The following is a 56,034-nucleotide window of genomic DNA, read 5'->3' on the forward strand; positions in this document are numbered from 1 at the left end:
CGCGAGCACGCGGCGGTGGTCGGTGCCGGAGTCCTCCAGGCCGAGCTTCTGGAAGATCGACGTCACGTTCTTCTCCACGGCGCCGACGCCGATGAAGAGCTGCTTCGCGATGCCGGCGTTCGTGCGCCCCTCGGCCATGAGCTCGAGCACCTCGCGCTCACGCGGGGTGAGGGAGGCGAGCGGGTCGCCGCGGCGGGCCAGCAGCTCGCGCACGACCTGCGGGTCGAGCACGGTGCCGCCGGCGCTCACGCGCTCCACGGCGTCCTCGAGCTCCTCGAGCGAGGCCACCCGGTCCTTCAGCAGGTAGCCCATGCCGCCCTCGCCCGAGGAGAGCAACTCGTGGGCGTAGGTGCCCTCGACGTACTGGCTGAGCAGGAGGATGCCGACCTCGGGCCGACGTCGGCGGAGCTCGATCGCCGCGCGCACGCCCTCGTCGCGGAACGTCGGCGGCATGCGCACGTCGAGCACGGCGAGGTCGGGCGTGTCGCCGTCGAGTGCGGCGAGCAGCGCATCCGCGTCGCCGTACGCGCCGACCGTCTCGAAGCCCGCCTCGTCGAACAGACGGACGAGCCCCTCGCGCAGCAGCACCGAGTCCTCGGCGAGCACGATGCGCAGGGGGCGGCGGGCGGCATCCGTCATGCCTTCACCATATCGGCGCGACGGCAGCGGCCCCGGCGCGTGCAACGCCGGGGCCGCGGGTGCGACGAGGGTCAGGTCGCGGTTGCCGCGACGGGCACGTACGGCACGTGCGCGCCGATCACCGTGGGCCCGCCCGCCGGGCTGTCGACCACGAACAGGCCGCGGAGGCCGTGCACGCGTTCCTCGAGTCCGGCGAGCCCGTGGCCCGGACGCGGCGAGGCGCCGCCGTGCCCGTTGTCGGTGACCCAGAGGTCGAGCCAGTGACCCGAGGCTCCCGTGTCACGGCTGGCGACCCGCAGCCGGATCGCGCTCGCACCGGCGTGCTTGGCCGCGTTGGTGAGCAGCTCGGCCGCGATGAAGTACGCGTTCCGCTCGATGGCCGCCGGCAGCGGGGCATCCGTCGCGAGCCGGTTCTCGAACTCGACCGGTACCGGGCTGCGCGCGGCGAGCGACTCGAGGGCGCTCGCGAGGCCGCGGTCCTGCAGGAGCGGCGGGGCGAACCCGCGCGAGAGCGCGCGCAGTTCGTCGAGCGCCTCGCGGGCCTGGTCGCGGGCCTCGCCCACGAGGGCCTTCGCCGAGTCGGGATCGTGCTCGAGGCGGCGCTCGATGGTCGCGAGGTCCATCTGCAGGCGCACGAGCCGCTGCTGCGGTCCGTCGTGGATGTCGCGCTCGAGGCGGCGCAGCGAGGTGTCCTCGGCCTGCACGGCCGCGCCGCGCGACGCGGCGAGCTCGGCGACCTCGCGCTCGAGGGCCTCGGAGCGCCACGCGCCGAGCATGCCCCGCGCGATCGCGTCGTGCATGAGCGTCAGCCCGCGGAACACGAGCGGCAGCGTCAGCAGGAAGATCACGCCGATGAGGATCTCGAGCACGCGCTCGCCGAAGACGGGATCGATGGGCGCCGCGTCGGGGAAGAACCGCTCGAGGAGCCACTGGTTCAGCCAGAAGGTGCGCTCGTCGTTCGGGATGAACGGCTGCCAGATCCAGCCGGTCACGCCCGCGAGGGCGGTCGCCGTCCAGGCCACCGTGAGGCTCCACGAGACGATGCTCACGATGGGATTCACGACGAGCGCGTGCAGCAGGTAGAGCCAGTAGTGGCCGTCGATGAACGGGCCGAACACCGCACGCCAGAAGCCCTGAGCGCCGTCGACCCGTTCCCAGACGGGGCGGCGGATCTCGGGGCGCCCGGCCCAGCGCAGGCGCACGAGCTCGAGCGTGCCGAAGCCGCGCGCGATGTAGAACGACGCGACCATCAGGAAGATGCCGACGACGATCGCCACGAGGCCGAGGCCGGTGAAGAAGACGGTCGAGATGATGACGAGCCCGATGATCGCGATCGGCATCGTCAGGATCAGGAAGCCGAACTCTCGGGGCACGGCCGCCCAGAGGGAGCCGTAGCCGCGGCGGCGCGGCGCGGCATCCGTGGTGCTCGTCGTGGTCGTCGACATCGGTGCGGTGCTCGCCCCCTCGGCGGTGGTGGCCGGGTGGAGGATCGCGGTCGCGGGGTCCGCGGCTCCGTTCCCGGGTCGGTCGGTGGGCACGGTGTCAGTGCTCATGGTCGGTTCCTCCTGTCATCGTGGCAGACTGGCCCGGTTCGACGACGGCGAACTGGCCCATCATGCCCTGGTCCTCGTGCCACAGCAGGTGGCAGTGGTACATGTACGGGGTGTCGGGGTCGGTGTAGTCCTCGAAGCGCATGAGGAGCTCGTACTCCCGCTGCGGCTCGGCGTGGATGGTGTCCTTCCAGCCCGCGAGCTCGGGCGGCGGCGCAGCGCCGTCGACGGACGCGATGCGGAACTGCACGTCGTGCACGTGGAAGCTGTGCGGCACCTCGGTGTCGTTCGTGACGATCCAGCGCTCGAGCGTGTCGACCGTCACGGTCTCGTCGATACGGGCCATGTCCATGGCGTGGCCGTTGATCTCGAAGCTGTCGTCGAGGCGGAACGTGCGCGTCGTCGCGACGTCGGCCTCGTCGTAGGGCTCGATGGTGGTGAGGCGCTCGGGCACCGGGTCCGCGGCGGCCAGCTCGTCGGCGGCGCGCACCTCGAGCACGTCGAACGCGTCGGTGTTGCCGTTCATCGCGGCGACGGGTCCGACCATGCCGGCCGCCTCGGCGGTCATCTCGGAGCGCAGCACCACGCGTTCGCCCGGGGTCAGGCGCACGAGCACCTCGGCCCGCTCCCCCGGCGACAGCACGACGCGGTCGAGCGGCACGGATGCCTCGAGCAGGCCGCCGTCGGTCGCGATGAGCTCGACGGGGCGGTCGTCCGACCACGAGAATCCGTAGGTGCGCGCGGTCGACGCGTTCAGCAGGCGGAGCCGAACGAGCTCGCTCGTCGCGTCGAGGTACGGCGTGCGCGTGCCGTTGACGAGGAGCTCGTCGCCGAGCCCGCCGGCGTAGCCGCGCACGGGCGGCTCGCGGCGGCCGTCGGCCGAGAAGCCGGTGTCCTGCACGATGACGGGGATGTCGTCGACGCCGTAGTCCGACGGCAGGCCGAGCGCCCGCTCCTCGGGGTCGTGCAGCAGGAACATGCCGACGAGGCCCCGGGCGACGTGCTCCTCGGTCTCGCCGTGCGGGTGGGGGTGGTACCAGAGCGTCGCGGCCTGCTGGTCGATGGCCCAGGTCGGCGACCACGTGGCATCCGGGTCGACCATCTGATGGGGGCCGCCGTCCATCTCCGCGGGCAGGTGCATGCCGTGCCAGTGCACGGTCGTGGGCTCGTCGAGCGCGTTCGTCACGTCGACCCGAACGCGCTCGCCGCGGTCGGCGACGAGCGTCGGACCGAGGTAGGAGCCGTTGAAGCCCCAGGTGTCGCTCGCCACGCCGGGCTCGAACTCGGTGGTTCCCGCCTGCGCCTCGAGCGAGAACACGCGGGTGCCGTCGGCGTCGACCGTCGACTCGGCGAGCGGCGGGATCGCGAGCGGCCGGTCGAAGTCGACCTCGCCGACCGTGTCGACGGGCGCGGGTCCGGCGAGGCCGCACCCGGCGAAGGCGACGGCGACGAGGGCGCCCGACGCGACGGCGGCGAGCGCGGTGAGCGCGGCGCGGGGACGGCGGATCGCGGTGGCGGCGATGCGTGGTGCTGGCATGCTTCCAGCCTCGCAACGCGGGCGCGGTCGCCCCATCCGGTGGGCGACCGGATCGGCGCGGGGGTTATCCCCCGGGGGCTGGATCTCGATACGCGTCGGGCTTCGCCCGGCGCTCCTCGATCACCGGCTGTCGTGCGTGATGCGGCCGCCGACGAGCGTGGCGGCCACGGGCATGGTGCGCAGTTCCTCCACGGATGCCGCGTACGGGTCGCGCTCGAGCACCGCGAGGTTGGCGCGCAGGCCGACGTGCACCTCGGGGCCGGCGCCGCCCGTCGACGCGGCGAGCGCGGCGCGCACGTCGATCGCCTGCTCGGGATGCCACGGCTCGCGTCCGCCTCGGGTTCGGCCCACGGCAGCGGCGATCGCCACCCACGGGTCGAGCGGCGCCACGGGCGCATCGGACCCGAGGGCGAGCTCGACGCCGGCGGCCTGGAGCTCGGCGAGCATGAACGCCCGGTCGGTGCGACCCGCCCAGTACCGGTCGGCGACGTCGCGGTCGTCCATGGCGTGCTCGGGCTGCACGCTCGCGACCACGCCGAGCCGGGCGAACCGGGCGACGTCCTCGTGGCGCAGCAGCTGGGCGTGCTCGACCGAACCGCGGCAGCCGACCTCCTCGAACGCGTCGAGCACGCGGGCGTTGGCGCGGTCGCCGATCGCGTGGATGGCGGGCGTCAGGCCGCCCTCGTGCGCGCGCCGCATGAGCGGGACGAGCTCCTCGTAGGCGATCGTCGCGAGGCCGTAGGGATGCTCGTGCCCGTCGAGTCCCGGGTACGGGTCGAAGCACCACGCGGTGCGGGTGTTGAGCGAGCCGTCGGTGATCGCCTTCGCGCCGCCGACCGTCACGAGCCCGCCCGTGCCGTCGACGGTCTCGCCGGTGCGCAGCCCCTCGTCGATCGCGCGGTCGAGGTGCTGCGGGTAGACGCCGAAGGCGACGCGCAGCCGCCACTCGCCCGCCGCTGCCCGGCGGGCCCAGTCGTCGCGATTCCAGCGCATCTCGTAGTCGACCACCCCGACGACGCCGCGCGCGGCGGCACGACTGGCCGCATCGGCGACCCACCCGTCGAGCACGTCGTCGGCGACGTCGTCGAGCTCGCGCACGAGGCGGAAGCAGGCGTCCTCCCGGAGGATCCCGTCGCCGGGCGCGTCCACGCCGTGCCGGCGGGCGGCGGCGGAGTTGATCCAGCAGGCGTGCAGGTCGGCGGCGACGAGCACGACCGGGACGTCGCCCGAGACCGCGTCGAGCAGCGCCCGGCTCGCGACATCCGGCCACAGCCCGTCGCGGTAGCCGAACCCGATCACCTCGGGCTCGCCCGCGTCGACGGCGGCGCGCACGAGCGCGGCGGTCTCAGCTGCGGATGCCGCGCCGGCGAGGTCGAGCCGCCGCGAGACCATCGCCCACTGCGAGAGGTGCACGTGCCGGTCGTGCAGGCCGGGAACGATCCAGCGGCCGTCGAGGTCCACGCGCTCGACGGCCGACCCGGCGGCGCTCGACGCGCCGTGCGTCGCCATCTCCGCGACGACGCCGTCGGCCACGAGCACGTCGACGGCCTCTGGCGCACCGGGCAGGCGTGCGCCCGCGAGGAGCAGCCCGCTCACGCCCGAGCCGCCCGCAGTACCTCGTGCGTGCGGCGCATCTCGGCGGCGAGCGCGGGGCTCGCGTAGGGCCCTTCGCCCTCGAGCTCGGCGATGATGCGGTCGACGGTCTCGTCGGGCCGGTTCTGGCTCATCTTGTTCTTCGCGACGAACCGCGTGATCGGGATGCGCAGGCCCACGGTGCCCACCGCGATGCGATCGGCGTAGGCGGAGTTCTCGGGCGTCCCGCGCATGCGGCGCGGTTCGGGCAGGGCGTCCTCGAAGTGGTCGACGAGCGCCTCGAGCACGCGCAGGTTCTCGTCGGCGTCGAGCAGCTCGGGCGTGCCGTAGAGGTGCGCGGTCACGAAGTTCCACGTCGGCACGGCCCGGTTCGCGTCGTACCAGCCGGGCGAGATGTAGCCGTGCGGGCCCTGCACGATGACCATCACCTCGTGCCGGCCGAGCTCGTGCACGACCTCGTCGGGGCGGCCGACGTGGGTGAGGAGCACGATGCCGTCGGCGCTCTCGTCGAGCAGCACGGGGTAGTGGCTCGCGACGAGGCCTGCGGCATCCGTGGAGCTCACGATCGTCATCCAGGGGTGCTCGCGGATCAGCCGCTTCACGCCCTCCTCGCTCGCCAGCGTGAAGCTCGGGTTCTGTCGCATGGGTCTCCTCAGGCCTGGCAGTAGGGGCACCAGTAGAGCTTGCGGGCGCCCATCTCCTCGAGCACGATGTTCGTGCCGCACACTCGGCACGGCAGCCCCTCGCGCTTGTACACCCAATGCCGGTCGTCGCGGTTGGCCATCGCGGCGCGGTACTCGTCGGGGTCGAGGTCGTCCATGGTCATCATCTGGCCGGTCTCGACACCGATGCGCAGCAGCTTCGCCCAGTCGGTCCAGAGGTGCCGCACGTGCTCCTCGGGCACCTCCCTGCCGGGCGTGTGCGGGTTCTGCTTGGCGCGGAACAGCAGCTCGGCGCGGTAGACGTTGCCGATGCCCGCGACCACGTCCTGGTCCATGAGCAGGAGCCCGATCGGCACGCCCTTCCGGCGCACGGTGGAGGTGAACCGCTCCTCGGCGTCGGGGCCGCCGTCGATGAGCGGATCCGGCCCGAGCTTCGACACGATGCGCTCGACCTGCGCCGGGTCGAGCACCTCGCACGCGGTGGGGCCGCGCAGGTCGGCCACGATCGTCTCGGTGAGCAGGCGCACGCGCACCTGGCCGATCGGCTCGGGCGGGAACACCTCGAACTCGTTCGCCTCCTTCTCGGACTCCGACATGCGCAGCCGCGTGCGGCGCGGCGCTCCGATCGACGTGAGCGAGTTCTCGCCCGCCGAGTCGAGGATCGCGGCGTCGGGGTTGGGGCCCTCGAGGAACGTCCCGCGCTGGTTCGTCTGCCCCATGCGTCCGTTCGCCGAGGCGATCGTGGGGTCGAGCAGGATGTCGCCGGCGAAGTCCCACGCGCCGTACAGGCCGAGGTGCACCCGCAGCCAGCGGTCGCCCTCGAAACCGAGGAACATCTGCTTGCCGACGGCGCGGGCGTCCGTCATCCGCCGCCCGTCGAGCTCGGCCGCGCCCTGCGCGAACCGGCCCTGCGGGCTCGAGGCGTGCACGACGTGCCCGACGAAGTTCCGGTCGAACTGCCGGGCGATCCGGTGGATCGAGTGTCCCTCGGGCACTGCCGCTGCGTCCCTACGCCTCGCTGGGCGCCGACGGCTCGTGGTCGACGCCCCTGCCCGCGATGTCGCCCGTGGTCTCGTACTCCGCGAGCTGTGCGATGCGGCGCACGTGCCGCTCGTCGCCTGAGAAGGGCTCCGCGATGAACGCGTCGATGTAGCGGATGGCCTCTTCGACGGTGTGCTGCCGGGCGCCGATCGAGATGACGTTGGCGTCGTTGTGCTGGCGGGCGAGGATCGCGGTGTCCATGCTCCACACGAGCGCGGCGCGGATGCCCTGCACCTTGTTGGCGGCGATCTGCTCGCCGTTGCCCGAGCCGCCGAACACGATGCCGAGGGTGCGCACCCCTGCGGCCTGGTCGCGGGCGACGGCCTGCGCTGCATTGATGCAGAACGCCGGGTAGTCGTCGAGCGGGTCGTACTCGGTGGGGCCGTGGTCGACGACGTCGTGACCGCCGTTGGTCAGGTGGTCGACGAGGGTGCGGCTGAACTCGAGGCCGGCGTGGTCGGTCGCGATGTGGATGCGCATGGGCCCAAGTCTAGGGATTCGGCACCCACCGGACGGCACGCCCGTGGGGCTGCGCCCAGGCCAGCTGCACGCCGTCGAGCGCGAGCACGAGGTCGGAGCTCTCGTTGGGCACGTCCTCGCGCACGCGGATGCCGGGCGTGACCGTGCGCGCCTCCACGGAGAGCCAGTGCCCGCGGAGCCGGCGGACGTGCTCGGCGAACCGCGCGCGGCCGGCCTCGTCGAGGTACATGAGCACCGCCGTGTGGAACACGACGAGGGTCGCCCCGCCGGGCACCTGCGTGGCGACCGCGTCGAGCTCGGCGTCGAGGTCGCCGGCGACGATCCGGGGCGGGTCGCCCGCGGCGATCGCGGCCGCGGCCCGCAGGCGGGCGCGCCGGTCGTCGTGCTCCGGCCAGATGAGCGCGTCGAGCCACGCGACGTCGTCGGGATGCCGAACGTCGAGCGGGTTGAGGTCGATGCCGCCGCGCCAGACGACCTCGGGCAGGCGGTCGGGCACCGGCACGGGCCCCTCCACGACGCAATCGAGGACGACCGGGCTGGGACCGTCGGCGGGGTCGAGCCGCGGATGCCCCGAGTACCGGTAGCTGTAGCGGTCGGGATAGAGGCACAGCCCGGCCGACGTGCCCACCTCGAGCAATGCGACGGGGCCCTCGATCCCGGCGAGCGCCGGCACGTGCAGCGCGCAGCGCGCCGCCTCGTTCGTCTGCGTCGCGTGCGTGAGCGCCGTGGCCCGCACCTCCACCCAGTGGCCGTGGAGCCAGTCGCGGAACAGGTGATACGGACCCGCGGGGGCACCCTGATAGCGCGCCGCCGAGAACACGAGGTTCGGCTGGCGCTTCGGCGCCGGCAGCTCGTCGATGAGCGCGACCGTGGCGGGGTCTTCCGCGACCCCGAGCGCCCACGCCTCGTACGTGGCCGACATCCCGCGCGCCTCCACCTCGCCGAAGACCCGGTATCGCTCGGCGGTCGGCGCCGCGGCATCCGTGGACTTCATGCCGCCACCGTAAGGCGGCCGACCGAGCGGGTCAACGCGAGCCGAGCTCCCCGCCGTGTTCTGGGGGCGGCGCGCCGCCGCGGCCGGCAGTAGGCTCACGCGCAGCCCGGTCGGCCGGAACGGAGGTCGGATGCTGGTCGTGATCCTGAGTGTCGCACTGCTCGTCCTCGCTGTGGTGCTCTGCATCCGCTGGGGCGGCGAGCGGCTCGTCGAGCCCGGGTTGCCGGGTCCTGCGTCGGATGCCGCGGCCTCCACGCCGTCGGAAACCCGGCTCCGACGCCACCTCGACGGGCTCCGCCTGTATGCCTGGTGGGTGATCGTGTTCCTCGTCGCGGGCACGGCGTCCAGCCTCCTCGTCACCGGGGCGGGCGGGCGGCTCGCCATGCGGCTGCTGGCACTGACCTCGCCGGAGGCGACGGGTCGCCTCACGGAGGCGCAGGCGACCGTCGGCGAGATCACGTTCGAGGGCACGATCGGCTACTTCTTCTTCGGCGCCCTGCCCTTCGCGTTCGCGTCGACCGCGTTCTACCTGCTCGCGGCCCCGTGGCTGCCGAAGGGGCGCCTCGCGGGACCGACCTTCGGCCTCGCCGCGTTCGTGATGGTGGCGCCGTTCATCGACCCGCTCCGGTCCGACAACGTGGACTTCGACATCGTGGGGCCGGGCTGGCTGTCGGTGCTCGTGTTCGCCGCCCTGTCCGTCGTGCAGGGCGCCTTCCTCGCGGCCTTCGCGGGCCGCCTCAGCCGGAGCCTGCCGCTCATGACGCAGCGCAACTGGCCCGACACCGTCCTGCCGCTGCTGCTCGGCGTCGTGCTATTCCCGCTCGGGGCGATCCTCGCGATCGGCGCCCTCGTCACGTTCGCGCTTCCCCGGCTGCTGCCATGGTTCCTCGCCGTGCGCGCGTCGCGGGCGGGCATCATCGTCGGTCGCGTGCTGCTGGTGCTCGCGGTCGTCGCCGCACTGCCCGCGTTCGCGGCATCCGTCGTCTCGATCTGGAGCCGCTGACCGGGCCGCCTGCCACGGCGCAACCGACCTGAGGGCGGGCTGGGGCGCTCACCGCACGCGGGGCTAGGCTGGGACACGTTGCCTGCGGCCACGAGCCGCGAAGACTGCGAAGGAGCGCACGTGCCCGGAGAGAACCTCACCCGCATCGAAGCCGAGGAGCGCGCGGCGCTCGTCACCGTCCACGACTACGACGTCGTGCTCGACGTGACGACCGGCCCCGACGTGTTCCGCTCGACGACCACCGTGCGGTTCGACGCGCGCGCCGGAGCGTCGACGTTCATCGACGCGATCACGGCGGAGGTGCACTCGGTGACCCTGAACGGCGTGGCGCTCGACCCCGCAGAGGTGAGCGACGGCGTCCGCATCCAGCTGCCCGGCCTCGCCGACGAGAACGAGCTCGTGGTCGTGGCCGACGGCCGCTACATGCACACCGGTGAGGGCCTGCACCGCTTCGTCGACCCGGTCGACGGCGAGGCCTACCTCTACACGCAGTTCGAGGTGCCCGACTCGCGCCGCATGTTCGCCGTGTTCGAGCAGCCCGACCTGAAGGCCGCGTTCCGGTTCACCGTGACCGCGCCGGCGCACTGGGAGGTCGTGTCGAACTCCCCCACGCCCGAGCCGGTCGACGCGCACGAGGGTGCGAAGACCTGGGCGTTCGAGCCGACGCCGCGCATCTCGAGCTACATCACCGCGCTCATCGCGGGCCCCTACGCGGTCGTGCGCGACGAGCTGACCTCGGCCGACGGCCGCGTCATCCCCCTCGGCGTGTTCAGCCGCAAGAGCCTCTCGCAGTACCTCGACGCCGACTACATCTTCGAGAAGACCAAGCAGGGATTCGCCTACTTCGAGTCGAAGTTCGACGTGCCCTACCCCTTCGCGAAGTACGACCAGCTCTTCGTGCCCGAGTACAACGCGGGCGCCATGGAGAACGCGGGCGCGGTGACCTTCACCGAGTTCTACGTGTTCCGCTCGAAGGTGACGGATGCCGTGCGCGAGCGCCGCGTCGTCACGATCCTGCACGAGCTCGCCCACATGTGGTTCGGCGACCTCGTGACCATGAAGTGGTGGAACGACCTCTGGCTCAACGAGTCGTTCGCCGAGTGGGCGTCGACCATCGCCACCGCCGAGGCCACCGAGTGGACCGAGGCGTGGACCACGTTCAACTCGATGGAGAAGAACTGGGCCTACCGCCAGGACCAGCTCCCCTCGACCCACCCCGTGGTCGCCACCATCAACGACCTCGAGGACGTGCAGGTCAACTTCGACGGCATCACCTACGCCAAGGGCGGCTCGGTGCTGAAGCAGCTCGTCGCCTGGGTGGGCGTCGAGGCGTTCTTCGCCGGTGTCTCGGCGTACTTCAAGAAGCACGGCTGGGGCAACACGACCCTCGCCGACCTGCTCGCCGAGCTCGAGGCCTCGAGCGGCCGCGACCTCTCCGACTGGTCGGGCCTCTGGCTCGAGACTGCGGGCGTGAACACGCTGCGTCCCGAGATCCAGACGGATGACGCGGGCGTGATCACGTCGTTCGCGGTGCTGCAGTCGGCGGTCGCCGACCACCCCACCATCCGCCCGCACCGCCTCGCGATCGGGTTCTACAACCTGCACGACGGCAAGCTCGTGCGCGACCACCGCGTGGAGCTCGACGTCGACGGCGAGCGCACCGAGGTCGCCGAGCTCGTGGGCCTCGCCCGCCCCGACCTCGTGCTCCTCAACGACGACGACCTCGCCTACGCGAAGATCCGCCTCGACGAGGCGTCGCACGGCGTCGCCCTCGCCAACCTCTCCGAGATCGAGGACCCGCTGGCCCGCGCCCTCGTGTGGAGCTCGGTGTGGGATGCCACCCGCGACGCCGAGACCCGCGCGAGCGACTACCTCGCCCTCGTGCTCGGCAACATCGCGAGCGAGACGGAATCGACGACCCTGCGGATCGTGCTCGCGAACTCGATCCTCGCAGCGAGCGGCTACACGACCCCCGGGCGACGCGCCGACGCACGCCGAGCCCTCGCGGACGGTTTCTGGCGCCTCGCGCAGGAGGCCGAGCCGGGCAGCGACGCGCAGTTCCAGTTCGTCATGAACTTCGCCGCGATCGCGGAGGCCGGGTCGCACGTCGACCAGCTCGTCGCGCTCTACGACGGCTCGCTCGAACTCGAGGGCCTCGAGATCGACACCGACCTCGGCTGGGAGCTGCTCATCGCGCTCGTGGCGTCGGGTCGCGCCGGCGACGCCGAGATCGACGAGCGCCTCGCCTCCGACAACACGGCGACCGGCCAGCAGTCGGCCGCGCACGCCCGCGCCGCGATCCAGACGCCCGAGGGCAAGGAGCGCGCCTGGGCGTCGCTCATCGACGTCGACACCGCCACGAACACCGTGGTGCGCGAGACGGCCGAGGGCTTCCTCCGCGCGAGCGACCCCGCCCTGCTCGAGGCGTTCGTCGAGCGGTACTTCGCGATGCTCGAGGACGTGTGGGACAAGCGCAGCTACGCGATCGCCGAGAAGCTCGTCGACGGCCTCTACCCGTCGCCGCTCGCGAACCGCGCCCTCGCCGACGCGAGCCGCACCTGGCTCGACACGCACCCCGACGTGCCCGCGCTGCGCCGCCTCGTGGTGGAGCGGCTCGCCGGGATCGACCGGGCGCTCGCCGCGCAGGAGCGCGACGCGCAGGACGCGTAGTCGCGGCATCCGCCGGCACCGCCGCACGACCCGAACCGACCCGAACACGCACGAACGCACGACGGAGGCACGCATGCCACGGCCCGACCTGACCCGCGACGAAGCCGAGGCCCGTGCCTCCGTCGTCGCCGCACCCGCCTACGAGGTCGCTCTCGACCTGACGGGCGACGGCGACACGTTCCGCTCGACCACGGTGGTGCGCTTCCGCGCCGAGCCGGGCGCCGACTCGTTCATCGAGTCGACGACCCTCGAGGTGCACGAGCTCGTGCTGAACGGGCGGGTGCTCGATCCGGCGGCCGCGAGCGACGGCTTCCGCATCCGGCTCGACGGGCTGGCTGCCGAGAACGAGCTGCAGGTGGTCTCGACGCGGGGGTACACGAACACCGGCGAGGGCCTGCACCGCTTCGTCGACCCCGTCGACGACGCCGTGTACCTCTACACCGAGTTCGCGGTCGCCGAGGCGAACCGGGTCTACGCGGTGTTCGACCAGCCCGACCTGAAGGCGTCGGTGCGGTTCACGATCACCGCGCCCGCAGCATGGCAGGTGCTGAGCAATGCGCCGACGCCCGAGCCCGTCGCGGACGCCGACGGGGCGATCGCGACGTGGTCGTTCGAGACCGGCCCGGTGATCTCGAGCTACATCGTCGCGATCGTCGCGGGGCCGTACGCGGCCTGGCGCGGCTCGGCGCGCAGCGTCGACGGACGCGACGTGCCGCTCGGACTGTTCACTCGCGCGTCGCTCGCGCAGTACGCCGAGCCCGACGTCATGTTCGAGACCGTGCAGGCGGGCCTCGCATTCTACGAGGCGGCCTTCGGCGTGCCCTACCCCTACGGCAAGTACGACCAGATCTTCGTGCCCGAGTACAACTGGGGCGCGATGGAGAACGTCGGCGCGGTCACGTTCAACGAGAGCTACCTGTTCCGCTCCCGCGTCTCCGACGCCCGGCGCGAGCAGCGCGCGATCGTCGTGCTGCACGAGCTCAGCCACATGTGGTTCGGCAACTCGGTGACCATGCGCTGGTGGAACGACCTCTGGCTGAACGAGTCGTTCGCCACCTGGGCGTCGACGCTCGCCACGTCGCGGGTCACCGAGTTCACGGGCGTCTGGGCCACGTTCGCCAGCGACGAGAAGACGCACGCCGCCGAGCAGGACCAGCTGCCCTCGACGCACCCGATCGTCGCCGAGATCCGCGACCTCGCCGACGTCGAGGTGAACTTCGACGCGATCACCTACGACAAGGGCGCCTCGGTGCTGAAGCAGCTCGTCGCCTGGGTCGGCCTCGACGCCTTCCAGCGCGGCGTCGGCGCCTACCTGCGCGCCAACGCCGGCGGCAACGCCACGCTGCGCGACCTGCTCGACGAGCTCGAGCGGGCGAGCGGCCGCGAGCTCACCCGGTGGTCGCAGCTCTGGCTCGAGACCGCGGGCGTGAACACGTTGCGTGCGGTGGTCGAGACGGATGCCGCGGGCCTGATCACCTCCGCCCGCGTCGAGCAGACCGCGGCACCCGACCACCCCACCCTCCGCCCGCACCGCGTCGCGCTCGGCTGCTACTCGAGCGACGACCGCCGACGCCTCGTGCGCACCGACCGGGTGGAGCTCGACGTCGACGGCGCGTCGACCGACTTGCCCGAGCTCGTCGGCCTGCCGCGCCCCGAGCTGCTGCTCGTGAACGACGACGACCTCACCTACGCGAAGGTGCGGCTCGACGCGACCTCGTTCGACACGGCCGTGCGCCGGCTGTCGGAGCTCGCCGACCCGGTGGCCCGCGCCGTCGTGCTCGGTTCGGCGTGGGACGCGGTTCGCGACGCGGAGCTGCCCGCGAGCGACTACCTGCGGCTCGTGCTCGCCGCGATCGGCCACGAGACGCAGTCGGCCGCACGCGGCCTCGCACTGGCGCGACTCGAGGTCGCGCTCGGCCGCTACCTCGCCGACGACCACCGCGAGCAGCTCGCCGCCGAGACCGGCGACGCCGTCTGGGCGCTCGGCGAGCTCGCCGAGCCCGGCTCCGACGCCCAGCTGCAGCTCGTGAAGGCGTTCACGCGCATCGCCTCGACGCAGGCCCACGCCGACGTGCTCGGGAGCCTCCTCGACGGCTCGATCCGGCTCGACGGACTCGAGGTCGACCTCGACCTGCGCTGGGAGCTCGTGATCGCCCGTGCGACGCTCGGCGCGGCATCCGACGAGGAGATCGACGCAGCGCTCGCGCACGACGACACCGCGAAGGGGCGCCAGCTCGCCGAGACCGCCCGCGCGGCCCGACCCGACCCCGTCGGCAAGGACATCGCGTGGCACCGCGTCGCGACCGACACGAGCCTCTCGAACGACCTCGCCCGCGCGATCGCCGACGGATGGCGTCGTACGACGCAGCCCGAGCTGCTCGCGCCGACCGTGGCCGAGTACTTCGAGACCCTGCAGCGCACCTGGGCGGACCGGAGCTTCACCATGGCCTCCCTCGTCGTGTCGCGGCTCTACCCCGCGCCGCTCGTCGACGAGGAGCTCGCGACGATGACCCGCGCCTGGCTCGCGGCGAACCCCGAGCCCGCTCCCCTGCGCCGGCTCGTCTCCGAGCAGCTCGACGAGCTCGACCGGGCCCTCGCCGCGCGTGCCCGCGACGCCGTCGCGCTCTCGGGCGCCATCCAGTAGCCCCTCGCTAGACTCGCTCAGATGTTCCTGGCAGAAGAACCGTCCGTCCCGCCGCTCGAGGAGACGCCGCTGAGCGGGGACTTCTGGTCGGGTTTGGCGCAGTTCTGGGCCGACAACTGGGACGTCATCGTCGGCAAGCTGGTCTCGATCGCGGTCATCATCGCGATCGCGTTCCTCATCCGATGGATCCTGCACTTCGTCATCGACCGCGTCGTGAATCGCATCGTCACGGGCGTGAAGAAGAAGCAGGACGTCACCGACACGCAGGCGCTGCAGGCGTCGCCGCTCGCCGCCGTTCGCGTCGTGCAGCGCACCCGCACGCTCGGCACGGTGCTGCGCAACGTCGTGAACGTGACGCTGTTCATCATCGTGACCCTCATGATCGTGAGCGTCATCGACAACACGATCCTCGGCTCGTTCGCGCTCCTCTCGGCCGCGATCGGCGCCGGCCTCGGCTTCGGCGCGCAGAACATCGTGAAGGACGTGCTGAACGGCCTGTTCATGGTCGTCGAGGACCAGCTCGGCGTCGGCGACGTCGTCGACCTCGGGCCGGCGACGGGCATCGTCGAGGAGGTGCAGATCCGCATCACCAAGGTCCGCGACGTGAACGGCACGCTCTGGTTCGTACGCAACGGCGAGATCCTGCGGGTCGGCAACATGTCGCAGGGCTGGGCCCGCGTCATCCTCGACCTCGCGGTGCCCTACGACGCCGACGTCGAGGCCGTCGAGGCCGAGATGCTGCGCACCGCCGTCGAGATGTCGCAGTCGGGCAAGTGGCGCTCGCGCATCCTCGAGAAGCCCGAGATCTGGGGCCTCGAGTCGATCTCCGACGACGCGATGGTGATCCGCATCGTCATGAAGGTGCGCACGTCGTCGAAGGACGATGTGGCGCGCGAGCTGCGCACCCGCCTCAAGCACTCGCTCGACGCGATGGACGTGCGGCTGCCGAGCCTCTCGAGCGTCGTGCTGTCGGGCTTCGAGGGAGCCACGCGCGTGAAGGGCGCGAAGCCGCCGAAGACCGGACCGACCGTCGTCGCCGGCGGCGCGGGCGCGGGCTCCGGCGTCGCGACCAAGGTGAAGACCTCCAAGGCGCCGCGCGCACCGAAGCCGCCGACCATGCCGAACCCACCGACCAGCGGAGACACGCCGTGACCGACCAGAGCACGCCCGCGGCATCCGGGGCCCCGCAGCCGGCGAACGTGCCACTGCGAGGCAGCGAGCACGGCGCCGCCCTCGGGCCGTCGTTCTACGAGACCGTCGGCGGACGCGCGACGTTCGAGAAGCTCGTGAACGAGTTCTACCGCGGCGTCGCCGACGACCCGGTGCTGCGCCCGATGTATCCCGAGGAGGACCTCGGGCCGGCGGCCGAGCGGCTCACGATGTTCCTCGAGCAGTACTGGGGCGGCCCGGGCACCTACAGCGAGCAGCGCGGCCATCCCCGGCTGCGGATGCGGCACCTGCCGTTCAAGGTCAATCCCGACGCACGTGACCGCTGGCTCTCCCACATGCGCGCCGCGGTCGACTCCCTCGACCTGCCGCCGCTCGCGGAGGAGACCTTGTGGGACTACCTGCAGCGCGCGGCCTTCGCGATGGTCAACACGTTCGAGGAGTGACACGGCGCGACCGGGATTCGCCGCGAGAGCAGTAGCATCGCCACGGCGGCACCCTCACCGCCGACACCGCCCCCGCGGCATCCGCCGCACCGCCCGCGACGCCCGCCGCCGCATCGATCGGCACCCGCCCCACCACCGAGACGAAGGAGTCCCACGTGGCCGCCACCCCAGCATCCCGCCCCGAGCCCGACGCGATCATCATCGGCGCCGGCCTGTCCGGCCTCGTCGCGGCCGCCGAGCTCGTCGACGCGGGCAAGCGCGTCGTGATCGTCGAGCAGGAGCCCGAGGCGAGCCTCGGCGGGCAGGCGCACTGGTCGTTCGGCGGGCTCTTCCTCGTGGACTCCCCCGAGCAGCGCCGCATGGGCGTGAAGGACTCGCTCGAGCTCGCCCGCCAGGACTGGGACGGCACCGCCGGGTTCGACCGCGACACCGACGAGTGGGGCCGCAAGTGGGCCGAGGCGTACCTCGAGTTCGCCGCCGGCGAGAAGCGCAGCTGGCTGCACGAGAAGGGCGTGCGGTTCTTCCCCGTCGTCGGCTGGGCCGAGCGAGGCGGGTACAACGCGATCGGGCACGGCAACTCGGTGCCGCGGTTCCACATCACCTGGGGCACGGGCCCCGGCGTGCTCGCCCCGTTCATCGCGCGCGTGCAGGCGGGGTCCGCCGCCGGCCTGGTCGAGCTGCACCACCGCCACCGGGTCGACGAGCTCATCGTCGAGGACGGCGCGGTCGTCGGGGTGCGCGGCGCCGTGCTCGCACCGGATGCCGCGGGGCGCGGCGAGCCGAGCAACCGCGACGTCGTCGGCGACTTCGAGTTCCGCGCGCCCGCGGTGGTCGTCGCATCGGGTGGCATCGGCGGCAACCACGACCTCGTGCGCGAGTACTGGCCCGAGCGCATGGGCGCCGCGCCCGAGGAGCTCCTCTCGGGCGTGCCCGCGCACGTCGACGGGCGCATGCTGCCGATCGCCGAGCGAGCCGGCGCCCGGCTCGTGAACCGCGACCGCATGTGGCACTACACCGAGGGCATCACGAACTGGGACCCGATCTGGCCGTCGCACGGCATTCGGATCCTGCCGGGCCCGTCGTCGCTCTGGTTCGATGCGGAGGGCCGGCGGCTCCCCGTGCCGCTGTTCCCCGGCTTCGACACCCTCGGGACGCTCGAGCACATCGTCTCGACCGGCTACGCGCACTCCTGGTTCGTGCTCACGCAGAAGATCATCGAGAAGGAGTTCGCGCTCTCGGGCAGCGAGCAGAACCCCGACCTCACCGGCAAGGACCTGAAGCTCCTCGCCGAGCGGATCGGCTCCGGCGCCCCCGGTCCCGTCGAGGCGTTCAAGCGGCACGGCGTCGACTTCGTGGTGGCCGACACGTTGCCCGAGCTCTTCGAGGGCATGCGCGCCCTCTCCCCCGAGGCGGCCATCGACACCGAGAACATCGAGCGCGAGATCGTCGCGCGCGACCGGGAGCTCGACAACGAGTTCTCGAAGGACCTGCAGCTCACGGCGGTGCGCGGCGCCCGCAAGTACCGCGGCGACAAGCTGATCCGCGTCGCGACGCCGCACCGCATCCTCGACCCGAATGCCGGACCGCTCATCGCGGTGAAGCTGCACCTGCTCACGCGCAAGAGCCTCGGCGGCATCCAGACCGACCTCGACTCGCGCGCGCTCGCGCCCGACGGGTCGGTGCTGCCCGGCCTGTACGCCGTCGGCGAAGCCGCCGGCTTCGGCGGCGGCGGGGTGCACGGCTACCGAGCGCTCGAGGGCACGTTCCTGGGCGGATGCCTCTTCACCGGTCGCGCTGCCGGGCGGTCGATCGCCCGGGGCTGACCCTGGCCTCCACGTGGAGCCGACCCGGGCGCGGCTACGCCTTCAGCGTCCAGGCCTTGCGACGCACGAGCACGTGACCCCGTCGCGTGGTGAGGCGCGTCCACGGGCCGGTCTCGAACAGGCGCACCGGGTCCTCGCCGAGGAAGCCGAGGCTGAACGCCGCGAACGCGGCGCCCGTCGGCACGTACTCGAGCCCGTCGATGCCGCGGCCCCAGATCTCCGAGCGCACGCGCTGCACGAGCTGCTCGCCGGTGCCGGTCGGGATGGCGGCGGCGACCTCGTCGATGCCCGCCCGTGCGGCGGACTCGAGCGTCGCGGCATCCGCCTCGCCGAGCGCACGCCAGCCGCCCCGCGGCGGCGAGATGCCCGCCCAGGTGACCGTGTTGACCTCGGGGGGCCGGGTCATCGAGACGAACCGCGACTCGTCGTCATCGGGGAGCTGCGCCTTCGCGCGCTCGATGCGCTCGACCATCGACCGCATCGGGACGACGATGTCGAAGTCCTCGGTGTCGACCAGTTCGAAGGTGCGCAGCCCGAGCACGGTCGGGCTCTCATCGAGGATGCCGCGCGGATAGAGGATCGCCGTGTAGACGGCGAGGATGCCGTTGCCCGCGATCAACCGGACCGAGCCGTCCTCGACGCGCCCGGCGCGCTGCAGGTACGTGTGCAGGTCGCCGAGCGCGAGGCTGTCTGCGAGCGTCAGTTGCTGGACCATCTGCTCCTAAACTACCAAGGGAGCGCCGCCGCCCCGGCGGGCCGCGCTTCCACCGGGTCGCGGCCCAGCCCCCACCGACACGGAGGAACGATGAACGGTCCCATCGACGGCCTGCTGAGCACGCTGCACCTCACCGACACGGGCGCTCGCACGCACGAGGACATCTTCACCGGGCCGTCGCAGTGGATGCCGCTCGGGCGCGTCTTCGGCGGGCAGGTGCTGGCGCAGTCGATCGTGGCGGCCATGCACACCGTGCCGGCCGATCGGCAGATCCACTCGATGCACGGCTACTTCCTCCGCCCGGGCGACGTGCAGCACCCCATCACCTTCTCCGTCGACCGCATCCACGACGGGCGCTCGTTCTCGACGCGGCGCACGCAGGCGTTCCAGCACGGCGAGCCGATCCTGTCGCTCATCGCGTCGTTCCAGACGCACGACGAGGGCGTCGAGCACCAGGTGGAGATGCCCGACGACCTGCCCGATCCCGAGACGCTGCCGTCGACCGCCGACGTGCTCGGGCACCTCGACCACGACGTCGCGCGGTACTGGTCGAGCGAGCGGGCCTTCGACGTGCGGCACATCCCGTCGCCCGTCTACCTCCGCGTCGACGGCGAGCGGGTGCCGCGACAGGCCGTGTGGATGAAGGCGTTCGGCCGCCTGCCAGACGACCCGAAGATGCACCGGGCGGCGCTCGCGTACGCGAGCGACTACTCGATCCTCGAGCCCGTGCTGCGTGCTCACGGCGTCGCATGGGCGACCCCAGGACTCAAGGTCGCGAGCCTCGACCACGCCATGTGGTGGCACCGCGACGCCCGCGCCGACGAGTGGCTCCTGTACGTGCAGGAATCCCCCTCGGCGAGCGGCGGACGCGGCCTGTCGCTCGGGCGCATCTACACGCGCGACGGCGTGCTCGTGGCGAGCGTGGCGCAGGAGGGCATGGTCCGCGTCCCGCATCCCGAGGCGATCGACTGAACCGATCGCGTCTCGGCATCGTTGTCTCGACACGGTGTCCGAACGGGATCGTGTCGGCAGGGTTCCATTCGTCTGGATGAATCCTGTGGGTTGCCGCCCTCCGGCCACCGTCGACCCCAGAATGGGGCCATGGCGCGCACACGGCGCGAGCGATGGCGAACGCGAGGAGCTCAGGCGATGACGGATCCCACGGACCTCACGAGGCGCACGATGCTGACACTCGGGTCTGTCGGCGCGGTCGGCGGTGCGCTCGCACTCGCCGGCTGCACGACGGGTGCTCCAGAAGGCTCCTCGTCACCCACGGCGTCGCCGTCGCCCACCCTCACGGAAGAGCCCCAGGCCGACCCGTCGGCGGCGCCCGACGCCCCGCCCGTGGGCGAGGACGTCGCCGCCCTGGCCGACGTGCCGGTCGGCGGCAGCATCGACGCCACGATCAACGGCCAGCCCGCGCTCATCGCGCAGCCGGCGGCCGGTCAGGTGGTCGCGTTCAGCGCTGTCTGCACGCACCAGCAGTGCGTGGTCGCCGCCGCGGGCTCCGAGTTCGATTGTCCCTGCCACGGCTCGAAGTTCGATGCCGCGACGGGCGACGTGATCAACGGGCCGGCGCTCCAAGCCCTCTCTCCGATCGCGGTGTCGGTGTCGGGCGACCGCATCGTGGCAACTGCCTGAGCGGCGACAATGGACTACATCGTCGACGACCTGCCGCTGCACGTGCTGCTCGTGCATGCGGTCATCGTGCTGGTGCCGCTCGTCGGGCTCGCGCTCATCGTGATCGCCGCGTGGCCGGCGGCGCGTCGCGTGCTGTGGCTGCCTGTCCTCATCGCGGCCGTGCTCCTGGTTCCACTCGGCCTCGTGACGATCGAGGCGGGCAAGTGGCTGCAGGCGCGCGTTCCTGCGGCCCCGCTCATCGAGGCGCACACGAGCATCGGCGAATCCATCGTGCCGTGGCTGTGGGCGCTGCTCGGGGTCTCGGTCCTCGTGTCCGCGTGGGCGGTGATCGAGTTGCTCGCCGCGCGACGTTCGACGAGCACGGAGGAACGGCGTCCGGCCCGCGGGCTGCGCGTCGCCGTGAACGCGGTGCTCACGGTCGCCGCGCTGGCAGTGACCGCGGGCGCCGGGTGGACGGTGTTCCAGATCGGCGAATCGGGCAGCCGTGCCGTGTGGGAGGGCTCCTTCAGCGACGAACCGCTCGAGCAGTGACCCGCTTCAGCGGCGTCGGAACGTGATGGGCTCGCCCAGGTAGGGCTCCCACGCCGCCCGCTCGCGATCGTCGATGCGGCGGGGTCGCTCGGTCGCGGCGTCGACGAGCACGATCGTCGTGACCGCACGCGTGTACAGCGTGCGCGGCTCGATGCCCTCGGGCGAGTACACCTCGTAGCAGACGTCGAGGCTGGCGCCGCCCATGTGCCCGATCCACAGCTCGATGTCGACGGGCTGGCGCTGGTATGGGATCGGTGCGAGGTACTCGACCTCCTGGCGTGCGATCAGCGTGATCGTGGTCGCGCCCGGCGTCGCGTCGAGCACCGCGGTGGACGCGCCGACCGCGTGCTCGGACGTGTCGTCGCTCACCCAGAACGCCTGGATGCGAGCCTCCTCGAGGAGGCTCAGCATCCGTGCGTTGTTCACGTGACCGTAGGCATCGAGGTCGCTCCAGCGGAGCGGCGTCGGCACGTGCAAGCGCATGTCAGTCCCTCGTGAGCTTGCGGTACGTCGAGCGGTGGGGCTTCGCGGCCTCGGGGCCGAGACGCTCGACCTTGTTCGCCTCATAGGCCTCGAAGTTGCCCTCGAACCAGTACCAGTTGTCGGGGTCGTCGTCGGTGCCCTCGTAGGCGAGGATGTGCGTCGCGATGCGGTCGAGGAACCACCGGTCGTGCGTGATGACCACCGCGCAGCCCGGGAACTCGAGCAGTGCGTTCTCGAGGCTCGACAGCGTCTCGACGTCGAGGTCGTTGGTCGGCTCGTCGAGCAGCAGCAGGTTGCCGCCCTGCTTGAGCGTGAGCGCGAGGTTCAGGCGGTTGCGTTCACCGCCCGAGAGCACGCCGGCCTTCTTCTGCTGGTCGGGGCCCTTGAAGCCGAACGTGGAGACGTAGGCGCGGCTCGGCACCTCGGTCTTGCCGACCTGGATGTAGTCGAGCCCGTCGGAGACGACCTCCCAGAGCGACTTGTTCGGGTCGATGCCGCCGCGCGACTGGTCGACGTAGGAGATCTTCACCGTCTCGCCGACCTTGAGGTCACCGCCGTCGAGCGGCTCGAGGCCGACGATCGTCTTGAAGAGCGTCGTCTTGCCGACGCCGTTCGGGCCGATGATGCCCACGATGCCGTTGCGCGGCAGCGAGAAGCTGAGTCCGTCGATGAGCGAGCGGTCGCCGAAGCCCTTCTCGAGCTTCTTCGCCTCGAGCACGACGTCGCCGAGGCGCGGGCCCGGCGGGATCTGGATCTCCTCGAAGTCGAGCTTCCGCGTGCGCTCCGCCTCAGCCGCCATCTCCTCGTACCGCGCGAGACGCGCCTTCGACTTCGCCTGGCGGCCCTTCGCGTTGGAACGGACCCACTCGAGCTCGTCCTTCAGGCGCTTCTGGAGCTTCTGGTCCTTCTTGCCCTGGACCTGGAGTCGCTCGGCCTTCTTCTCGAGGTAGGTCGAGTAGTTGCCCTCGTACGGATAGAGGCGACCGCGGTCGACCTCGCAGATCCACTCGGCGACGTGGTCGAGGAAGTACCGGTCGTGCGTGACCGCGAGCACGGCGCCCGGGTACTTCGCCAGGTGCTGCTCGAGCCAGAGCACGCTCTCGGCGTCGAGGTGGTTGGTGGGCTCGTCGAGCAGCAGCAGGTCGGGCTTCTGGAGCAGCAGCTTGCACAGCGCGACGCGGCGCTTCTCACCGCCCGAGAGCACGGAGACGGGGCTGTCGCCGGGCGGACAGCGCAGGGCGTCCATCGCCTGGTCGAGCTGCGAGTCGAGGTCCCACGCGTCGGCCGCGTCGATGTCCTCCTGGAGCGTGCCCATCTCGGCGAGGAGTTTGTCGAAGTCTGCATCGGGGTCGGCCATCGCCGCCGAGATCTCGTTGAACCGGTCGAGCTTCGCCTTGATCGGGCCGACGCCCTCCTGCACGTTCTCGAGCACGGTCTTCGACTCGTCGAGCACCGGCTCCTGCATGAGGATGCCGACGGAATAGCCGGGGGTCAGGCGCGCCTCGCCGTTGGACGGGTGATCGAGCCCCGCCATGATCTTGAGGATCGTGGACTTGCCGGCCCCGTTCGGGCCGACCACGCCGATCTTGGCTCCGGGGAGGAACGCCATCGTGACGTCATCGAGAATGACCTTGTCGCCGACCGCCTTGCGGGCGCGCACCATCGAGTAAATGTAATCCGCCACCGAGAACCTCACGTCTTGAGTCGCACACGATCGTGGCCCGTATGCGCACTTCAGCGTCCCAGCCTACCTGGCTGGGAGACCCGCTTCTGCCGACGTGGTCGCGTTCGATGCTCGGGACCGTTCGGTTCTCGGCGCACGAGATCGACGAGCTCCACGCCATCAGCGACCGCTATCCTGACGTCGCGTGAACCCTCACCCGGCGGGTGTCGAGGGGTGGCTCTCACAGCGAGTGAAGGCTCCGCTCGGTCGCCTACCAGTCGATGGGGCGTGTCTGGCCCACGAGACAGCCGCCGGTGCCGAGAGCGGGTCGCACGGCGCTGTGGTACCCGCCGGATGCCGGGCCGTACTGCCCGACCAGGCACTCGCCCTGGAACAGCACCGCGAACTGCACCGAGTCGGCAGCAAGGTCGACGGTCGTGCGATCGGCCGTGACCTGCATCTGCGACCGATCGAAGCCCGCCGCGGCGAGCGCGTCGATGAAGTCGCGCCCACCCGCCTGATCGTTCGCCGAGATCACGTCGAGGTTGACCGCGTCGAAGAACGCGAGGTTCTCAGTGGCCGACAGCTGGGGGCTGATGGTCGCCGGCGCCGACGGAGTCGGCGGACCCGTGTCGACCGGTTCGGCCGTCGGGCTCGCCTCAACGCTCGACGTCTCGCTCGCGTCACGAGCGGGACCTTCGGGTGCGCATGCGGACGCACCCACGGCGAGCGCGACGCACGCCAGCGTGAGGAGCGCGACCGTTCCGACGCGCCCGCTCATGGCTCCCCTGTTCCGGCGGTGCGACCGCCGAGTCGTTCCGCCGGCGGCGACCGCCCGAGCCGAGTCTAGGTGGTGGAGCCCGCCGGTCGGGGTCGTCGAGGCGCCCGCGACCTCAGAACACGGGTTCGAGCTGCGGGCGGTCTTCCCGAGCGCCGTCGACCTCGTCGCCGTCTTCGTCGCCGAAGTCCTCGGCGAGCCCGTCGGCGGTGTGGCTCGATCCATCCTCGACGCCCGCGCCGACCTGCTGCTCGACACCGGGCCACGCGCTCGACTCCCCCGACTCGCCCGGTCCGCCGGTGGCGGTCGCCTGCCCGCCCTCGCCCGCCCCCTCACGGCGCACCTTCGTCAGCAGCGTGGTACCCCACGCGAGGTCGTGCCCGATCGAGTCCGCCTCGATCTCGATGGCGGTGCCCGACTTCTCGCCGTTCTCCCACGCCCGGACGCGGAGGCGCCCCTGCACGACCACCCGGTCGCCCTTGTGCACGGAGGCCATGGCGTTGCTCGCGAGCTGGCGGAACCCGGAGACGGTGTACCAGTTGGTCTCCCCGTCCTCCCAGGCGCCCTTCGCCCGGTCGAAGTAGCGCCGCGTGGACGCGAGCCGGAACGAGGCGATCGCGAGTCCCTGCGTCGTCACGTGCAGGCGCGGGTCGCTGCCCACGACGCCGGTGACGGTGATGGTGTCGGTCATGATGTGCTCCTCGAGTCGACGCCGCCGCGAATCGGCGGCTCGCGGCATCCGGAGCTGCTCGTGCCGGATCAGGCCCCGGATGCCGCGTCGCACCAGCATCGCCGTGCCGCTGCCGCGGCGGCCGACGACGAAGCGCCCTCGTGCGGAGCATCCGTCAGGGGGGCGCTGTCGAGGACGAGTCGTCAGGCGAGCACGTAGTCGGCGTACGAGCGCCGGATCTTGTTCACCTTGGGAAGGGCGACGGCGAGGCAGTACCCCTGGCCGGGGTTCTTGGCGAAGAAGTCCTGGTGGTACTCCTCGGCGCGGAAGTAGTCGCCGAGCGGCTCGATCGTGGTGACGATCTCGCCCGGCCACCAGTCGGCGGCCCGGTCGCGCGCCGCCTCGAACAGCTCGCGCTGCGCGTCGTCGGAGGGGAACATCGCCGAGCGGTACTGCGTTCCGACGTCGGCGCCCTGGCGGTTGAGCTGGGTCGGGTCGTGCAGCGAGAAGAAGACGTCGAGGATCACCTCGCGCGGGATGACGTCGGGGTCGAAGTCGACGCGCACCGCCTCGGCGTGGCCCGTCGCACCGGTGCAGACGGCCTCGTAGCTCGGGTTCGGCGTCACGCCGCCGGTGTACCCCGAGACGACCTCGTCGACGCCCTTGAGTGTGCGGTAGACGGCGTCGAGGCACCAGAAGCAGCCACCCGCCAGAACGTAGCTTTCCATCGCCATAGAGTAACGGGATGACCTTCGTCGCCATTCCGGAACGCTACGACCGCATGCGCTACAACCGCGTCGGGAGGAGCGGGCTCAAGCTCCCCGCGCTCTCCCTCGGCCTCTGGCACAACTTCGGGCACGACCGGCCGTGGGACACGCAGCGCGCGATCGTGCGCCGCGCGTTCGACCTCGGCATCACGCACTTCGACCTGGCGAACAACTACGGGCCGCCCGCGGGCAGCGCCGAGGAGAACTTCGGCCGCATCCTCGCCGGCGACCTCGCCCCCTACCGCGACGAGCTCATCGTCTCGTCGAAGGCCGGCTACGACATGTGGCCGGGGCCCTACGGCGACTTCGGCTCGCGCAAGTACCTGCTGTCGTCGCTCGACCAGAGCCTCGGCCGCCTCGGACTCGAGTACGTCGACATCTTCTACTCGCACCGTCCCGACCCCGAGACGCCGATCGAGGAGACGATGGGCGCTCTCGCACACGCAGTGCGGCAGGGCAAGGCGCTCTACGTCGGCATCTCGAACTACGACCCCGAGCAGACCCGTGCGGCGTCCGCCGCACTCGAGGCCGAGGGCGTGCCGCTGCTCATCCACCAGCCGCGCTACTCGATGTTCGACCGGCACGTCGAGGACGGCCTGTTCCCGGTGCTCGAGGACGTCGGCGCCGCCGGCATCGTCTTCTCGCCGCTCGCGCAGGGCCTGCTCACCGACCGCTACCTGTCGGGCGAGGTGCCCGCCGACTCGCGCGCGGCGACCAGCCGGTTCCTCTCGGCCGAGAAGATCAGCGACGACTACCTCGAGCGCATCCGCGGCATCGACGCGATCGCGAAGGAGCGCGGCCAGAGCATCGCGCAGCTCGCGCTGTCGTGGGTGCTCCGCGAGCCGCTCGTCGCGAGCGCGCTGATCGGCGCATCGAGCGTCGCGCAGCTCGAGCAGAACGTGGCGGCCCTCGACGCCGCGCCGCTGAGCGAGGACGAGATCACGCGCCTCGAGCCGTTCGCGGCGAACGGCACCGTGCTCGGCTGACACGCGGCGCGCTGCCCGGAACGCGGCGTCGGAGGTGATCCTCCGGCGCCGTACGGCATGTCGGGGCGGACTCACGCGATGCGATCCGCGGATGTCGGTGGTCGAACGTATCTTCGAATCACACGCAGGGCCGGCTGCACGACGAGAGGAGCGCCATGTCCGCCACCGTTCTCACCGCACCCGTCATCACCGACCCCGTGCCCGCCGTCGGCGCGCCGGCGCGATCGGGCGGCACGCCGATCGTCCACGATCGAGCGGATGCCGCGCCGCCCGCCCCGCGCGGCCTGTCCATCGTCACGGCGGCGCCCGGGCTCTGGCGCGTGGCGCTCATCGGCGGGCCGGTGCTCGGGCACATCGAGCTGCGCGAGCGCGACGGCGAGGAGCGCTTCGTCGCGCGGCGCCTCCTCCGCGGCGGCCTGCGCTCGATCGAGCTCGGCGAGTTCTGGTCGCCCACCGATGCCGCGGAGTGCTTCCGCTGATCGGTGGCGGGCGGGCGCGATCCGGGCGCGCCGCGCCGCCTCGGCGGCGCCCGACGCCGCCGCCGGTAACCTGCGCTCATGCAGTGGTGGAACGACCTCATCTCCTGGCTCACCTCGAGCGCCGCACGACCGACGGTCTACGCCGGCATCGTGCTCTTCGTCGCGGTCCTCCTCGCGGGCCTGCTCGCGTCGTGGATCGCGTCGATGGCCATCCGGCGGGTCGTCGCCCAGCGCGACCGCGAGGCGAAGAACGCCGCCGTCGCGGCGCTCGTCGACGCGGCCACCGAGGCCTCGGTGTGGAACTCCCTCACCCCTCAAGAGCAGGTGCTCGCCGACCGGGCGGTCGGCCAGGCCGACATCCTCGTACGACTCCTCCCCATCAAGGGCGCGGATGTCGCCGCCAACTGGGCGTCCCACCAGCTCCACGAACTGAAGCGCGCGTCCGCGACGTTCGGCTACCAGCTCGACCCCGCGGTCGTGGAGTTCCGCGATCGCATGCTCGAGTGGCAGCGGCGCCCGTCCCGCACCCGCCGGCAGTTCCAGAACGACCTCGTGCGCTGGCGCTCGCAGCGTCAGGAGCCCGAGCAGGCGGCCGTCGAGGCGCAGGACACCTGGGTCGCCGGCCAGCATCACGAGCGCTACCAGTCCGCGGCATCCATCGACCCCGAGGTTCGCACCGACACCGCGCCGACGCCGACGCTCGACGACGCGCGGGCCTGACCGCGCCACCCATCGATCAGACGAGGGCCCGACCGCATCGGCGGTCGGGCCCTCGTCATCGTTCAGCAGGATGCGTCCGTTCAGATCCACCAGTCGTCGAACATCGACACCGGCACGGCCCGCTTGTGCCGCGTCTGCAGGAAGCGCTGCTCGATGCGCTCGGCGATCTCGGGGTCGATGTCGTGGCCCTCGAGGAACGCGTCGATGTCGTGGTACTTCAGTCCGAGGTTCGCCTCGTCGGACTGGCCCGGATCGTGGTCGAGCAGGTCGGCGGTCGGCACCTTCAAGTGGATGTCCTCGGGCGCCTCGAGGTACTCGAGCAGGGCCCGGCCCTGGCGCTTGGTGAGGCCGGTGAGGGGCAGGATGTCGGCGCCGCCGTCGCCGTACTTCGTGAAGAAGCCGGTGACCGCCTCAGCGGCGTGGTCGGTCCCCACGACGAGCAGGCGACCCTCGCCGGCGATCGCGTACTGGGCGACCATGCGCATGCGGGCCTTCACGTTGCCCTTGCCGAAGTCGCTGAGCGCCGTGCCCACTCCCTCGCCGTACTCCTCGGCGAGCTCGTCGACGCTCTCCTTGACGTTGAACACGACGGTCTCCTGCGGCCGGATGTACGCGAGCGCGACCTGCGCGTCGGCCTCGTCGCGCTGCACGCCGTAGGGCAGGCGCACGGCGATGAACCGGGCGGGATCGCCCTCCTCGACGAGCTCCTCGACGGCCTTGCGGCAGAGCATGCCGGCGAGGGTCGAGTCCTGCCCGCCGCTGATGCCGAGCACGAAGCCGGCTGCACCCGACGTGCGCAGGTACGCCTTCAGGAAGTCGATCCGCGCGCGCACCTGCTCGGCGGGGTCGATGACCGGACTGACATTGAGTTCTTCGATGATTCTCGCCTGCACGTCGCGCATCCCTCGACGATACAACCGCCGTGTTTCCGGGGCGATACGGCCGGCACGCGGCATCCGTCGCCGTGATGCGCGGCGCGGCCGCCGCCCAGTAGCATCGCGACAGGGGGCGACCGACGCCGAGGGACCTGGGGGCGGACATGGAAGTCGACTACTCGCTGGGCACGCTGGTCCTCATCCCGACGATCGCGGTGATCGCGCCGCTGCTCGTCCGAGGGCTCGGGCGCTGGGTGGCGATCCCGCTCGTCGTGTTCGAGATCGTGCTCGGCCTGCTCCTCGGGCCGGCCGTGCTCGGCTGGATCCAGCCCGGTCCCTTCGCGCAGGCGTTCTCGGACTTCGGGCTCGCGATGCTGTTCTTCCTCGCGGGCAGCGAGATCGACTTCCGCGCCATCCGGGGCCGGCCCATCGGTCGCGCCGCGATCGGCTGGATCGTCTCCCTCGCGGCCGGCTTCGGCATCGCCGTGCTCTTCGCGCCGAACCTCGGCGCGGCGGCCTTCATCGCCATCGCGCTGACCTCGACGGCGCTCGGCACGATCATGCCCGTCCTCCGCGACTCGGGCGACCTGCGCACGCCGTTCGGCGTCGCCGTCATCGCGCTCGGCGCCATCGGCGAGTTCGGCCCGCTGCTGGCCATCTCGCTCTTCCTCAGCGGCCGTTCGCCCCTCGTGGCGACCCTCGTGCTGGTCGGCTTCGCCCTCGTGGCGGCCGCGGGCATCTGGCTGGCCACGCGCGACGTGCGGCACCGGGTGCACCGCGTCATCACGGCCACCCTGCACACGAGCGGCCAGTTCGGCGTGCGCCTCGTGGTGCTCGTGATCATCGCGCTCGTCACGCTGAGCCTCGTGCTCGACCTCGACATGCTCCTCGGGGCATTCACGGCCGGCGTGATCTACCGGCTGCTGCTGTCGGGCGCGCCGCAGCACGACATCGAGATGATGGAGAGCAAGGTCGAGGCGCTCGGCTACGGGTTCTTCGTGCCCGTCTTCTTCATCTACACGGGCGTCACGTTCGACCTCGACTCGCTCCTGGCGGACCCGCGCACGCTCGCCCTCGTGCCGATCTTCCTCGTGCTCCTGCTCGTCGTGCGCGGACTGCCGTCGCTCCTCGCGGCGCCTGCTGGCTCCAGCGCGCGCGATCGGGCGGCCATCGGCCTGTTCGGGGCCACCGGCCTGCCGATCATCGTCGCGGTCACGGCGATCGGCGTCGAAGCGGGCGACCTCTCCAGCGGCACCGCCTCGGCGCTCGTCGGCGCGGGCATGCTCTCGGTGCTGCTGTTCCCGCTCATCGCGCTGGCGCTGCGCAGGCGATCGCCGGATGCCGCGGCGCGCACGCGCGAGGACGACGCCTTCGTGCCCACCGAGGGGTGATCCAGCACGGCCCGGTATGCTGGCGTGGCCGGCCCCCGTAGCTCAGCGGATAGAGCAGCAGCCTTCTAATCTGTCGGTCGCAGGTTCGATTCCTGCCGGGGGCACCGTCACGCCGAGGCGTCGTAGCGCAGGTCGGCCCGTTCACGCGGCCGGTGCCGCGCGGCGAAGTCGCGCTCGTTCGGCGCCCACACGTCGTCCCACACGGAGACATCCGCGTCGCCCCGCAGCAGGTCGCGGGCGCGGCCGCGTTCGGTGGCCGTGTCGAGGTCGACGTCGACCCAGATGCGCACGTCGAAGACGTCGTCGAGGTCGTGGTGGAACAGGCCCACCGCGTCGACCACGAGCACGGATGCCGCGGGCAGCGGCTCCGCGGGCCCCAGCGTGCCGGTCGCCCAGTCGAGCCGGCGGAACGTGCTCGGCCGGCCGGCCCGGAACGGCTCGAGCACTTCCGCCCGGAGTCGGGTGCGATCGAACGCCGCCCAGTCGGCCGATCGCTCGCGCGTGAGCTCGGGATGCAGGAAATCGTCACCGCGGATGCGCACGCTGCCGGGCAGCTCTTCGACCAGGCGGCGGGCCAGCGTGGACTTGCCCGCGCCGCCGAACCCCGAGACGCCCACGACGATTCGGGGCGACCGCGACGTCGCCGACCGGATCGCCTCGAGCACCTCGTCGAACGTCGCCACCCGGCCAGCATATGGGCGCCGCGTCGAGGGGTCGTCACGGTACCGGCGTCGACGGCCGGCTGTCCGACGCCCCCGGTAGACTCGCCGCATGGCAACCTCGAGTGACCGACTGGTCTGGATCGACTGCGAGATGACCGGCCTCGACCTCGAGGTCGACGAGCTGGTCGAGATCGCCGTGGTCATCACGGACTACGACCTCAACCCCGTCGACGGCGGGCTCAGCATCGTGATCAAGCCCGACGCGAGCGCGCTCGAGAACATGGGCGAGTTCGTCCGGGCCATGCACACCGAGTCGGGCCTCATCGAGGAGATTCCCAACGGCGTGAGCGTCGCCGAGGCCGAATACGAGGTGCTCGAATACGTGCTGAAGCACGTCCCCGAAGAGCAGCGTGCTCCCCTGGCCGGCAACTCGATCGGCACCGACCGCGGGTTCATCGCGAAGTACATGCCGCGGCTCGACTCGCACCTGCACTACCGCAACGTCGACGTGTCCTCGATCAAGGAGCTCGCGAAGCGCTGGTTCCCCCGCGCCTACTTCAACTCTCCCGCCAAGAACGGCGGTCACCGCGCGCTCGCCGACATCCTCGAGTCGATCCGCGAGCTGCACTACTACCGCCGAGCGATCTTCGTCGCCGACCCCGGTCCGTCGAGCCAGGAGCTGCAGACGCTCGCCGCCGCCGTGGTGGACGAGTTCGAGGCGAAGGTGTAGTAGTCTCTTACAGTTGCCTCGATCGCCACGGCGGTCGACACATGGTGGGTATAGCTCAGTTGGTAGAGCGCCTGGTTGTGGTCCAGGAGGTCGCGGGTTCAAGCCCCGTTACTCACCCCAATCGCCTGGTCGCGGTGCGGTTCCAAAGATCAGGTCGCGGGTTCAAGCCCCGTTACTCACCCCAAATCTTCGCGCCACCGACGGGAGCAGTCGTGGAACTCGATGGCGAAGCGTTCGAAGCCCTGGTCGTCGACGAGCTCGACCAGCTGCCCGACGACATGGTCGACGGCCTCGAGAATGTGGTGTTCGTCGTCGAGGATCGCCCCGAGGACGGCTCGCTCGACCTGCTCGGCCTCTACGACGGCTATGCGCTGACCGAGCGCGACCGCTACGGCATGGGCGAGATGCCCGACCGCATCATCCTGTATCGCGAGCCGCTGTTGGCCGTCGCCGACGACGAGGAGCAGCTCCGCGAGGAGATCCACATCACCCTCGTGCACGAGATCGCCCATTTCTACGGCATCGACGACGACCGGCTGCACGAGCTGGGCTGGGCCTGACCAGCCTCCGGTTACGCTGAACGCATGACCTCCCCCGGCCGGATCATCGGCATCACCGTCGGCGCGCTCGCCATCCTCGGCATCGGCGTGTACGGTCCCGCGATGCTGCTGGGCCCGCTCCCCGACGTGACGGTGCGAGCGGCCGCGGCGGCCGCCGCCCCGGCCGAGATTCCGGCGCTCACGCTGCCCGAGACGGGCTCGAGCGCCATCGCCGTGGTCGGCGACGACGGCACCGCCGAGACCATCGCGACGGCCGGCGACCCGGCGGCCGTGCCGATCGGCGGCGCCGCGAAGCTCGTCACGCTCCTCGTGACCCTCGACTCGCTCCCGCTGCCGGCCGACGGCGCCGGTCCGGCCATCCCCATCGGACCCGAGGACTACGTCGACTACCTGCGGTACTCGGGCGAGGGGTCACGTTCGGTGCAGGTCTCCCCGGGCGAGACGTGGACCGAGCGCGACGTCGTGCGGGCGATCCTGCTCGCGTCGAGCAACAACCACGCCGACACGCTCGTGCGCTGGGCGTTCGGCTCGCCCGACGCCTACGTCGAGGCGGCGAATACGTGGCTGGCCGAGCAGGGCTTCACCGCCACGCGCGTCGACGACGCCACCGGGCTCTCGGGCGACAACGTGGGCACGGCCGACGAGCTCGCGCGCCTCGCCGCCCTCGTCCTCGCCGACGACCAGCTCGCGGCCATGCTCGACGATCCCGAGGCGGCGCCGCCCGGCGCGCGCGTCGTGCCCGACCTCGTCGGCCGGGCCGACGACGGCGCCGTGCGGGCGATCACCCGCAGCTTCACCGACCAGGCGGCGCTGAGCTACGTCTTCACGACCGAGCTCCCCGCCGTCGAGGGCGTCGAAGGCCTCCGTCGCATCACCGGCGCGATGCTGCTGATGCCCGATTACGAGACGCTCGACCCGGCCGTCACGGCGGCCGTCGACTCGGCCGCCGCCGCCTCGGCACCCGTCACGGTCATCGCCGAGGGCACGCCCTACGCACGCGTCGTCGCGCCGTGGGGCGACGAGGCGGAGCTGGTGGCGTCGGTCAGCCGCACGGATGCCGCGTGGGGCTCCGCTCCTGGCGAGGCATCCGTCACCGTCGACGAGTTCTCGACCGCCCCCGAGGGCCGCGAGGTGGGCCGCGTCTCGGTGGCGACCGCGACCGGCGAGCTCGCCTCGCCGCTGCGGCTCACCGGCGACATCAACGACCCGGGGCCGGTGTGGCGGCTCACGAACCCCGCGACGGTCATCGGCGCGTTCCTCGCGGGTCAGGCGTCCTGACCCGACGGCGTCACCGCCTGCGAGGCGGCGTCAGTCGTTGTCGTCCTCGTCGAACTCGGCGGGATCGGAGTCGTCGGCGTCGAACCGGAATCGGACCCGCATCTGCCCGTTGACCTCGCGCTGGTCGACCGCGTCGTACCAGAACAGCGACTCGAGGCCATCGATGGCGGCCACCATGCCGACGCGCTGCTCGGTCTTGCCGCCCACGAGCACGCGGTGCTCGAAGTCACCCTCGAGCGGGCCGTCGATGAACTCGGCGACGTACTCTGCTGGACCCGTGTCTGCGCTCATGGCACTACGTTATCCCTCACGCTCCGGCGTGCACAGCCACCGCGCCCGCCGCGGTCCCGGGCTCGGTCCGCCCGTCGGGCGCCGCGCGGAGGCGCACCGTGGCTCGACGCTCGGGCGACGTGCGCCGCACGTGCCGTCGCCACTGCCGTTCCCAGAGCTCCCAGTACGGGTCGTAGGCGCCCCGGTCGCGTCGGAGCGCCCGTCGCTTGCGCGTCGACTCCGAGGCGTCGACCCACACGTGCACGGCGTCGTCGGCGGGCGCACCGGCGGTGAAGGCGCCGCACCCCTCGACGACGAGCCCGTTCCGGCCGGGCCGCACGCGCTCGAGCACGCCCGGTGCGTCACGGGCCCAGTCCCAGCGGCGCCAGCTGCCGACGGCGCCGCGCCGGGTGGGCGGCAGGAGCGTCCGCGCGAGGTCGGAGCCGGCGCGCTCGAGCCCCGTCCACCCCCGGTACACGTCGTCGAGCCGCACGAGGGTGGGCGGCGGACCGGGCCAGCGTTCGATCACGGCATCAGCCAGCGTGGACTTGCCCGCGCCGCTCGGTCCGTCGATGAGCACGACGGGCGAGCGGATGCCGCGGGCCGCTGTGAGCACAGCCGCGACCGCCGAGGAGGCGGGCTCGCCGTCGTGCGCGCCGACGGCTCCTCCGCCCGTCTCCCGCGGCGCGGCCTCAGGCCCAGATGACATTCCAGCTCCCCGTCACGACCGCGACCGCCGCCGAGAGCGCCGCGACGAGGCATCCGACCGCGATGACGACCCACTCGCGCCCGCCGAAGTGCGCGACTCGCGCCCACGTCCGCTCGCCGGGCGCCCCGAACCCGCGCGACTCCATGGCGGTGGCGAGCGTGCTGCCACGCCGGATCGCGAGGACGAGCAGCGCGAACGCCTGGCCGAGCCCGCGTCGGATGACACCGTGGTCGGCGATCCCCCGCGCGCGCCGGGCGAGGCTGAGCGTGCGCCAGTCGTCGATCGACGAGCCGACGAGCCGCAGCGCCGCGAGGGCGCCGAGCACGAACCGGGCGGGCAGCCGGAGCGTCTGCGCCAGCCCGTCGGCGAGGTCGGTGGGGTCGATCGTGAGGAAGATGACGACGGCCGGCAGCGCGATCGCGATGACGCGCAGGGTGGTCGCGATGCCGATCTGCACGGATCCCTCGGTGACGTGGATCACGCCGAAGTCCCACAGCACGGCGCCCGACGGCGCACCGTAGAGCACCATGCTGATGCCCGTGAGCGGCGCGGCGATCCAGACCGGCAGCGTGCGACGAGACCACAGCAGATGACCGAGCCCGATCGCGGTGAACAGCACGAGCTCGCACGCGATCGCGACGGCCGCCGACACGGCGTCGAGCGTGAGCACCAGCACGATGCTGAGCGGCACCGTGGCGGCGATCTTCGCGACGGGGTTGATCGTCGCGAGCGGCAGCCCGGGGCGGATCGCGGCGATGCTCATCGGACGCCTCCACCCGACGGCAGCGGCACCGCACCGAGCTCGAGGCGGCGGTCGGCGATCGCGTCGACGAACACGTCGTCGTGGGTGACGGCGACGACCCCGACGCCGTGATCGCGGAGGTCGACGATGAGGCGAGCGAGCTCCCGCCAGGTCGTGGCGTCCTGCCCGAAGGTCGGTTCGTCGAGCACGAGCATGCGCGGGCGCGTGGCCAGCGCGCTCGCGACCGAGAGGCGGCGCTTCTCGCCGCCCGACAGCGTGAAGGGGTTCGCCTCGGCGAGCCGCTCGAGCCGCAGCACGGCCAGCAGCTCGTCGACGCGGCGCTCGCGCTCGTCGGCCGGCAGCTTCAGCGCCCGCGGCCCGACCTCGAGCTCCGCGCGCACCGATCCGGTGAGGAACTGGTGCTCGGGGCTCTGGAACACGGTGCCGATTCGCGTGAGCAGGTCGCGCGAACGCCAGCGCCACGGCTCGCCGCGGAGCCCGCCCGCGAGCTCCGCCGACGGCTCGATACGTCCGCCCTCGGGGCGGAGCAGGCCGGCCAGCGTGAGCGCGAGCGTCGACTTGCCGGCGCCGTTCGGCCCCGTCACCGCGAGGATGCCGCCCGCATCGACCGTGGCGTCGACGCCGCGCAGCACGGGCGAGCCCGGAACGCGGGCGACGTCGAGCCCCTCGGTCACGAGCAGCGGATGCCGCGCCGACGCGTCGCGCGCCGGCGCGCGCCACGGCACCTCGTCGGGAAGCCACACCCCGGCCGCCCGGAGCTCGGCCCCGCGTTCGGCGAGCACCTCCCCCGGCGCGCCGTCGGCGAGCAGGCCTCCGCCCGCGCCGAGGACGACGATGCGGTCGACCGCCGGCAGCCAGGTGGACACCCGATGCTCGATGACGACGAGCGTCGCACCCGTCTCCTCGGCGACGCGCGCGACCGCGTCGCGCACCTCGCGCACGCCCGACGGATCGAGGTTCGCGGTGGGCTCGTCGAGGAGGATCAGCCCCGGCCGCATGGCCAGCACGCCTGCGAGGGCGAGCCGCTGGCGCTGGCCGCCCGACAGGTCCGCGGTGGCGTGCTCGAGCGGGAGGTCGAGTCCCACCGCGTCGAGCGCCGCCCGCACGCGCGGCCAGATGTCGTCGCGGGCGACGCCGAGGTTCTCGAGGCCGAACGCCACGTCGTCGCCGAGCCGGGCCATGACGACCTGCGCGTCGGGATCCTGCAGCACGAGGCCCGACCGGCCGCGCGACGCCGCCGCCGGGCGCCCGTCGACGAGCAGCTCGCCGAGGACCTCGCCCTCGTCGTCGCCGCCGAGCACGCCCGCCATGCCGTGCAGCAGGGTGGACTTGCCCGACCCCGAGGCGCCGAGGAGCAGCACCCGCTCGCCCGGTCGGATCTCGAGGTCGAGGTCGTGCACGGCGGGCAGGCGCCGCCCGCCGTGCCGCCAGCCCCAGCCGCGGGCGACGACCGACGCCGCGCCCGACGACGACGCATCGCGCGTCGCCACGTCAGACCGTCCGGAGCTCGCGTCCCGCGGCGAACCGGTCGAGCGCGCCCGCCCTGGCGAGCCCGCGCACGGCGAGCCACGACAGCCCGCCCGCGATGACCGCGCCGCCGACGACCGCCGAGATCGTGTAGACGATCGCGAACGTCGGCGCGGCACCGGCGTACCAGAGGATCAGGTCGTTGATCGCCATCGCGAGGCCGGCGCCCGCGCCGGCGAGGAGCGCGACCGGCAGGCGCCAGTTGCGGTACAGGAAGATCGCGAAGACCAGCTCGGCGCCGAGGCCCTGGACGAGCCCGGCCTCGATCGTCAGGAGGCCGCCCCACTGGCTGCCGATGAGCGCGGAGACCACGGCGGCCACCAGCTCGGTGTAGACCGCGGCGCCGGGCTTGCGGATGATCAGGGCGCCGAGCACGCCGGCGATGAGCCAGACGGCCGCCGGTGCGGCCTGCAGCCCCGGCAGCAGTGCCTCGATCGGCGCGGAGATCGGTCCCCAGACGACGCCCCAGGCCCAGAAGACGACGCCGACGGCGACGCCGATGACGCTCGCGACGACGATGTCGACGACCCGCCAGCGGAGTCGACGCCCGCCGGAGCGCGCAGTGGAAGCGGATGATGCGGTGGTTGCGTGCACTGTCGTGCCCTTTCGGTTCGAGGAAAGAGGCACGGGAATTGAGATGCGCTGCCCTCCCTGCGCTGGCATGACCCAGATCAGGTTCGACGGTCGAAGGTTGAGAACCTTCCTCTCAGCCCGGCTCACCGGACTCCCGTGTTCGAGACCGAGTATACGCGTGACGACGCGTCCCGACGTCGCCGCCGGGACCGTTGGCGCCGGTCAGTGCTTCAGCGCGCGGATGATCATCTTGAGCGCACGGCCCGTCGCCCAGACGAGCGGCGTGGCCACGAGCAGCAGGCCGATCACGTTCGGCTCGAAGCGCACCTCGCCACGGCTGCCGACGTATGCGCCGAGCGGAATGGACACGCCGCCGCCCCCACCGCCGCTGCCCTCGCCCTCGCCCTGCAGCTCTCTGCCGACGTTGCCCCCGCCGCTGCCGCTGCCGCTGCCGCCACCGAAGCCGTACGCGCCGAGCGCCACCGGGATGATCTTGGTGCCCTCGACATCCACCGTGTCGCCGTACGAGGTCTTCACCCCGACGCTCGAGACGGTCCCCGCCAGATCCAGTACGAGCTCAGCCATGCGGGCCACGCTACTCGCGGATGCCGCGGCCTACCACCCCCAGCCCGCGGCTGCGGCCTCGGCATCGTCGTCGTCGGGCCCCCGGCTCGGTCGCTCGGGTCGTCGCTCGCCGCCCGGACGGACGAGCGTGGCGGGCCGCACGGCGCCCGTGCCGAACTTCGCGGTGACCTGGTCGATCGTGCGCTCGGCGTCGCGCCACTCCTCGTCGGGGTCCCACAGCATCGCGCCGCTGCCGCTCGGCCTCAGGTGCTCGGCCCGCACGCCGATGAGCCGTACGCGCTCGCCGTCGCCGATGAGTTCGCCGAGGGCGTCGGATGCCTCGTCGTAGATGCGGCGCGCGACATCCGTCGGCTCGGCGAGCGTGCGCGAGCGCGTGACCGTGCGGAAGTCGCCGTAGCGCAGCTTGAGCGTGACGGTGCGGCCGACGAGGCCGGCCTTGCGGAGGCGAACCGCGACGTTGTTCGAGAGCCGGAGCAGCTCGCGCCGGATCTCGACGGGATCGACGAGGTCGTGTCCGAAGGTGTTCTCGTGGCCGATGCTCTTCTCGGTGCGCGTGGTGTGCACGTCGCGTGGGTCGATGCCGTTGGCGAGGCGCCCGAGGCGATCGGCGAGCGCCGGCCCGACGGCCCGTTCGAGGGCGTCGTGCGGCATGGCGGCGACGTCGCCCACCGTGCGCAGGCCCAAGCGCAGCAGCGACTCCTCGGTAACCCGCCCGACGCCCCAGAGCGCGGAGACGGGGAGCGGATGCAGGAACTCCACGGTCTGCGCCGCGGGAACGACGAGCATGCCGTCGGGCTTGGCCCGGCTCGATGCGACCTTGGCGACGTACTTCGTGGCCGCGACGCCGATCGAGCACGTGAGCCCCGTCTCGCCGCGCACCCGCTCGCGGATCGTCCACGCGATCTCGGCGGGACTGCCGTGCAGGCGCCGTGCACCCGACACGTCGAGGAACGCCTCGTCGATCGAGAGCGGCTCGACGAGCGGCGTGAGCTGCTCGAAGATGCCCATGACCTGCTTGGAGTACGTCGCGTAGCTCGCGTAGTCGCCGCGCAGCACGATCGCGTTCGGGCAGCGCTGCAGCGCCACCGACATGGGCATCGCCGAGTTCACGCCGAAACGACGGGCCTCGTAGCTCGCCGCGGACACGACCCCCCGGCCGGCGCTGCCGCCGACGAGCACCGGCTTGCCGCGCAGCTCGGGGCGCTTGAGCAGCTCGACCGAGACGAAGAACGCGTCCATGTCGACGTGCAGGATCGGGGTCGCCGAATCGTCGACGGGGCCGGTGGTGACCTGCCTCGACGAGCCGTCCTGCTTGCTCATGCCCCGACCCTAGCGCCAGCCGCCGTCATCGGCCGGGCCCGCGAATGCGCGACCCGGCCGAGGATCGGGGCGACTCAGAACCCGAAGTCGCCGCCGCCGAAGTCGCCGCCGCCGAAGTCGCCGCCGCCGAAACCGCCGCCGTCGTAGCCCCCGGCGTCGTAGCCCCCGGCGTCCCCTGACGCGTCGGCTCCGGCGTCAGCCGACGCGTCGGCGCCGGAGTCGCCGCTCGTGTCGCCCGAGCCGTCGGCGCCGGCCTCGAGGCTCGACGGGTCGGGCAGGAACGCCTGCGCGATCGCCGATCCGACGACCACACCGGCGACGGTGCCGAGCAGCGAGCTCGCGAACATGCCGCCCATCGAGGGACCCGCGACGCCCTGGCGGCGGCCGGCGGAATCCGCGTTCGCGAACGCGCGCTCGACGCTGCCGGGCTGGCGGAGCTCCTGCCGTGTCGCCGCGCGAGCGAGGGCGGACGGCTCGTCGGAGACGAGTCGCTCACCCGCCGGCGCCTGCTTCGACAGCGACTGGTAGACCAGTCGACGCTGCTCGGGCGACAGCTTCGCGAACGCCTCGGCGTGCACGGCCTCGATCGACTCGGGCGGGGCGGTGCGCAGCAGGTAGCGGTACCGCTCGACGGCCAGTTCGTCCTCGCTGAGCTGGCGTGCGGGCGGAACGGGCCGGGCGGGCTGCTCCGCCCGGTCGTCGGTGCCGAACAGTCGGTCAAGGAAGCCCATGGTGTCCTCGTCAATCGTCTCAGGGGAGCACCAATCTACGGGTGCCGGCATCACGTCGCCTGTGAGTCCACGGATGCCGCGGCGGCGCGCCCTGCTCTCGGACGTCTCCGCGCGAATCGCACTCGACGCCGAGCACTCGCACGGCCGCGATCGTGCGACACTTCTCCTAGGCCAGCCAACGTCGGAGGCACCGTGACCGAGTCGAGGGTGACGCATCCCGCAGCTTCCGCGCGCGGCGGAACCGCCCGCGACCCCGCGATGGACCTGGTGCGGGTGGTCTGCGTGATGCTCGTCGTCGCCGGGCACCTGCTCATGATCGGCGCCACGATCGTGCCGGGGCGGGGCCTCGTCGTCGAGCGCACGCTCCTCGAGACGCCGTGGATCGGCCCGCTGACGTGGATCGCGCAGATCATGCCGCTCTTCTTCGTCGTGGGCGGGTTCGCCGGGATCGGCGCCTGGCGGCGGCTCGAGGCCTCGGGCGGCACGGCGTCCGACTACATCCGGTCCCGCATCCTCCGGCTCGCCCGCCCGTCGATCGTGCTCTTCGCCGCCCTCGCGGTCGGGATCCTGGTCATGCACCTCACGGGGGTCGATCCCGTCTCCATCCGCCTCATCGGGCTCGGCATCTCCGCGCCGCTGTGGTTCCTCGCCGCCTACGCCTTCGCGCAGGCGTACCTGCCGGGCCTCGCAACGTTCCACGCCCGGGCGCCGTGGTGGACGCTCGCCACGCTCGCGGCCGGGGCGATGGCCTGCGACATCCTGCGGTTCGCGACGGGCTTCGAAGCGCTGGCGCTGCTCGACATGACGTTCGTCTGGCTGTTCGCGCAGCAGCTGGGCTTCTGGATCGCGGACGGCTGGTTCGCGCGGCGCTCCCCGGCCACGGTCGCGGCGATCGGCGCCGGAGCGTACCTCGTGCTGTTCGGCCTGGTCGGCCTCGGCTACCCGGGCAACATGCTCGACAACCTGTGGCCGCCGACGTTCGCGATCGTCGCGTTGGCGGTCGGGCAGACCTGTCTCCTCGTGCTGGCGCATCCTGCGCTGACGAAGCTCGTCTCCGTGCGCTGGGTGCGGAGCGTCGTCTCGGTGGTCGGTGATCGGCTCATGACCGTCTACCTCTGGCACGTGCCCGTGCTCGCGCTCGTCATCGGGCTGCTGCTGCTCACCCCGCTGCCCACGCCCGCCGCCGGGTCACCCGCGTGGTGGCTGACTCGGCCTGCGGTGCTCGTCATGATGGTCGTCGTGCTGGCCGGGATCTCCGCGGTGCTCGGACGGCTCGAACGGCCGGCGCCCGCGCCCAGGCAGCGACCGTCGGACTGGGCGACCGGGCTCGCGTCGGCGTGCATGGTGCTTCCGCCGTTCGCCGTGCTCGTCTGGGGGCTCGACTTCCTGGTCGCGGCCTGCAGTGCGCTGCTGCTGTCCGGCGCGGTGCTGCTCCTCAACCCGCTGCCCGCCCGGGCGCGCGAGCGCGATCCGAGCACGGTGACGCCCTAGGCGCGGGCGCGCCGAGGGCAGGCTCGCACCCAGGCATGGTTCGGGGCCGCGCGCTCGCTCGTGCCAAGGCGCACGGCCCGGTGGTCGCCGGATGCTACGCGTCGGTCGCCGAGGCGCGCTCGAGCACGAGCTCGCGCACGCGCGCGGCATCCGCCTTGCCGTGCATGGCCTTCATGACCGCGCCGATGACCGCACCGGCGGCCTGCACCTTGCCGTCGCGGATCTTCGCGAGGACGTCGGGCTGCGAGGCGAGCGCCTCGTCGATGGCGGCCACGAGCGCGCCGTCGTCGGACACGACCGCGAGGCCGCGCGCGTCGACGATCTCCTGCGGCGAGCCCTCGCCCGCGGCGACGCCCTCGAGCACCTGGCGGGCGAGCCGGTCGGTGAGGGTGCCGGCGTCGACGAGGGCGGCGAGCTCGGCGACCTGCGCGGGCGTCGCGAGCGACGCGGCATCCGTGTCCTGGGCATTCGCGAGACGGGTGAGCTCGCCGGTCCACCACTTGCGGGCGGCGGCGGGCGTGGCGCCCGCGGCGACGGTCTCGGCGACCTCGACGAGCAGGCCGCCGTTCACGACGTCCTGGAACTCGAGGTCGGTGAAGCCCCACTCGGCCTTCAAGCGGCGACGGCGCGCGGCCGGCGCCTCGGGCAGGGCGGCCCGCAGCTCCTCGACGAGTTCCCGCGAGGGCACGACCGGGAGCAGGTCGGGCTCGGGGAAGTAGCGGTAGTCGTCGGCGTCGGACTTCGGACGACCGGGGCTCGTGGTGCCCGAGTCCTCGTGCCAGTGCCGGGTCTCCTGCGTGATGCTGCCGCCCTTGGCGAGGATCGCGGCCTGCCGCTGGATCTCGTAGCGCACGGCGCGCTCGATGGAGCGGAACGAGTTCACGTTCTTCGTCTCGGTGCGGATGCCGAGCTGCTCGGCGCCGCGCGGACGCAGCGACACGTTGGCGTCGCAGCGCAGGTTGCCGCGCTCCATGCGCGCGTCGGAGATGCCGAGCGCGATGGCGATGTCGCGGATGGTGGCGACGTACGCCTTCGCGAGCTGGGGCGCATCGGCCTCGGCGCCGAAGATCGGCTTCGTCACGATCTCGACGAGCGGCACGCCCGCGCGGTTGTAGTCGACGAGCGAGTACTCCGCGCCGTGGATGCGACCGGTGGCGCCGCCCACGTGCGTGAGCTTGCCCGCGTCCTCCTCCATGTGCGCGCGCTCGATCGGGATCTGGAAGACCCGGCCGTCCTCGAGCTCGACCTCGACGCTGCCCTCGTAGGCGATGGGCTCGTCGTACTGCGAGATCTGGTAGTTCTTCGCCAGGTCGGGGTAGAAGTAGTTCTTGCGCGCGAACCGGCTCGACTCGGCGATCGAGCATCCGAGGGCAAGACCCAACGAGATCGACGAGCGCACGGCCTCGCCGTTCACGACGGGCAGCGAGCCCGGGAGGCCGAGGTCGACCGGGGCGACCAGCGTGTTCGGCTCGGCGCCGTGGAACGCCGAGTTCGCCGGATTCGGCGCCGGGGAGAACATCTTCGTCGTGGTGTTCAGCTCGACGTGCACCTCGAGGCCGATCACCGGCTCGAACAGCTCGAGGGCCTTGTCGTAGTCCATCAGGTCGGCGCGGGCCATCAGACGGCACCCTCCTCGCTCGCGAGCATCTCATGGGTGGACAGGTCGGGTGCGCCGTCGAGGATCGGGGCGCCCCATTCGGCCAGCAGCAGCTGCTCGAGCGCGCCGCCGACGTTGTAGAGCCGCGCGTCCTCGCGCGCGGGCGCGAGGAACTGGATGCCGACGGGCAGGCCGTCCTCGGGTGCGATGCCCGACGGAATCGAGATGCCCGGGACGCCGGCCAGGTTGGCGGGGATGGTCGCGACGTCGTTGAGGTACATCGCGAGCGGGTCGTCGAGCTTCTCGCCGAGCTTGAACGCCGTGGTCGGCGCCGTTGGCGTCGCGAGCACGTCGACGTTCGCGAACGCGGCGTCGAAGTCGCGCTGCACGAGCGTGCGCACCTTCTGGGCGCTGCCGTAGTAGGCGTCGTAGTAGCCGGCCGAGAGGGCGTAGGTGCCGAGGATGATGCGGCGCTTCACCTCGGGGCCGAAGCCCGCCTCGCGCGTGGCGGCCATGACCTGCTCGACCGTGCCGCCGCCGCTCGGGGTGACCCGAAGTCCGAACCGCACGGAGTCGAACTTGGCGAGGTTCGAGGATGCCTCCGCCGGGAGGATCAGGTAGTACGCCGCGATGGAGTACTCGAAGTTCGGGGCGCTGACCTCGACGATCTCGGCGCCGTTGCGCTCGAGCAGCGCGAGCGCCTCGTGGAAGCGCTGGCGCACGCCGGCCTGGAAGCCGTCGGAGTCGAGCTCCTTCACGACGCCGATGCGCAGACCCGAGACATCCGCCCGCCGCACGGCCTCGGCCATCGACGGCCACTCGGTGGGGATGGACGTGGAGTCGTGCGGATCGTGGCCCGCGATCACGTCGTGCAGCAGCGCGGCGTCGAGCACCGTGCGCGTGACCGGGCCGATCTGGTCGAGCGACGACGCGAGCGCGATCGAGCCGTAGCGGCTCACCGCGCCGTACGTCGGCTTCACGCCGACCGTGCCCGTGACGTGCGCGGGCTGGCGGATCGAGCCGCCCGTGTCGCTGCCGAGCGCGAGCGGGGCCTCGAAGCTCGCCACCGCGGCGGCCGAGCCGCCGCCGGAGCCGCCGGGGATGCGCTCGAGGTCCCACGGGTTGTGGGTCGGGCCGTAGGCCGAGTGCTCCGTCGACGAGCCCATCGCGAACTCGTCCATGTTGGTCTTGCCGAGCGGCACGAGCCCGGCCTCGCGCACCTTACGGACCGGCGTGGCGTCGTACGGCGGAACCCAGCCCTCGAGGATGCGGGAGCCTGCGGTCGAGGGCATGCCCTCGGTGACGAGCACGTCCTTCACCGCGATCGGCACGCCGGCGAGCTCGCCGAGCGGCTCGCCCGCCGCGCGGCGGCGATCGATGTCGGCCGCGGTCGCGAGCGCGCGCTGCGTGTCGACGTGGAGGAACGCGTGCACGGCGCCGTCGACGGCGCCGATGCGGTCGAGGTGCGCCTGCGTCGCCTCGACGGAGGAGACGTCGCCGGCGGCGAGGCGCGCGCCGAGCTCGGCAGCGGACAGCCGGATGAGGTCGCTCACTGCTCCTCCCCCAGGATCGCCGACACCACGAAGCGCGAGTCGGCCGCCTCTGGCGCACCCGAGAGCGCCTGCTCGACGGTCAGCACGGTGTCGCCCACGACGTCGTCGCGGAAGACGTTCTGCATCGGGATCGGGTGGCTCGTCGGCGGCACGTCGGGCGTGGCCACCTCGCTCACCTTCTCGACCGCCTGCATGATCTGGCCGAGCTCCGCCGTGAGGTGCTCGATCTCTTCCTCGGTGAGCGCGATGCGTGCGAGGTTCGCGAGGTGGGCGACCTGCTCCGCACTGATTTCGGACATGCTGCTCCGTCGTGTCGGGGTGGGGATCACCCGATTCTATCGGGGCTCGTCTCCTCGCCCGCGACCGGGACGGGAACGGCTCCCTCCGCGAGCTTGAGCCGCGTCCAGACGTTCATGTTGATGACGACGGCGGCGATCTCCGCGATGGACGTCGCATCGAAGTGAGCGACGAGTTGCGCGTGGAGTTCGGGGAATCCCGCGAGATCGTAGGTCGTGAGCCCCTCGCAGTACGCGAGCGCGGCCTTCTCGGCGTCCGTGAACACGGCGCTCTCCCGCCAGCTGGGCAGGTGGGCGATCGTCTCGGTGTCGATGCCGATGCGCCCGGCCGCCGCGGTGTGCAGGACGAGGCAGTACGAGCAGGGGTTCAACTGCGCGACCCGGAGGCGCAGGAGCTCGGCGAGTCGGGCGTCGAGACCCAACTCGGCCGTGTAGCCGAACTTCGCGGCCATCTTCCTGGCGAGCTCGTCGAACTCCGTGAGGTCGGAGTCGAATCGCGTGTTCTCGAACCGGATCGCCATGTGATGTCTCCTCCCGGGCCGGCGTTCCGCCCGCAGCCGCGTCAGCGCGGAGCGCCGAAGAGGCCCTCGCCGTAGCGGTGCAGGAGCTCGTAGGCGTCGGCGTAGGTGGACGGCTCCTCGGCGTCGGGCGCGCCGTACTTCGCCAGGAGCAGGCCGAGCAGCCCGCGGGCGGGCGGACTGAGCGGCTTGTCCTTGTGCTGGTGCGCCGGGTGCGGCGCCTCGGCCTGCGGATTCGGCGGGATGTACTGCGGCGACGTCGAGGGCCACGAGATCGGCGCCCGCGGCTCGCGGAGGTTGACGGCGTTGAAGAGGTTGTTCGCGCCGACGTCGCGCCGCGTGAGCGGCTTCAGTCCGTGCAGCCGCGAGAGGGTCGCGATGACGGCCGCGTGGTGCATCTCGTCGTGGATGACGGTGCCGGCGCGCGTGTAGGCCGAGACGGCGATCGCGGGAACGCGGCATCCGAGCCGGTCGAAGCGGAAGCCCATCTCGCCCTCGGACTCCTCGTGCGGCGGCGTCGCCGATGGCGGCGGGACGTGGTCGTACGTGCCGCCGTGCTCGTCGAACGTGATGAGGAACATCGTGTTGAGCGCGTTCGAGCCGTCGGGCGAGGCACTGCGCTTGATCGCCTCGTAGATCTCGTGCACGAGCGCCTCGCCCGCGCGCACGTCGGACACGGCGGAGTCGATGACCTCGACGCCGTCGACGTCGCTCTCACGGAGTCGGCCGAACGGCGGGTGGAAGTCGTTGTGGTTGTAGGTCATGCGCGGCTCGATGAAGGCGTACGCCGGCAGCCGCCCCAGCTTCACGTCCTCGTAGAACTGGCTCATGGTGGCGAACCGCTCGGTGCGCCAGTACTGCTCGAGCACGGGCGCGTGGAGGACGCCGGTGAACGAGACGAGCTGCAGCTCGTCGAAGTAGATGCGCCACGAGATGCCGGCCTCCTCGAGGCGGTTGAAGATCGTGGGCGCCTCGGGGGCGTCGAGCCACTTGTCGTAGCCACCGCCCGCCTTGTTCGTGACGAAGCCGTGCGAGGTCGAGGCGTGGAAGAACGAGCGGTTGCAGAACGTCTGCGAGGGCACGGCGCAGTACCAGTTGTCGTAGACGGCGAAGTTCTTCGCGAGGGTCGACAGCACCGGCAGCATGGGCGGCGAGAAGGAGCCCATGATCTGGCTCGCCTCGTCGATCGCGGGTGCCGTGCCCTTCCTCAGCCGCATGTAGTTGATCCAGTAGTCGCGCACGAACCCCGACATGTCGGCGGTGACTTCGCGCCCCGGCGCGTTGTACGGCGCCTGCATCGACTCGACGAACAGCTCGGCGTTCGTCGCCGGGTCGACCGTGCCGAACAGCTGCGTGTTGACGTGCGGGAACTCCTCGCCCGGATCGGGGTTCGGGCGGCCCATGATCTCGTCGGTCGGACCCTCGTAGACGTGCGCCGCCACGACCGTGCCGTCGGGCGCCGTGTTGGCGTAGTCGCCGAACGCGAGGCCCTCGAACGTCTCGCCGTCGGGCAGGTCGGACTCGGAGTAGAGGTAGCCGAGCAGGTTGTCGAACGAGCGGTTCTCGCCCATGAGCACGACGAGGTGGTCGAAGCCCGCCTGCTGGCGGGCTGTGAGGGGCACGAAGTCGTCGACGCCCTCGTCGAAGCCCATCTGGTGCCCGATCGCGGCCCCGACGGCCGCGCCGATGCCGCCACCCACGACGGCACCGGCCGCCGCGGCCCCGCCGATCTTCAGGAAGTCGCGACGCGAGGTGGTGCGCGGCGCGTCGGGCGCGGCATCCGTGCTCGCATCGCCACCGCCGTCGGGCGCGTCGGGCCCGCCCGGCTTCCGCTCGACCTCGTCCCCCACGCATCCCCCTTCGCTCGGCGCCGCTCAGGTGTCGAGTGCGCCCGGCCCCTCGGTCACGAGCCGCGCGAACTGCGCGGCGTCGATCACGCGGATGCCGAGGTCCTCCGCCTTCGCGAGCTTGGAGCCGGCGCCGGGGCCCGCCGCCACGAAGTCGGTGTTCTTCGACACGCTCGAGGCAGCCTTGCCACCTGCCGCGATGATAGCCTCCTGGGCTCCCTCGCGAGAGAATCCGTCGAGCGAGCCGGTGGCCACGATGGTGAGCCCGGCGAGCACTCCTCCGGCCGCGGCGGCGGCCGCGGCACCGGGTCCGGCATGGCCAGGCGTCGCGAACCGCACGCCGGACGCCGTCCACCGTTCGACGATCTCGCGGTGCCAGTCGACGTCGAACCACTCGGTGAGCGACTCGGCGATGATGCCGCCGACGCCCTCGACGTCGGAGAGCTCCTGCACGGACGCCGCCCGGATCGCATCGAGCGACCCGAAGTGGTCGGCGAGCGCCCGGGCCGCGACCGGACCCACGTGCCGGATGTTGAGCGAGACCAGGAGCCGCCACAGCGGCTTGGTCTTGGCCTTCTCCAGCTCCTCGAGGAGCTTCGTCGCGGCCCCCGACGGCAGCAGCTCGCGATGGGTCTTGCGGATGCCCGCACGGCGTCGCTCGGCCGCGTCCATCTGCTCGGTGCCGGGCGGGTAGGTCGCCGGCGCCCACTTCTGGAACGGCGCCCTCCGGATGGGCTCGCCCGTGGCCTCGTCGACCTTGACCTCGCCGGTCTCGGCGTCGCGCACGACGACCTGGATGGGCACGAGCTCGTCGAGCGTGAGGTCGAACAACCGGGCCTCGGTCTCGAGTGGCGGCGTCGTCGGGACGGACGGCTGCGTGAGCGCGGCCGCGGTGACCTCGCCGAGCGCCTCGATGTCAAGGGCGCCGCGGGAGCCGATGTGCTCGACGCGCCCCCGGACCTGCGCGGGGCACGACCGCGCGTTGGGGCAGCGGAGGTCGATGTCGCCCTCCTTCATCGGCCGGAGCGGCGTGCTGCACACCGGGCAGTCGGCGGGCATGCTCCACTCGCGCTGCGTGCCGTCGCGGAGCTGCTCGACGGCGCCGAGGATCTCGGGGATGACGTCGCCCGCCTTGCGGAGCACGACCGTGTCGCCGATCATCACGCCCTTGGCCTTGACGACCTCCTGGTTGTGCAGCGTCGCCTGGCGCACGGTGGAGCCGGCGACCTTGACGGGCGCCATGATCGCGTACGGCGTCGCGCGGCCGGTGCGGCCGATCGCCACCGCGATGTCGATCAGCTTCGTGTGCACCTCCTCGGGCGGGTACTTGTAGGCGATCGCCCATCGCGGGGCGCGGCTCGTCGCGCCCAGCTCGTCGTGCAGTGCGAGCTCGTCGACCTTGACGACGATGCCGTCGATCTCGTGTTCGACGTCGTGCCGGTGCTCGCCCCAGTTCGCGATGAACGCCGCGACGTCGTCGACGGAATCGAGCACTCGCGTGTACGGCGACACGGGCAGGCCCCACTGCGCGAGCAGCCCGTAGACCTCGGACTGCGTGGCGACGGGCGGGCGATCCCACGCGCCGATGCCGTGGAGGTACAGCGAGAGCCGACCCAACCGGTCGCGCATCAGCCCGAGCTCGAACGCGCTCTTGCGCTCGCGTCGCTGCCTGAGGCTGCCCGCAGCCGTGTTGCGGGCGTTCGCGAACTCGGGGAAGCGCACCTTGATGGTGGCCTCGGGCCGGCCCTTGGCCAGCTCCTCCGCCTCGTAGGCCGCCTGCAGCTCGTGCTGCCGACGGTTCAGCTCCTCGAAGTCGGCGGTCGACAGGAAGACCTCGCCGCGCACCTCGAAGAAGGGCGGGAACCCGTCGCCCTCGAGCCGCTGCGGAATCGCCGGGATGAACTCCAGGTTGTCGGTGATGTCCTCGCCGACGCGGCCGTCGCCTCGCGTCGTCGCCGTCTCGAGCACGCCGTCGCGGAAGGCGAGGCTCAGCGCGAGCCCGTCGATCTTGAGCTCGCACAGCCAGTGCACCGGTCGCCCGGCGTCGCGCTCGACCTTCTCCGCCCACTCGCGGAACTCGTCGATGGAGAAGACGTTGTCGAGGCTGAGCATGCGCTCGGCGTGCTCGTGCTCGGGGAAGCCGGCGGTCGCGACGACCGCGCCCACCTGCTGCGTGGGGCTGTCTTGGCCGGCGAGTTCGGGGAACGCGCGCTCGAGCGCCTCGAGTCGATGGAACGCCACGTCGTACTCGGCGTCGGAGAACGGCGAGTCGCCGTCGCCGTAGTAGGCCAGGCGCGCCCGGTCGATGAGGTCGGCGAGCTGCTCCGATTCGGCGCGGGCGGTCTCGAAGTCGGCTGGGATGTCGCTCACAGGTGCCATCCTATGAGGCCCCTCCGACGCCGCATCGGAAGCGGCAGCGGCGCGAGGTGACGCGCCGGTTACTCGTCGTCGACGACGTGGTCGACGCGTCGGTGGTACCGAACGCCCACGACGCCGCCGAGGATCGCTCCGCCGAGGCTCACCACGGCGACCACCACGGCCGCGACGATGCCCGCGATGGTCAGCAGGTCATCGGACAGGGGGATGCGCCCGATCAGGTCCCGGCCGACGGGCTCGTCGAACAGGCCGAGCACGAAGCCGATGACGGCGATCACGATCCCGATCGCGATGGTCCACACCCAGACCGCGATGCCCTGCGCGACGCCGCTGAAGCGCGCCATGCGACCGGCGACGTACCCGCCGCAGTAATAGGCGGCGAACAGCACCGCGAGGAGCGTGCCGGCGCCGATCCAGCCGACCGTCTCGAGGTCGAGGGGGAGCTCGCGGGCGAACAGCATCGGGTTGCGCACGTCGAGTCCGAGCACGACGCCGACGGTGGTGGCGATTGCGCTGAGGATGGCGAAGGTGGCCGTGGCGGTGAGCCACCCGAAGAAGGCGGAGCCGACCTTCACGCCGCCGAACCGCTCCCGCTGGCGTTCGATGACCTCGTCGGTCGTGAGCGTCATCGGATCGATCGCGTCCTCCCATGCTCGGGGGCTGGGATCGATGGTGGCGACGGGGCGGGTCGAGGGCGCGGGGTCCAGGTTCCTGAAGGGCTCGGCGGGGTCGCGGTCGGGGGCGGCGGGGTACAGCGGGTAGTTCACAGGTTCTCCTCATCACTCGCTCGGCGCCGGGGGAAGCGCCAGCGTGAATCTACGCGAAGCGCCTCGCGACCGCGAGGCGAGGCGCTCCGTGCACGACGGATGCCGCGTGGTGGGCCACGCGGCATCCGCCTGTCGATCAGCCGCCGAAGCCGGCCCGGTCGACCTTGCGGTGGTAGTGCGTGCCCGCCTTGCCGCCGAGGATCGCGCCGCCCAGGCTCGCGATGGCGACCACGATCGCGGTGATGACGCCGGCCACCGTGAGATCGCCCTCGCTGAGGGGCAGGCGCGGGAAGAAGTTGAGGTCGGCGAAGACGTCGAACCGGCTGCCGATCACCACGCCGAGCAGGGCGACGACGATCGCGATGACGAGCGCCCACACCCAGACCGCGAGGCCCTGCACGACGCCGTTGAAGCGCGCCATGCGCCCGGCCACGTAGCCGCCGCAGTAGTACGCCAGGAACAGGATGAGCAGGAGCGCGATCGCGCCGATCCAGCCGATGGTGCCGGCGTCGAGGCCGACCTGGTCGGCCGCTGCGTCCACGTCCTCGACGCCCAGGCCCAGTGCAGCTCCGGTCGCGGCGAGGAGTGCGGTGAGCAGCGTCGCCATGCCGAAGGCGGTGAGCCAGCCGAAGAAGGCCGCGCCCACCTTCACGCCGCCGAACGCCTCGCGCTCGCGGGCGGCGACCTGGTGCCGCTCGGCGGCGAGATCCGCGGCGTGGGGTCGGGCGTGCACGTCATCGGCGTCATGGTCGATGACGGCGTCGCGGCGGTCGTCGATGCCGTCATGGTCTCGGTCGACACCGACGTCGCGGCGGTCGTCGATCCCGTCGCCGTCGCGGTCACGGTCCACGCCGACCTCGCGGCGGTCGTCGATCCCGTCGCCGTCGCGGTCACGGTCCACGCCGACCTCGCGGCGGTCGTCGACGCCGTCGCGATCACGGTCGACGCCCGTGTACGGGGTGTCCCTCCGCTCGGCTGCGGGCATCGCGATGGTGTCGCCTGAAGCGGCGCTCGTTCGTTCCGAGGGTCGATCAGCGGGCTCTCGTGGGGTGCTCACGGTGGATCCTCTCGTCATCCGGGTCGCGCCATCGGGTCGGCGCAGCCGCGAATCTACGCGGCGGCACGCCCGTCCGCACAGGCCTTGACAGGCCCGCGACCGGTACCCATGTGCGCGCGATCGCACCTTACGGTGCAGGGACGCCGCTCGTCAGGCGTCGACGGGGACGGCGCTCACCGTGCGGTCGATGGTGCACTGCCCGAGCACGCGAGTGCCGACGTAGACGACCGCGGTCTGGCCGGGCGCGACGCCGTCGAGCGGCTGCGCTGGCGTGATCACGAGCTCGTCGTCGGCGACGACCGCCGTCGCGGGCACGGGATCGGCGTGCGCGCGGATCTGCACCTCGCACGGGAACGGCGTCGCTGGATCGGCCGGCGGCATCCCGGCCCACGTGAAGCGCGAACCGGCGATCTCCGCCGTCGCGAGCGCCGCCTTGGGACCGACGACGACCGTGTTCTCCTTCGGACGCACCTCGAGCACGAATCGAGGCCTGCCGTCGGGCGCGGGCGTGCCGAGGCGGAGGCCGCGGCGCTGGCCGACCGTGTATGCGTGCGCGCCCTCGTGCGCGCCGACGACGGCACCCGACCGGTCGACGATGTCGCCCGGCGCCTCGCCGACGTGCTCGGCGAGCCAGCCCTTCGTGTCGCCGTCTGGGATGAAGCAGATGTCGTGCGAGTCGGGCTTCTGCGCCACGCTCAGGCCGCGGCGTGCGGCCTCCTCGCGCACGAGCTGCTTCGAGGGGGTGTCGCCGAGCGGGAAGTACGCGTGCGCGAGCTGCTCCGCGGTGAGCACGCCGAGGACGTAGGACTGGTCCTTCGCCCAGGCGCTCGCGCGGTGGAGCTCGCGGTTGCCCGCGGCATCCGTCACGATCGTGGCGTAGTGGCCTGTGCAGACCGCGTCGAAGCCGAGCGCCAGCGCCTTCTCGAGGAGGGCGGCGAACTTGATGCGCTCGTTGCAGCGCATGCACGGGTTGGGCGTGCGGCCCGCCGAGTACTCGGCGATGAAGTCGTCGACGACGTCGGCCTTGAACCGCTCCGAGAAGTCCCACACGTAGTACGGGATGCCGAGGACGTTCGCCGCGCGCTGCGCGTCCATCGAGTCCTCGATCGTGCAGCAGCCGCGGCTGCCGGTGCGCAGCGTTCCGGGCATGCGACTGAGCGCGAGGTGCACGCCGACCACGTCGTGGCCCGCCTCCACCGCGCGCGCTGCGGCCACGGCGCTGTCGACGCCGCCGCTCATCGCTGCAAGGACTCGCATCGTTCCAGTGTACGAAACCGGTCCTGAGCGGATGCCCCGCGCAGGTCTCCTTCCCAATGCAGGAACCTTCGAGCGACACGCCGTTGAGCTCGGGCGGACACGCCGCGAGCTGCACGGTTCTTCCTGCATTCGGGCGGCACGCGGGTGACAGGGGTGCCTGAGCGGATGCCCCGGCGGGCCCGATCAGCGGCCGAACGACGTGAGACGGCCCGCGAGCCCGGCCTTCGCCGCCTGTGCGTGCGCGGCCGGCAGCGCCGCGAGGAACGCGTCGACGTCGGCCTCGGTGGAGTCGTGGCCGAGGGTGATCCGCAGCGCGCCGCGCGCGTCGGACTCCGACCGGCCCATGGCCATGAGCACGTGCGAGGGCTCGGGCACGCCCGCCTGGCACGCCGATCCCGTCGAGACGGCGACGCCCGCGGCATCCAGCAGGAACAGCAGCGAGTCGCCCTCGCAGCCCGGGAACGAGAGGTGCACGTTTCCCGGCAGGCGCCCGTCGGAGCCCGGATCGCCCGAGAGCCGCGCCTCGGGCACCGCGGCGAGCGCGCCCGCGATGAGGCGGTCGCGGAGCGCCGACATCCGCCGCGCGTCGTCGTCGAGCCGCTCGTGCACGGACGTCGCCGCCGCGGCGAAGCCGGCCGCCGCGGCCACGTCCTGCGTCCCCGAGCGCAGGCGGCGCTGCTGCCCTCCGCCGTGGATGAGCGGCTCCACGACCGCCGACCGGTCGAGGACGAGCGCGCCGATGCCGGCGGGTCCGCCGATCTTGTGCGCGGAGACGCTGAGGGCGACGAGACCGGCGCCGCGCGGGGCATCCGTCGCCTGACGCAGCCCGTGGAGGTCGATCGGCAGCTGCCCGTACGCGGCGATCGCGTCGACGTGCAGCGGCACGCCGGCGCGCGCCGTGAGGCGGGCGACCTCCTCGACGGGCTGGATCGTGCCCACCTCGTTGTTGGCCCACAGCATGGTCACGAGCGCCACGGATGCCGCGTCGCGGGCGAGCTCGGCCTCGAGCAGGTCGAGCCGCAGCCGCCCCAGTCCGTCGAGCGGCACCTCGTCGATCTCGGCGCCCTCGTGCGTCGCGAGCCACTCGATCGTGTCGAGGGTGGCGTGGTGCTCCCCCGCCGGGACGAGGATGCGCGACCGCGGACGACCGGCCGGCGCTGACGCCCGGCGGCTCCACCACAGCCCCTTGATCGCGAGGTTCACGGCCTCGGTGCCGTTCCCCGTGAAGACCACCTCGATGGCGTCGGCGCCGAGCGTCGCGGCGATGCGCTCGCGGGTCTCCTCGAGCAGCCGCTTGGCCTGCTGGCCCGCGCTGTGGATCGACGAGGGGTTGCCGACCACGGCGAGCGCCGACGTCAGCGCTGCGATCGCCTCGGGCCGCATGGGGGTGGTCGCGGCGTGGTCGAGGTAGACCATCTGCGGACCTCCTCCCCCGCTCGGGCCCGTGCGCGGCACGTCACGTCCGCGCGTGGGAGCGCTTGCACTACGAACTACTGTAGATCGCATGTCCGCGTCCGGCCCCCTGCACGACCTCGGCGTCCGGACGGGCGCGGAGGGCGGTGTCATCCGGGTCTGGTCCGCGCACGCGACGTCGATCGACCTGGTGGTGTTCGCCGACGGCGACCTCGACTGGGCGGTCGAGCGCACGCCGCTCGCGCGCGACGAGCACGGGGTGTGGGAGGGCCGCTCGGCGAAGCTCGTGCCGGGCGCGCGCTACGGACTGCGCGTCGATGGGCCCGCGGGCGTCGAGCACGCCTTCAACCCGGTGCACACGCTGCTCGACCCGTACGCGCGCGGCCTCACCGCCGCGGCCGACGGATCGTGGCGCGGCGTGGCGATGCGCTCGCTCGTCGACGACGGCTTCGACTGGACGGGCACGGCCAAGCCGCGCGTCCCGCTCGACCACACCGTCGTCTACGAGGCGCACGTGCGCGGATTCTCCAAGCTCAACACGGCGATCCCCGAGCCGCTGCGCGGCACCTACGCCGGGCTCGCGCACGACGCCTCGCTCGAGTACCTCACGAGCCTCGGCGTCACGACCGTCGAGCTGCTGCCCGCGCAGGCGTTCGTCTCCGAGGAGCGGCTCGTGCGCCAGGGTCGCCCCAACTACTGGGGCTACAACACGCTCGGCTTCTTCGCGGCGCACGCACCCTATGCGACCGCCGCGGCGCAGGCGGCGGGCGCGCACGCGGTGCGGCGCGAGTTCGCGGGCATGGTGCGCCGGCTGCACGAGGCGGGGCTCGAGGTCGTGCTCGACGTCGTGTACAACCACACCGCCGAGGAGGGCCGTCGTGGCCCGACGTACTCGTTCCGCGGCATCGACAACGCGTCGTACTACCGGCACGACGCGCACGGCCGCTACGTCGACACCACCGGATGCGGCAACACCCTCGACTTCGGGCACGCAGCGCCGCAGGAGCTCGTGCTCGAATCGATGCGCTACTTCGCCGAGGAGCTCCAGGTCGACGGCTTCCGGCTCGACCTCGCCGCCACCCTCGGACGCGACGACCACGGTGCCTACACGCCCGACCACCCGCTGCTGCGCGGCATGCTCGAGGATCCGGTGATCGGCGCCTCGAAGCTCATCGCCGAGCCGTGGGACGTCGGCCCGGGCGGCTGGCAGACCGGCAACTTCCCCGCGGGCTTCACCGAGTGGAACGACCGCTACCGCGACCGGATGCGCGACTTCTGGCTCGGCGACCTGCGCCGCGAACGCGAGACGGGCTCGGCGGGCAGCGGCATCGGCCGCTTCGCGACGCGACTCGCCGGTTCCTCGAACACCTTCTCACAGGAGCGCGGCCCGCTCGCGAGCCTGAACTTCGTGACCGCGCACGACGGCTTCACGCTCGCCGACCTCACCGCGTACGACATGAAGCACAACCTCGGCAACGGCGAGCAGAACCGCGACGGCGCCGACCACAACAACTCGTACAACCACGGCGTCGAGGGCGACACCGACGACCCGGCCGTCCTCACGGCGCGCCGGCGCAGCATCCGGAACCTGCTCGGCACTCTGCTGCTCTCGGCCGGCGTGCCGATGATCACGGCCGGCGACGAGTACGGCCGCAGCCAGCGCGGCAACAACAACGCCTACTGCCACGACTCGGAGCTCACCTGGCTCTCGTGGCGCGATGACGAGCGCGACGCGGGCCTGCTCGCGACCGTTCGGCGGCTGCTGCGACTGCGTGCCGAGAACCCCGCGCTGCGTCCGGTGCGGTTCGGGCGCTTCGGCGAGACGATCCCGAGCGCGTCGCAGATGGACTGGTTCAACGCCGAGGGCACCACGATGACCATCGACGACTGGAACTCGCCCGAGCAGCGCACGCTCCAGTTCCTCGCCGCGTCGACGCCCGAGTTCGAGGCGTTCAACCGCATCCTGCTCGTCGTGCACGCGCACGAGGAGTCGACCGAGGTCGTGCTGCCCGACCACGAGGGCGTCACGGGCTATTCGCGGCTCTGGGACTCGGCCGGCGAGGAGCCGATCGACGACCCGACCGTGCACGCGCCGGGCGATGTGCTCGCGATCCCGCCGCTGTCGATGCACCTGTTCCGCGCCGACGGCGAGCGGACGACGCCGCGCGCCGCACGCGCTTCCGAGGCCGACGCCTGATGGCCAAGC

54 protein-coding genes, 2 tRNA genes and 1 riboswitch (2 of these 57 only partly in view) are annotated in these 56,034 nt (G+C 72.1%); of the genes, 22 read left to right on the plus strand and 34 right to left on the minus strand.

Annotation, left to right across the window (positions count from 1 at the left end):
• From ACWEOH_RS16600 to ACWEOH_RS16635, 8 genes are all read right to left on the minus strand, one after another.
• Positions 1–639, minus strand: the 5' portion of a protein-coding gene (locus ACWEOH_RS16600) for a response regulator (RefSeq protein ID WP_148734816.1). 24 nt of this gene lie to the left of the window's left edge; only the first 639 of its 663 coding nucleotides appear in the window; its start codon is at positions 637–639; its stop codon lies off the left edge, out of view.
• A gap of 71 nt (positions 640–710) precedes the next feature.
• Positions 711–2,192: a sensor histidine kinase gene (locus ACWEOH_RS16605; RefSeq protein WP_452032822.1), complete on the minus strand. Its 1,482-nt coding sequence runs from the start codon at positions 2,190–2,192 to the stop codon at positions 711–713.
• Positions 2,182–3,726 (minus strand): multicopper oxidase family protein, encoded by a 1,545-nt coding sequence (locus ACWEOH_RS16610; protein ID WP_452032824.1) that lies wholly within the window; start codon positions 3,724–3,726, stop codon positions 2,182–2,184. Before ACWEOH_RS16610 ends, ACWEOH_RS16605 begins: the two co-directional genes overlap by 11 nt.
• A gap of 120 nt (positions 3,727–3,846) precedes the next feature.
• A complete protein-coding gene (locus tag ACWEOH_RS16615) occupies positions 3,847–5,322 on the minus strand; it encodes an amidohydrolase (RefSeq protein ID WP_452032825.1) in 1,476 nt (491 codons plus the stop codon).
• Entirely contained in the window at positions 5,319–5,963 is a 645-nt protein-coding gene (locus tag ACWEOH_RS16620) for an FMN-binding negative transcriptional regulator (RefSeq protein WP_452032827.1), read from the minus strand. Before ACWEOH_RS16620 ends, ACWEOH_RS16615 begins: the two co-directional genes overlap by 4 nt.
• Positions 5,964–5,971: 8 nt before the next feature.
• The gene (locus ACWEOH_RS16625; protein WP_452032829.1) at positions 5,972–6,976 is read right to left on the minus strand and encodes an Fpg/Nei family DNA glycosylase; all 1,005 of its coding nucleotides are present in this window, start codon (positions 6,974–6,976) and stop codon (positions 5,972–5,974) included.
• Positions 6,977–6,989: 13 nt separating this feature from the next.
• Entirely contained in the window at positions 6,990–7,502 is a 513-nt protein-coding gene (locus tag ACWEOH_RS16630) for a ribose-5-phosphate isomerase (RefSeq protein ID WP_452032831.1), read from the minus strand.
• 10 nt (positions 7,503–7,512) lie between these two features.
• The gene (locus tag ACWEOH_RS16635; protein WP_452032833.1) at positions 7,513–8,496 is read right to left on the minus strand and encodes a DUF2332 domain-containing protein; all 984 of its coding nucleotides are present in this window, start codon (positions 8,494–8,496) and stop codon (positions 7,513–7,515) included.
• A 130-nt stretch (positions 8,497–8,626) separates the two neighbouring features.
• Between ACWEOH_RS16635 and ACWEOH_RS16640 the strand changes: the two genes are divergently transcribed.
• From ACWEOH_RS16640 to ACWEOH_RS16665, 6 genes are all read left to right on the plus strand, one after another.
• Entirely contained in the window at positions 8,627–9,499 is an 873-nt protein-coding gene (locus ACWEOH_RS16640) for a hypothetical protein (protein WP_452032835.1), read from the plus strand.
• A gap of 120 nt (positions 9,500–9,619) precedes the next feature.
• Positions 9,620–12,169, plus strand: coding sequence for an aminopeptidase N (gene pepN / locus ACWEOH_RS16645; protein ID WP_452032836.1), 2,550 nt, complete (start codon positions 9,620–9,622; stop codon positions 12,167–12,169).
• Positions 12,170–12,242: 73 nt separating this feature from the next.
• Positions 12,243–14,813, plus strand: coding sequence for an aminopeptidase N (gene pepN, locus ACWEOH_RS16650; RefSeq protein ID WP_452032838.1), 2,571 nt, complete (start codon positions 12,243–12,245; stop codon positions 14,811–14,813).
• Between the two features lie 21 nt (positions 14,814–14,834).
• Complete coding sequence (locus ACWEOH_RS16655) at positions 14,835–15,965, plus strand: mechanosensitive ion channel family protein (RefSeq protein WP_452032840.1); 1,131 nt, start codon at positions 14,835–14,837, stop codon at positions 15,963–15,965.
• 53 nt (positions 15,966–16,018) lie between these two features.
• The gene (locus tag ACWEOH_RS16660) at positions 16,019–16,426 is read left to right on the plus strand and encodes a globin (protein WP_148735368.1); all 408 of its coding nucleotides are present in this window, start codon (positions 16,019–16,021) and stop codon (positions 16,424–16,426) included.
• Positions 16,427–16,581: 155 nt separating this feature from the next.
• Positions 16,582–18,249: an FAD-binding dehydrogenase gene (locus tag ACWEOH_RS16665; protein WP_452032842.1), complete on the plus strand. Its 1,668-nt coding sequence runs from the start codon at positions 16,582–16,584 to the stop codon at positions 18,247–18,249.
• A 34-nt stretch (positions 18,250–18,283) separates the two neighbouring features.
• Here the strand turns inward: ACWEOH_RS16665 and ACWEOH_RS16670 are convergent, their stop codons facing one another.
• Positions 18,284–18,964, minus strand: coding sequence for a hypothetical protein (locus tag ACWEOH_RS16670; RefSeq protein WP_452032844.1), 681 nt, complete (start codon positions 18,962–18,964; stop codon positions 18,284–18,286).
• A gap of 90 nt (positions 18,965–19,054) precedes the next feature.
• On the opposite strand from ACWEOH_RS16670, the gene ACWEOH_RS16675 reads away from it, so the two are divergent.
• From ACWEOH_RS16675 to ACWEOH_RS16685, 3 genes are all read left to right on the plus strand, one after another.
• Positions 19,055–19,936 carry an acyl-CoA thioesterase gene (locus ACWEOH_RS16675; protein ID WP_452032846.1) on the plus strand — a complete coding sequence of 294 codons (882 nt, stop codon included), beginning with the start codon at positions 19,055–19,057 and terminating at the stop codon, positions 19,934–19,936.
• 177 nt (positions 19,937–20,113) lie between these two features.
• Positions 20,114–20,605 (plus strand): QcrA and Rieske domain-containing protein, encoded by a 492-nt coding sequence (locus tag ACWEOH_RS16680; RefSeq protein ID WP_452032848.1) that lies wholly within the window; start codon positions 20,114–20,116, stop codon positions 20,603–20,605.
• Between the two features lie 9 nt (positions 20,606–20,614).
• Positions 20,615–21,136: a hypothetical protein gene (locus ACWEOH_RS16685; RefSeq protein WP_452032850.1), complete on the plus strand. Its 522-nt coding sequence runs from the start codon at positions 20,615–20,617 to the stop codon at positions 21,134–21,136.
• A gap of 6 nt (positions 21,137–21,142) precedes the next feature.
• Here the strand turns inward: ACWEOH_RS16685 and ACWEOH_RS16690 are convergent, their stop codons facing one another.
• From ACWEOH_RS16690 to msrA, 5 genes are all read right to left on the minus strand, one after another.
• Positions 21,143–21,619 carry an acyl-CoA thioesterase gene (locus ACWEOH_RS16690; RefSeq protein ID WP_452032852.1) on the minus strand — a complete coding sequence of 159 codons (477 nt, stop codon included), beginning with the start codon at positions 21,617–21,619 and terminating at the stop codon, positions 21,143–21,145.
• Position 21,620: 1 nt separating this feature from the next.
• The gene (ettA, locus tag ACWEOH_RS16695; RefSeq protein WP_452032854.1) at positions 21,621–23,303 is read right to left on the minus strand and encodes an energy-dependent translational throttle protein EttA; all 1,683 of its coding nucleotides are present in this window, start codon (positions 23,301–23,303) and stop codon (positions 21,621–21,623) included.
• A gap of 250 nt (positions 23,304–23,553) precedes the next feature.
• The gene (locus tag ACWEOH_RS16700) at positions 23,554–24,063 is read right to left on the minus strand and encodes a DUF6993 domain-containing protein (RefSeq protein WP_452032856.1); all 510 of its coding nucleotides are present in this window, start codon (positions 24,061–24,063) and stop codon (positions 23,554–23,556) included.
• A 112-nt stretch (positions 24,064–24,175) separates the two neighbouring features.
• Positions 24,176–24,751 carry a single-stranded DNA-binding protein gene (ssb, locus tag ACWEOH_RS16705; protein WP_452032858.1) on the minus strand — a complete coding sequence of 192 codons (576 nt, stop codon included), beginning with the start codon at positions 24,749–24,751 and terminating at the stop codon, positions 24,176–24,178.
• Between the two features lie 182 nt (positions 24,752–24,933).
• Positions 24,934–25,458, minus strand: coding sequence for a peptide-methionine (S)-S-oxide reductase MsrA (msrA, locus tag ACWEOH_RS16710; protein WP_452032860.1), 525 nt, complete (start codon positions 25,456–25,458; stop codon positions 24,934–24,936).
• 17 nt (positions 25,459–25,475) lie between these two features.
• Between msrA and ACWEOH_RS16715 the strand changes: the two genes are divergently transcribed.
• From ACWEOH_RS16715 to ACWEOH_RS16725, 3 genes are all read left to right on the plus strand, one after another.
• The gene (locus ACWEOH_RS16715) at positions 25,476–26,483 is read left to right on the plus strand and encodes an aldo/keto reductase (protein ID WP_452032861.1); all 1,008 of its coding nucleotides are present in this window, start codon (positions 25,476–25,478) and stop codon (positions 26,481–26,483) included.
• A gap of 155 nt (positions 26,484–26,638) precedes the next feature.
• Entirely contained in the window at positions 26,639–26,962 is a 324-nt protein-coding gene (locus ACWEOH_RS16720) for a hypothetical protein (protein ID WP_452032862.1), read from the plus strand.
• A gap of 78 nt (positions 26,963–27,040) precedes the next feature.
• The gene (locus tag ACWEOH_RS16725) at positions 27,041–27,682 is read left to right on the plus strand and encodes a hypothetical protein (protein WP_452032864.1); all 642 of its coding nucleotides are present in this window, start codon (positions 27,041–27,043) and stop codon (positions 27,680–27,682) included.
• An 80-nt stretch (positions 27,683–27,762) separates the two neighbouring features.
• Here the strand turns inward: ACWEOH_RS16725 and nadE are convergent, their stop codons facing one another.
• Positions 27,763–28,584, minus strand: a complete 822-nt coding sequence (gene nadE / locus ACWEOH_RS16730) for an ammonia-dependent NAD(+) synthetase (RefSeq protein ID WP_452032866.1) — start codon at positions 28,582–28,584, stop codon at positions 27,763–27,765.
• 137 nt (positions 28,585–28,721) lie between these two features.
• On the opposite strand from nadE, the gene ACWEOH_RS16735 reads away from it, so the two are divergent.
• Both ACWEOH_RS16735 and ACWEOH_RS16740 read left to right on the plus strand, forming a co-directional pair.
• Entirely contained in the window at positions 28,722–29,948 is a 1,227-nt protein-coding gene (locus ACWEOH_RS16735) for a cation:proton antiporter (protein WP_452032868.1), read from the plus strand.
• Between the two features lie 31 nt (positions 29,949–29,979).
• Positions 29,980–30,052, plus strand: a tRNA-Arg gene (locus ACWEOH_RS16740).
• Between the two features lie 3 nt (positions 30,053–30,055).
• Here the strand turns inward: ACWEOH_RS16740 and ACWEOH_RS16745 are convergent.
• The gene (locus ACWEOH_RS16745) at positions 30,056–30,631 is read right to left on the minus strand and encodes a uridine kinase family protein (RefSeq protein ID WP_452032870.1); all 576 of its coding nucleotides are present in this window, start codon (positions 30,629–30,631) and stop codon (positions 30,056–30,058) included.
• An 88-nt stretch (positions 30,632–30,719) separates the two neighbouring features.
• Between ACWEOH_RS16745 and orn the strand changes: the two genes are divergently transcribed.
• The 4 genes from orn to ACWEOH_RS16765 all read left to right on the plus strand — a co-directional run bounded on the left by orn (position 30,720) and on the right by ACWEOH_RS16765 (position 33,178).
• Positions 30,720–31,340, plus strand: a complete 621-nt coding sequence (orn, locus tag ACWEOH_RS16750; protein ID WP_452032872.1) for an oligoribonuclease — start codon at positions 30,720–30,722, stop codon at positions 31,338–31,340.
• Positions 31,341–31,384: 44 nt separating this feature from the next.
• Positions 31,385–31,460 (plus strand) — tRNA-His (locus tag ACWEOH_RS16755).
• 92 nt (positions 31,461–31,552) lie between these two features.
• Positions 31,553–31,900: a metallopeptidase family protein gene (locus tag ACWEOH_RS16760; RefSeq protein WP_452032874.1), complete on the plus strand. Its 348-nt coding sequence runs from the start codon at positions 31,553–31,555 to the stop codon at positions 31,898–31,900.
• Between the two features lie 24 nt (positions 31,901–31,924).
• A complete protein-coding gene (locus ACWEOH_RS16765) occupies positions 31,925–33,178 on the plus strand; it encodes a hypothetical protein (RefSeq protein WP_452032876.1) in 1,254 nt (417 codons plus the stop codon).
• A 30-nt stretch (positions 33,179–33,208) separates the two neighbouring features.
• Here ACWEOH_RS16765 and ACWEOH_RS16770 read toward each other — a convergent pair whose 3' ends face one another.
• The 8 genes from ACWEOH_RS16770 to ACWEOH_RS16805 all read right to left on the minus strand — a co-directional run bounded on the left by ACWEOH_RS16770 (position 33,209) and on the right by ACWEOH_RS16805 (position 39,656).
• Positions 33,209–33,469, minus strand: a complete 261-nt coding sequence (locus tag ACWEOH_RS16770) for a hypothetical protein (protein ID WP_452032878.1) — start codon at positions 33,467–33,469, stop codon at positions 33,209–33,211.
• A gap of 16 nt (positions 33,470–33,485) precedes the next feature.
• Positions 33,486–34,157 (minus strand): ATP-binding protein, encoded by a 672-nt coding sequence (locus tag ACWEOH_RS16775; protein ID WP_452032880.1) that lies wholly within the window; start codon positions 34,155–34,157, stop codon positions 33,486–33,488.
• The gene (locus ACWEOH_RS16780) at positions 34,141–34,920 is read right to left on the minus strand and encodes an energy-coupling factor transporter transmembrane component T family protein (protein WP_452032881.1); all 780 of its coding nucleotides are present in this window, start codon (positions 34,918–34,920) and stop codon (positions 34,141–34,143) included. The genes ACWEOH_RS16775 and ACWEOH_RS16780 overlap by 17 nt, the downstream gene beginning before the upstream one ends.
• A complete protein-coding gene (locus tag ACWEOH_RS16785) occupies positions 34,917–36,410 on the minus strand; it encodes an ABC transporter ATP-binding protein (RefSeq protein ID WP_452032883.1) in 1,494 nt (497 codons plus the stop codon). The genes ACWEOH_RS16780 and ACWEOH_RS16785 overlap by 4 nt, the downstream gene beginning before the upstream one ends.
• A gap of 1 nt (position 36,411) precedes the next feature.
• A complete protein-coding gene (locus tag ACWEOH_RS16790) occupies positions 36,412–37,041 on the minus strand; it encodes an ECF transporter S component (RefSeq protein WP_452032885.1) in 630 nt (209 codons plus the stop codon).
• A 37-nt stretch (positions 37,042–37,078) separates the two neighbouring features.
• Positions 37,079–37,188, minus strand: a riboswitch (TPP riboswitch).
• Between the two features lie 54 nt (positions 37,189–37,242).
• Entirely contained in the window at positions 37,243–37,605 is a 363-nt protein-coding gene (locus ACWEOH_RS16795) for a hypothetical protein (protein WP_148734783.1), read from the minus strand.
• 30 nt (positions 37,606–37,635) lie between these two features.
• Complete coding sequence (locus tag ACWEOH_RS16800) at positions 37,636–38,925, minus strand: DNA polymerase IV (protein ID WP_452032888.1); 1,290 nt, start codon at positions 38,923–38,925, stop codon at positions 37,636–37,638.
• Positions 38,926–38,999: 74 nt separating this feature from the next.
• The gene (locus ACWEOH_RS16805) at positions 39,000–39,656 is read right to left on the minus strand and encodes a hypothetical protein (RefSeq protein ID WP_452032890.1); all 657 of its coding nucleotides are present in this window, start codon (positions 39,654–39,656) and stop codon (positions 39,000–39,002) included.
• A gap of 192 nt (positions 39,657–39,848) precedes the next feature.
• Between ACWEOH_RS16805 and ACWEOH_RS16810 the strand changes: the two genes are divergently transcribed.
• Positions 39,849–41,147: an acyltransferase family protein gene (locus ACWEOH_RS16810; protein WP_452032891.1), complete on the plus strand. Its 1,299-nt coding sequence runs from the start codon at positions 39,849–39,851 to the stop codon at positions 41,145–41,147.
• A gap of 94 nt (positions 41,148–41,241) precedes the next feature.
• Here the strand turns inward: ACWEOH_RS16810 and gatB are convergent, their stop codons facing one another.
• The 8 genes from gatB to ACWEOH_RS16850 all read right to left on the minus strand — a co-directional run bounded on the left by gatB (position 41,242) and on the right by ACWEOH_RS16850 (position 50,834).
• Entirely contained in the window at positions 41,242–42,765 is a 1,524-nt protein-coding gene (gene gatB, locus ACWEOH_RS16815; RefSeq protein ID WP_148734779.1) for an Asp-tRNA(Asn)/Glu-tRNA(Gln) amidotransferase subunit GatB, read from the minus strand.
• Positions 42,765–44,297, minus strand: coding sequence for an Asp-tRNA(Asn)/Glu-tRNA(Gln) amidotransferase subunit GatA (gene gatA, locus ACWEOH_RS16820; RefSeq protein ID WP_452032893.1), 1,533 nt, complete (start codon positions 44,295–44,297; stop codon positions 42,765–42,767). Before gatA ends, gatB begins: the two co-directional genes overlap by 1 nt.
• Positions 44,294–44,596 (minus strand): Asp-tRNA(Asn)/Glu-tRNA(Gln) amidotransferase subunit GatC, encoded by a 303-nt coding sequence (gatC, locus tag ACWEOH_RS16825; RefSeq protein WP_452032895.1) that lies wholly within the window; start codon positions 44,594–44,596, stop codon positions 44,294–44,296. The genes gatA and gatC overlap by 4 nt, the downstream gene beginning before the upstream one ends.
• Positions 44,597–44,622: 26 nt before the next feature.
• Positions 44,623–45,114 (minus strand): carboxymuconolactone decarboxylase family protein, encoded by a 492-nt coding sequence (locus ACWEOH_RS16830; protein WP_452032897.1) that lies wholly within the window; start codon positions 45,112–45,114, stop codon positions 44,623–44,625.
• Between the two features lie 41 nt (positions 45,115–45,155).
• A complete protein-coding gene (locus ACWEOH_RS16835) occupies positions 45,156–46,961 on the minus strand; it encodes an alkaline phosphatase family protein (protein WP_452032899.1) in 1,806 nt (601 codons plus the stop codon).
• Positions 46,962–46,985: 24 nt separating this feature from the next.
• Positions 46,986–49,337 (minus strand): NAD-dependent DNA ligase LigA, encoded by a 2,352-nt coding sequence (gene ligA, locus ACWEOH_RS16840; protein WP_452032900.1) that lies wholly within the window; start codon positions 49,335–49,337, stop codon positions 46,986–46,988.
• A 59-nt stretch (positions 49,338–49,396) separates the two neighbouring features.
• A complete protein-coding gene (locus ACWEOH_RS16845) occupies positions 49,397–50,101 on the minus strand; it encodes a hypothetical protein (RefSeq protein ID WP_452032901.1) in 705 nt (234 codons plus the stop codon).
• 136 nt (positions 50,102–50,237) lie between these two features.
• Entirely contained in the window at positions 50,238–50,834 is a 597-nt protein-coding gene (locus ACWEOH_RS16850) for a hypothetical protein (protein ID WP_452032903.1), read from the minus strand.
• On the opposite strand from ACWEOH_RS16850, the gene ACWEOH_RS16855 reads away from it, so the two are divergent.
• A complete protein-coding gene (locus ACWEOH_RS16855) occupies positions 50,829–51,104 on the plus strand; it encodes a hypothetical protein (RefSeq protein WP_452032905.1) in 276 nt (91 codons plus the stop codon). The two genes, ACWEOH_RS16850 and ACWEOH_RS16855, sit on opposite strands and share 6 nt — an antisense overlap.
• Positions 51,105–51,308: 204 nt before the next feature.
• On the opposite strand, the gene mnmA is transcribed toward ACWEOH_RS16855, so the two are convergent.
• Positions 51,309–52,415 carry a tRNA 2-thiouridine(34) synthase MnmA gene (gene mnmA / locus ACWEOH_RS16860; RefSeq protein ID WP_452032907.1) on the minus strand — a complete coding sequence of 369 codons (1,107 nt, stop codon included), beginning with the start codon at positions 52,413–52,415 and terminating at the stop codon, positions 51,309–51,311.
• A 183-nt stretch (positions 52,416–52,598) separates the two neighbouring features.
• The gene (locus ACWEOH_RS16865) at positions 52,599–53,831 is read right to left on the minus strand and encodes a cysteine desulfurase family protein (protein ID WP_452032909.1); all 1,233 of its coding nucleotides are present in this window, start codon (positions 53,829–53,831) and stop codon (positions 52,599–52,601) included.
• Positions 53,832–53,919: 88 nt separating this feature from the next.
• Between ACWEOH_RS16865 and glgX the strand changes: the two genes are divergently transcribed.
• Both glgX and ybaK read left to right on the plus strand, forming a co-directional pair.
• Positions 53,920–56,025 carry a glycogen debranching protein GlgX gene (glgX, locus tag ACWEOH_RS16870; RefSeq protein WP_452032911.1) on the plus strand — a complete coding sequence of 702 codons (2,106 nt, stop codon included), beginning with the start codon at positions 53,920–53,922 and terminating at the stop codon, positions 56,023–56,025.
• Positions 56,025–56,034, plus strand: the beginning of a protein-coding gene (ybaK, locus tag ACWEOH_RS16875) for a Cys-tRNA(Pro) deacylase (RefSeq protein WP_452032913.1). 488 nt of this gene lie beyond the right edge of the window; only the first 10 of its 498 coding nucleotides appear in the window; its start codon is at positions 56,025–56,027; its stop codon lies off the right edge, out of view. The genes glgX and ybaK overlap by 1 nt, the downstream gene beginning before the upstream one ends.

It is taken from the genome of Agromyces sp. NPDC004153, from assembly GCF_053603635.1.

Bases quoted from the DNA above. Each gene is read 5' to 3' on its own strand.
- ACWEOH_RS16640 (WP_452032835.1), top strand. From the start codon at position 8,627: ATGCTGGTCGTGATCCTGAGTGTCGCACTGCTCGTCCTCGCTGTGGTG.
- ACWEOH_RS16630 (WP_452032831.1), bottom strand. From the start codon at position 7,502: ATGCGCATCCACATCGCGACCGACCACGCCGGCCTCGAGTTCAGCCGC.
- ACWEOH_RS16775 (WP_452032880.1), bottom strand. From the start codon at position 34,157: ATGTCATCTGGGCCTGAGGCCGCGCCGCGGGAGACGGGCGGAGGAGCC.
- ACWEOH_RS16605 (WP_452032822.1), bottom strand. From the start codon at position 2,192: ATGAGCACTGACACCGTGCCCACCGACCGACCCGGGAACGGAGCCGCG.
- ACWEOH_RS16720 (WP_452032862.1), top strand. From the start codon at position 26,639: ATGTCCGCCACCGTTCTCACCGCACCCGTCATCACCGACCCCGTGCCC.
- ACWEOH_RS16830 (WP_452032897.1), bottom strand. From the start codon at position 45,114: ATGGCGATCCGGTTCGAGAACACGCGATTCGACTCCGACCTCACGGAG.
- ACWEOH_RS16685 (WP_452032850.1), top strand. From the start codon at position 20,615: ATGGACTACATCGTCGACGACCTGCCGCTGCACGTGCTGCTCGTGCAT.
- nadE (WP_452032866.1), bottom strand. From the start codon at position 28,584: ATGCGCGACGTGCAGGCGAGAATCATCGAAGAACTCAATGTCAGTCCG.
- ACWEOH_RS16780 (WP_452032881.1), bottom strand. From the start codon at position 34,920: ATGAGCATCGCCGCGATCCGCCCCGGGCTGCCGCTCGCGACGATCAAC.
- ACWEOH_RS16655 (WP_452032840.1), top strand. From the start codon at position 14,835: ATGTTCCTGGCAGAAGAACCGTCCGTCCCGCCGCTCGAGGAGACGCCG.
- ACWEOH_RS16800 (WP_452032888.1), bottom strand. From the start codon at position 38,925: ATGAGCAAGCAGGACGGCTCGTCGAGGCAGGTCACCACCGGCCCCGTC.
- ACWEOH_RS16670 (WP_452032844.1), bottom strand. From the start codon at position 18,964: ATGGTCCAGCAACTGACGCTCGCAGACAGCCTCGCGCTCGGCGACCTG.
- ACWEOH_RS16735 (WP_452032868.1), top strand. From the start codon at position 28,722: ATGGAAGTCGACTACTCGCTGGGCACGCTGGTCCTCATCCCGACGATC.
- ACWEOH_RS16795 (WP_148734783.1), bottom strand. From the start codon at position 37,605: ATGGCTGAGCTCGTACTGGATCTGGCGGGGACCGTCTCGAGCGTCGGG.
- gatC (WP_452032895.1), bottom strand. From the start codon at position 44,596: ATGTCCGAAATCAGTGCGGAGCAGGTCGCCCACCTCGCGAACCTCGCA.
- ACWEOH_RS16690 (WP_452032852.1), bottom strand. From the start codon at position 21,619: ATGCGCTTGCACGTGCCGACGCCGCTCCGCTGGAGCGACCTCGATGCC.
- glgX (WP_452032911.1), top strand. From the start codon at position 53,920: ATGTCCGCGTCCGGCCCCCTGCACGACCTCGGCGTCCGGACGGGCGCG.
- ACWEOH_RS16725 (WP_452032864.1), top strand. From the start codon at position 27,041: ATGCAGTGGTGGAACGACCTCATCTCCTGGCTCACCTCGAGCGCCGCA.
- ACWEOH_RS16715 (WP_452032861.1), top strand. From the start codon at position 25,476: ATGACCTTCGTCGCCATTCCGGAACGCTACGACCGCATGCGCTACAAC.
- ACWEOH_RS16680 (WP_452032848.1), top strand. From the start codon at position 20,114: ATGACGGATCCCACGGACCTCACGAGGCGCACGATGCTGACACTCGGG.
- mnmA (WP_452032907.1), bottom strand. From the start codon at position 52,415: ATGCGAGTCCTTGCAGCGATGAGCGGCGGCGTCGACAGCGCCGTGGCC.
- ACWEOH_RS16805 (WP_452032890.1), bottom strand. From the start codon at position 39,656: ATGGGCTTCCTTGACCGACTGTTCGGCACCGACGACCGGGCGGAGCAG.
- ACWEOH_RS16620 (WP_452032827.1), bottom strand. From the start codon at position 5,963: ATGCGACAGAACCCGAGCTTCACGCTGGCGAGCGAGGAGGGCGTGAAG.
- ACWEOH_RS16865 (WP_452032909.1), bottom strand. From the start codon at position 53,831: ATGGTCTACCTCGACCACGCCGCGACCACCCCCATGCGGCCCGAGGCG.
- ssb (WP_452032858.1), bottom strand. From the start codon at position 24,751: ATGACCGACACCATCACCGTCACCGGCGTCGTGGGCAGCGACCCGCGC.
- ligA (WP_452032900.1), bottom strand. From the start codon at position 49,337: ATGGCACCTGTGAGCGACATCCCAGCCGACTTCGAGACCGCCCGCGCC.
- ACWEOH_RS16675 (WP_452032846.1), top strand. From the start codon at position 19,055: ATGAACGGTCCCATCGACGGCCTGCTGAGCACGCTGCACCTCACCGAC.
- pepN (WP_452032838.1), top strand. From the start codon at position 12,243: ATGCCACGGCCCGACCTGACCCGCGACGAAGCCGAGGCCCGTGCCTCC.
- ACWEOH_RS16635 (WP_452032833.1), bottom strand. From the start codon at position 8,496: ATGAAGTCCACGGATGCCGCGGCGCCGACCGCCGAGCGATACCGGGTC.
- gatB (WP_148734779.1), bottom strand. From the start codon at position 42,765: ATGGCCCGCGCCGACCTGATGGACTACGACAAGGCCCTCGAGCTGTTC.
- ACWEOH_RS16610 (WP_452032824.1), bottom strand. From the start codon at position 3,726: ATGCCAGCACCACGCATCGCCGCCACCGCGATCCGCCGTCCCCGCGCC.
- ACWEOH_RS16700 (WP_452032856.1), bottom strand. From the start codon at position 24,063: ATGAGCGGGCGCGTCGGAACGGTCGCGCTCCTCACGCTGGCGTGCGTC.
- orn (WP_452032872.1), top strand. From the start codon at position 30,720: ATGGCAACCTCGAGTGACCGACTGGTCTGGATCGACTGCGAGATGACC.
- ACWEOH_RS16765 (WP_452032876.1), top strand. From the start codon at position 31,925: ATGACCTCCCCCGGCCGGATCATCGGCATCACCGTCGGCGCGCTCGCC.
- msrA (WP_452032860.1), bottom strand. From the start codon at position 25,458: ATGGAAAGCTACGTTCTGGCGGGTGGCTGCTTCTGGTGCCTCGACGCC.
- ACWEOH_RS16770 (WP_452032878.1), bottom strand. From the start codon at position 33,469: ATGAGCGCAGACACGGGTCCAGCAGAGTACGTCGCCGAGTTCATCGAC.